This window comes from Serratia sp. CY44782, from assembly GCF_052168715.1.
GTDB lineage: Bacteria > Pseudomonadota > Gammaproteobacteria > Enterobacterales > Enterobacteriaceae > Serratia > Serratia nevei.
This window is the reverse complement of record NZ_JBJNME010000013.1, coordinates 57,061-112,070: the sequence shown is the minus strand read 5'-3', so window position 1 is coordinate 112,070 and position 55,010 is coordinate 57,061. Positions and strand designations below refer to the sequence as shown.

The 55,010-nt window shown below is 58.9% G+C and carries 59 protein-coding genes (2 of these 59 only partly in view); 36 read left to right on the top strand and 23 right to left on the bottom strand.

All coding sequences use genetic code 11. The features are described 5' to 3' along the window. The 6 genes from cytR to rraA form a co-directional block, all read left to right on the top strand. A protein-coding gene (gene cytR, locus ACJ8HT_RS22625) for a DNA-binding transcriptional regulator CytR (RefSeq protein ID WP_004931082.1) crosses the window boundary here: on the top strand, positions 1–963 show its 3' portion. 66 nt of this gene lie to the left of the window's left edge; the window shows 963 of its 1,029 coding nt (coding positions 67–1,029); the start codon falls outside the window, past its left edge; the stop codon is at positions 961–963. Positions 964–1,028: 65 nt separating this feature from the next. Continuing rightward, positions 1,029–1,961 (top strand): cell division protein FtsN, encoded by a 933-nt coding sequence (gene ftsN / locus ACJ8HT_RS22620; RefSeq protein WP_194572460.1) that lies wholly within the window; start codon positions 1,029–1,031, stop codon positions 1,959–1,961. Between the two features lie 102 nt (positions 1,962–2,063). Beyond that, on the top strand, positions 2,064–2,594 hold the full coding sequence (gene hslV / locus ACJ8HT_RS22615; RefSeq protein ID WP_004931085.1) for an ATP-dependent protease subunit HslV: 531 nt from the start codon (positions 2,064–2,066) through the stop codon (positions 2,592–2,594). 12 nt (positions 2,595–2,606) lie between these two features. Then, positions 2,607–3,941 carry an HslU--HslV peptidase ATPase subunit gene (gene hslU / locus ACJ8HT_RS22610; RefSeq protein WP_025304663.1) on the top strand — a complete coding sequence of 445 codons (1,335 nt, stop codon included), beginning with the start codon at positions 2,607–2,609 and terminating at the stop codon, positions 3,939–3,941. Between the two features lie 96 nt (positions 3,942–4,037). Beyond that, on the top strand, positions 4,038–4,955 hold the full coding sequence (locus ACJ8HT_RS22605; RefSeq protein WP_015379416.1) for a 1,4-dihydroxy-2-naphthoate polyprenyltransferase: 918 nt from the start codon (positions 4,038–4,040) through the stop codon (positions 4,953–4,955). Between the two features lie 75 nt (positions 4,956–5,030). Further along, complete coding sequence (gene rraA / locus ACJ8HT_RS22600; RefSeq protein ID WP_038872664.1) at positions 5,031–5,516, top strand: ribonuclease E activity regulator RraA; 486 nt, start codon at positions 5,031–5,033, stop codon at positions 5,514–5,516. 60 nt (positions 5,517–5,576) lie between these two features. Here the strand turns inward: rraA and zapB are convergent, their stop codons facing one another. Beyond that, entirely contained in the window at positions 5,577–5,816 is a 240-nt protein-coding gene (gene zapB, locus ACJ8HT_RS22595) for a septal ring assembly protein ZapB (protein ID WP_004931092.1), read from the bottom strand. Between the two features lie 524 nt (positions 5,817–6,340). Here zapB and ACJ8HT_RS22590 point away from each other — a divergent pair. The 3 genes from ACJ8HT_RS22590 to glpX all read left to right on the top strand — a co-directional run bounded on the left by ACJ8HT_RS22590 (position 6,341) and on the right by glpX (position 9,876). After that, positions 6,341–7,186, top strand: coding sequence for an MIP/aquaporin family protein (locus tag ACJ8HT_RS22590; protein WP_038872721.1), 846 nt, complete (start codon positions 6,341–6,343; stop codon positions 7,184–7,186). Between the two features lie 42 nt (positions 7,187–7,228). After that, the gene (gene glpK / locus ACJ8HT_RS22585) at positions 7,229–8,737 is read left to right on the top strand and encodes a glycerol kinase GlpK (RefSeq protein ID WP_019452234.1); all 1,509 of its coding nucleotides are present in this window, start codon (positions 7,229–7,231) and stop codon (positions 8,735–8,737) included. 128 nt (positions 8,738–8,865) lie between these two features. Beyond that, positions 8,866–9,876, top strand: coding sequence for a class II fructose-bisphosphatase (glpX, locus tag ACJ8HT_RS22580; protein WP_060441465.1), 1,011 nt, complete (start codon positions 8,866–8,868; stop codon positions 9,874–9,876). A gap of 40 nt (positions 9,877–9,916) precedes the next feature. On the opposite strand, the gene tehA is transcribed toward glpX, so the two are convergent. Beyond that, a complete protein-coding gene (gene tehA, locus ACJ8HT_RS22575) occupies positions 9,917–10,891 on the bottom strand; it encodes a dicarboxylate transporter/tellurite-resistance protein TehA (protein WP_049201794.1) in 975 nt (324 codons plus the stop codon). A gap of 134 nt (positions 10,892–11,025) precedes the next feature. After that, positions 11,026–12,210: a multidrug efflux MFS transporter EmrD gene (gene emrD / locus ACJ8HT_RS22570; RefSeq protein ID WP_004931102.1), complete on the bottom strand. Its 1,185-nt coding sequence runs from the start codon at positions 12,208–12,210 to the stop codon at positions 11,026–11,028. A gap of 297 nt (positions 12,211–12,507) precedes the next feature. Between emrD and ACJ8HT_RS22565 the strand changes: the two genes are divergently transcribed. Both ACJ8HT_RS22565 and fpr read left to right on the top strand, forming a co-directional pair. Then, a complete protein-coding gene (locus tag ACJ8HT_RS22565) occupies positions 12,508–13,119 on the top strand; it encodes a helix-turn-helix transcriptional regulator (RefSeq protein WP_194571644.1) in 612 nt (203 codons plus the stop codon). A gap of 3 nt (positions 13,120–13,122) precedes the next feature. Beyond that, positions 13,123–13,869, top strand: a complete 747-nt coding sequence (gene fpr, locus ACJ8HT_RS22560) for a ferredoxin--NADP(+) reductase (RefSeq protein WP_197653445.1) — start codon at positions 13,123–13,125, stop codon at positions 13,867–13,869. An 11-nt stretch (positions 13,870–13,880) separates the two neighbouring features. Here the strand turns inward: fpr and ACJ8HT_RS22555 are convergent, their stop codons facing one another. Continuing rightward, positions 13,881–14,300 carry a DUF805 domain-containing protein gene (locus tag ACJ8HT_RS22555; RefSeq protein ID WP_016929710.1) on the bottom strand — a complete coding sequence of 140 codons (420 nt, stop codon included), beginning with the start codon at positions 14,298–14,300 and terminating at the stop codon, positions 13,881–13,883. Between the two features lie 199 nt (positions 14,301–14,499). Between ACJ8HT_RS22555 and ACJ8HT_RS22550 the strand changes: the two genes are divergently transcribed. Together ACJ8HT_RS22550 and tpiA are read left to right on the top strand one after the other, a co-directional pair. Next, the gene (locus ACJ8HT_RS22550; protein WP_047729614.1) at positions 14,500–15,084 is read left to right on the top strand and encodes a DUF1454 family protein; all 585 of its coding nucleotides are present in this window, start codon (positions 14,500–14,502) and stop codon (positions 15,082–15,084) included. Positions 15,085–15,212: 128 nt separating this feature from the next. Next, entirely contained in the window at positions 15,213–15,980 is a 768-nt protein-coding gene (gene tpiA / locus ACJ8HT_RS22545; RefSeq protein ID WP_004931113.1) for a triose-phosphate isomerase, read from the top strand. Between the two features lie 65 nt (positions 15,981–16,045). Here the strand turns inward: tpiA and ACJ8HT_RS22540 are convergent, their stop codons facing one another. From ACJ8HT_RS22540 to cpxP, 4 genes are all read right to left on the bottom strand, one after another. After that, a complete protein-coding gene (locus tag ACJ8HT_RS22540) occupies positions 16,046–17,035 on the bottom strand; it encodes a sulfate ABC transporter substrate-binding protein (protein ID WP_038872640.1) in 990 nt (329 codons plus the stop codon). Between the two features lie 186 nt (positions 17,036–17,221). Further along, entirely contained in the window at positions 17,222–18,184 is a 963-nt protein-coding gene (gene pfkA, locus ACJ8HT_RS22535; RefSeq protein ID WP_004931116.1) for a 6-phosphofructokinase, read from the bottom strand. A 231-nt stretch (positions 18,185–18,415) separates the two neighbouring features. Beyond that, entirely contained in the window at positions 18,416–19,318 is a 903-nt protein-coding gene (fieF, locus tag ACJ8HT_RS22530) for a CDF family cation-efflux transporter FieF (RefSeq protein WP_033654534.1), read from the bottom strand. 132 nt (positions 19,319–19,450) lie between these two features. Further along, a complete protein-coding gene (gene cpxP / locus ACJ8HT_RS22525) occupies positions 19,451–19,930 on the bottom strand; it encodes a cell-envelope stress modulator CpxP (protein WP_004931122.1) in 480 nt (159 codons plus the stop codon). A gap of 148 nt (positions 19,931–20,078) precedes the next feature. Between cpxP and cpxR the strand changes: the two genes are divergently transcribed. From cpxR to ACJ8HT_RS22500, 5 genes are all read left to right on the top strand, one after another. After that, on the top strand, positions 20,079–20,777 hold the full coding sequence (gene cpxR, locus ACJ8HT_RS22520) for an envelope stress response regulator transcription factor CpxR (RefSeq protein ID WP_004931124.1): 699 nt from the start codon (positions 20,079–20,081) through the stop codon (positions 20,775–20,777). Next, on the top strand, positions 20,774–22,168 hold the full coding sequence (gene cpxA, locus ACJ8HT_RS22515; RefSeq protein ID WP_194572558.1) for an envelope stress sensor histidine kinase CpxA: 1,395 nt from the start codon (positions 20,774–20,776) through the stop codon (positions 22,166–22,168). Before cpxR ends, cpxA begins: the two co-directional genes overlap by 4 nt. A gap of 43 nt (positions 22,169–22,211) precedes the next feature. Beyond that, on the top strand, positions 22,212–22,685 hold the full coding sequence (gene trmL / locus ACJ8HT_RS22510; protein ID WP_004931130.1) for a tRNA (uridine(34)/cytosine(34)/5-carboxymethylaminomethyluridine(34)-2'-O)-methyltransferase TrmL: 474 nt from the start codon (positions 22,212–22,214) through the stop codon (positions 22,683–22,685). 61 nt (positions 22,686–22,746) lie between these two features. Next, on the top strand, positions 22,747–23,520 hold the full coding sequence (locus ACJ8HT_RS22505; protein ID WP_197653444.1) for a CHAD domain-containing protein: 774 nt from the start codon (positions 22,747–22,749) through the stop codon (positions 23,518–23,520). Positions 23,521–23,624: 104 nt separating this feature from the next. Continuing rightward, the gene (locus tag ACJ8HT_RS22500) at positions 23,625–24,296 is read left to right on the top strand and encodes a DUF3313 domain-containing protein (RefSeq protein WP_038872629.1); all 672 of its coding nucleotides are present in this window, start codon (positions 23,625–23,627) and stop codon (positions 24,294–24,296) included. A gap of 61 nt (positions 24,297–24,357) precedes the next feature. On the opposite strand, the gene cysE is transcribed toward ACJ8HT_RS22500, so the two are convergent. The 5 genes from cysE to ACJ8HT_RS22475 form a co-directional block, all read right to left on the bottom strand. Then, entirely contained in the window at positions 24,358–25,179 is an 822-nt protein-coding gene (gene cysE / locus ACJ8HT_RS22495; RefSeq protein WP_004931135.1) for a serine O-acetyltransferase, read from the bottom strand. Positions 25,180–25,282: 103 nt separating this feature from the next. Further along, positions 25,283–26,302, bottom strand: a complete 1,020-nt coding sequence (gpsA, locus tag ACJ8HT_RS22490) for an NAD(P)H-dependent glycerol-3-phosphate dehydrogenase (RefSeq protein WP_197653443.1) — start codon at positions 26,300–26,302, stop codon at positions 25,283–25,285. Then, positions 26,302–26,772 (bottom strand): protein-export chaperone SecB, encoded by a 471-nt coding sequence (gene secB / locus ACJ8HT_RS22485; RefSeq protein WP_025304678.1) that lies wholly within the window; start codon positions 26,770–26,772, stop codon positions 26,302–26,304. Before secB ends, gpsA begins: the two co-directional genes overlap by 1 nt. Before the next feature lie 57 nt (positions 26,773–26,829). After that, positions 26,830–27,078: a glutaredoxin 3 gene (gene grxC / locus ACJ8HT_RS22480; protein ID WP_004931142.1), complete on the bottom strand. Its 249-nt coding sequence runs from the start codon at positions 27,076–27,078 to the stop codon at positions 26,830–26,832. A gap of 28 nt (positions 27,079–27,106) precedes the next feature. Further along, positions 27,107–27,541, bottom strand: coding sequence for a rhodanese-like domain-containing protein (locus tag ACJ8HT_RS22475; protein WP_038872623.1), 435 nt, complete (start codon positions 27,539–27,541; stop codon positions 27,107–27,109). Between the two features lie 297 nt (positions 27,542–27,838). Between ACJ8HT_RS22475 and gpmM the strand changes: the two genes are divergently transcribed. The 3 genes from gpmM to ACJ8HT_RS22460 are packed head-to-tail and all read left to right on the top strand — an operon-like array spanning position 27,839 to position 31,683. After that, positions 27,839–29,383: a 2,3-bisphosphoglycerate-independent phosphoglycerate mutase gene (gpmM, locus tag ACJ8HT_RS22470; RefSeq protein ID WP_197653442.1), complete on the top strand. Its 1,545-nt coding sequence runs from the start codon at positions 27,839–27,841 to the stop codon at positions 29,381–29,383. A 9-nt stretch (positions 29,384–29,392) separates the two neighbouring features. Next, positions 29,393–30,727 (top strand): murein hydrolase activator EnvC, encoded by a 1,335-nt coding sequence (envC, locus tag ACJ8HT_RS22465; RefSeq protein WP_197653441.1) that lies wholly within the window; start codon positions 29,393–29,395, stop codon positions 30,725–30,727. Between the two features lie 2 nt (positions 30,728–30,729). Continuing rightward, positions 30,730–31,683 (top strand): divergent polysaccharide deacetylase family protein, encoded by a 954-nt coding sequence (locus ACJ8HT_RS22460; protein ID WP_038872613.1) that lies wholly within the window; start codon positions 30,730–30,732, stop codon positions 31,681–31,683. A 41-nt stretch (positions 31,684–31,724) separates the two neighbouring features. Here ACJ8HT_RS22460 and tdh read toward each other — a convergent pair whose 3' ends face one another. Then, the gene (gene tdh, locus ACJ8HT_RS22455) at positions 31,725–32,750 is read right to left on the bottom strand and encodes an L-threonine 3-dehydrogenase (protein WP_049201816.1); all 1,026 of its coding nucleotides are present in this window, start codon (positions 32,748–32,750) and stop codon (positions 31,725–31,727) included. Positions 32,751–32,759: 9 nt separating this feature from the next. Continuing rightward, positions 32,760–33,956, bottom strand: coding sequence for a glycine C-acetyltransferase (gene kbl / locus ACJ8HT_RS22450; RefSeq protein WP_004931154.1), 1,197 nt, complete (start codon positions 33,954–33,956; stop codon positions 32,760–32,762). Positions 33,957–34,195: 239 nt separating this feature from the next. On the opposite strand from kbl, the gene rfaD reads away from it, so the two are divergent. The 6 genes from rfaD to ACJ8HT_RS22420 are packed head-to-tail and all read left to right on the top strand — an operon-like array spanning position 34,196 to position 40,374. Continuing rightward, on the top strand, positions 34,196–35,125 hold the full coding sequence (rfaD, locus tag ACJ8HT_RS22445; RefSeq protein WP_038872610.1) for an ADP-glyceromanno-heptose 6-epimerase: 930 nt from the start codon (positions 34,196–34,198) through the stop codon (positions 35,123–35,125). A 22-nt stretch (positions 35,126–35,147) separates the two neighbouring features. Continuing rightward, positions 35,148–36,194, top strand: a complete 1,047-nt coding sequence (gene rfaF / locus ACJ8HT_RS22440; RefSeq protein ID WP_194572563.1) for an ADP-heptose--LPS heptosyltransferase RfaF — start codon at positions 35,148–35,150, stop codon at positions 36,192–36,194. A gap of 2 nt (positions 36,195–36,196) precedes the next feature. Continuing rightward, positions 36,197–37,162 carry a lipopolysaccharide heptosyltransferase RfaC gene (rfaC, locus tag ACJ8HT_RS22435; RefSeq protein ID WP_194572564.1) on the top strand — a complete coding sequence of 322 codons (966 nt, stop codon included), beginning with the start codon at positions 36,197–36,199 and terminating at the stop codon, positions 37,160–37,162. Positions 37,163–37,190: 28 nt separating this feature from the next. Beyond that, a complete protein-coding gene (locus ACJ8HT_RS22430; protein WP_228286185.1) occupies positions 37,191–38,111 on the top strand; it encodes a glycosyltransferase family 2 protein in 921 nt (306 codons plus the stop codon). Continuing rightward, positions 38,101–39,123: a glycosyltransferase family 8 protein gene (locus ACJ8HT_RS22425; RefSeq protein WP_197653440.1), complete on the top strand. Its 1,023-nt coding sequence runs from the start codon at positions 38,101–38,103 to the stop codon at positions 39,121–39,123. Before ACJ8HT_RS22430 ends, ACJ8HT_RS22425 begins: the two co-directional genes overlap by 11 nt. 9 nt (positions 39,124–39,132) lie before the next feature. Further along, complete coding sequence (locus tag ACJ8HT_RS22420; RefSeq protein ID WP_197653439.1) at positions 39,133–40,374, top strand: O-antigen ligase family protein; 1,242 nt, start codon at positions 39,133–39,135, stop codon at positions 40,372–40,374. A gap of 43 nt (positions 40,375–40,417) precedes the next feature. Here the strand turns inward: ACJ8HT_RS22420 and ACJ8HT_RS22415 are convergent, their stop codons facing one another. After that, the gene (locus ACJ8HT_RS22415; RefSeq protein ID WP_194572567.1) at positions 40,418–41,500 is read right to left on the bottom strand and encodes a glycosyltransferase family 9 protein; all 1,083 of its coding nucleotides are present in this window, start codon (positions 41,498–41,500) and stop codon (positions 40,418–40,420) included. A 6-nt stretch (positions 41,501–41,506) separates the two neighbouring features. Next, the gene (locus ACJ8HT_RS22410; protein ID WP_194572568.1) at positions 41,507–42,463 is read right to left on the bottom strand and encodes a polysaccharide deacetylase family protein; all 957 of its coding nucleotides are present in this window, start codon (positions 42,461–42,463) and stop codon (positions 41,507–41,509) included. Positions 42,464–42,673: 210 nt separating this feature from the next. On the opposite strand from ACJ8HT_RS22410, the gene rfaQ reads away from it, so the two are divergent. From rfaQ to ACJ8HT_RS22395, 3 genes are read left to right on the top strand one after another with little or no spacing between them, the layout of a single operon-like run. Continuing rightward, complete coding sequence (gene rfaQ / locus ACJ8HT_RS22405) at positions 42,674–43,756, top strand: putative lipopolysaccharide heptosyltransferase III (RefSeq protein ID WP_100397020.1); 1,083 nt, start codon at positions 42,674–42,676, stop codon at positions 43,754–43,756. Beyond that, positions 43,753–44,880, top strand: a complete 1,128-nt coding sequence (locus ACJ8HT_RS22400) for a glycosyltransferase family 4 protein (protein WP_194572569.1) — start codon at positions 43,753–43,755, stop codon at positions 44,878–44,880. Before rfaQ ends, ACJ8HT_RS22400 begins: the two co-directional genes overlap by 4 nt. A gap of 2 nt (positions 44,881–44,882) precedes the next feature. Beyond that, entirely contained in the window at positions 44,883–45,983 is a 1,101-nt protein-coding gene (locus ACJ8HT_RS22395) for a glycosyltransferase (RefSeq protein ID WP_197653438.1), read from the top strand. A gap of 44 nt (positions 45,984–46,027) precedes the next feature. Here the strand turns inward: ACJ8HT_RS22395 and ACJ8HT_RS22390 are convergent, their stop codons facing one another. Beyond that, the gene (locus ACJ8HT_RS22390) at positions 46,028–47,041 is read right to left on the bottom strand and encodes a glycosyltransferase family 9 protein (protein ID WP_049201837.1); all 1,014 of its coding nucleotides are present in this window, start codon (positions 47,039–47,041) and stop codon (positions 46,028–46,030) included. A 125-nt stretch (positions 47,042–47,166) separates the two neighbouring features. On the opposite strand from ACJ8HT_RS22390, the gene waaA reads away from it, so the two are divergent. Genes waaA through coaD form a run of 3 tightly spaced genes read left to right on the top strand, consistent with a single transcriptional unit; the run spans position 47,167 to position 49,707 of the window. Next, positions 47,167–48,444 carry a lipid IV(A) 3-deoxy-D-manno-octulosonic acid transferase gene (gene waaA, locus ACJ8HT_RS22385; RefSeq protein ID WP_025304695.1) on the top strand — a complete coding sequence of 426 codons (1,278 nt, stop codon included), beginning with the start codon at positions 47,167–47,169 and terminating at the stop codon, positions 48,442–48,444. Continuing rightward, positions 48,445–49,218: a glycosyltransferase family 2 protein gene (locus ACJ8HT_RS22380; protein WP_038872579.1), complete on the top strand. Its 774-nt coding sequence runs from the start codon at positions 48,445–48,447 to the stop codon at positions 49,216–49,218. Positions 49,219–49,221: 3 nt separating this feature from the next. Continuing rightward, entirely contained in the window at positions 49,222–49,707 is a 486-nt protein-coding gene (coaD, locus tag ACJ8HT_RS22375) for a pantetheine-phosphate adenylyltransferase (RefSeq protein ID WP_004931181.1), read from the top strand. Between the two features lie 3 nt (positions 49,708–49,710). Here coaD and mutM read toward each other — a convergent pair whose 3' ends face one another. The 4 genes from mutM to radC all read right to left on the bottom strand — a co-directional run bounded on the left by mutM (position 49,711) and on the right by radC (position 51,969). Then, complete coding sequence (gene mutM, locus ACJ8HT_RS22370; protein ID WP_197653437.1) at positions 49,711–50,526, bottom strand: bifunctional DNA-formamidopyrimidine glycosylase/DNA-(apurinic or apyrimidinic site) lyase; 816 nt, start codon at positions 50,524–50,526, stop codon at positions 49,711–49,713. An 81-nt stretch (positions 50,527–50,607) separates the two neighbouring features. Next, entirely contained in the window at positions 50,608–50,775 is a 168-nt protein-coding gene (gene rpmG / locus ACJ8HT_RS22365; RefSeq protein ID WP_002442576.1) for a 50S ribosomal protein L33, read from the bottom strand. 11 nt (positions 50,776–50,786) lie between these two features. Then, complete coding sequence (rpmB, locus tag ACJ8HT_RS22360) at positions 50,787–51,023, bottom strand: 50S ribosomal protein L28 (protein WP_004931195.1); 237 nt, start codon at positions 51,021–51,023, stop codon at positions 50,787–50,789. 262 nt (positions 51,024–51,285) lie between these two features. Further along, positions 51,286–51,969 (bottom strand): RadC family protein, encoded by a 684-nt coding sequence (radC, locus tag ACJ8HT_RS22355; protein WP_194572577.1) that lies wholly within the window; start codon positions 51,967–51,969, stop codon positions 51,286–51,288. A gap of 183 nt (positions 51,970–52,152) precedes the next feature. Between radC and coaBC the strand changes: the two genes are divergently transcribed. The 3 genes from coaBC (at position 52,153) to slmA (ending at position 54,654) form a co-directional block, all read left to right on the top strand. Continuing rightward, entirely contained in the window at positions 52,153–53,370 is a 1,218-nt protein-coding gene (gene coaBC / locus ACJ8HT_RS22350) for a bifunctional phosphopantothenoylcysteine decarboxylase/phosphopantothenate--cysteine ligase CoaBC (protein ID WP_049201884.1), read from the top strand. Continuing rightward, positions 53,348–53,806 (top strand): dUTP diphosphatase, encoded by a 459-nt coding sequence (dut, locus tag ACJ8HT_RS22345; protein WP_016929680.1) that lies wholly within the window; start codon positions 53,348–53,350, stop codon positions 53,804–53,806. The genes coaBC and dut overlap by 23 nt, the downstream gene beginning before the upstream one ends. Before the next feature lie 251 nt (positions 53,807–54,057). Beyond that, positions 54,058–54,654, top strand: coding sequence for a nucleoid occlusion factor SlmA (gene slmA / locus ACJ8HT_RS22340; RefSeq protein ID WP_004931203.1), 597 nt, complete (start codon positions 54,058–54,060; stop codon positions 54,652–54,654). 31 nt (positions 54,655–54,685) lie between these two features. Here the strand turns inward: slmA and pyrE are convergent, their stop codons facing one another. Beyond that, positions 54,686–55,010: the 3' portion of an orotate phosphoribosyltransferase gene (pyrE, locus tag ACJ8HT_RS22335; RefSeq protein WP_004931204.1), read on the bottom strand. 317 nt of this gene lie beyond the right edge of the window; only the last 325 of its 642 coding nucleotides appear in the window; the start codon falls outside the window, past its right edge; it ends in the stop codon at positions 54,686–54,688.

Here is a 55,010-nt window from a genome sequence, read left to right as displayed (position 1 = left end):
ACGGCTACCGTATCGCGTGCGCTGATGAACCCGGAAAAGGTGTCAACGCCGACGCGCCAGAAAGTGGAACAGGCCGTCCTGGCCGTGGGTTATTCTCCTCATGCTCTGTCACGCAATATCAAGCGCAACGAATCCCGCACCATCCTGGTGATCGTGCCCGACATCTGCGATCCGTTTTTCGCCGATGTGATCCAGGGGATCGAACAGACCGCCGCCCAACAAGGCTATCTGGTGCTGATCGGCGACTGCGCGCAGCAAAACCAGCAAGAGCGCACCTTCGTCAATCTGATCATCACCAAACAGATTGACGGCATGCTGCTGCTGGGCTCCAACCTGCCGTTCGACGCCAGCAAGGAAGAACAGCGCAACCTGCCGCCGATGGTGATGGCCAACGAGTTCGCCCCCGAGCTGGAACTGCCGACGGTGCACATCGACAACCTGACCGCCGCCTTTGAAGCCGTGCATTATTTGCATCAATTGGGCCACCGGCAGATCGCCTGCGTCGCCGGGCCGGAACAGATGCCGCTGAGCCATTATCGGCTGCAGGGTTACGTTCAAGCGCTACGTCGTAATGGCATTACCGTCGAAAGCAGCTATATTACCCGGGGTGATTTTACCTACGAAGCCGGCGCGCAAGCGCTGACGGCGCTGATGGCGCAGCCGAAACCGCCAACGGCGGTATTCTGCCACAGCGACGTCATGGCGATCGGCGTGCTGTCCCAGGCGAAGAAAATGGGTCTGCGGGTACCGCAGGATCTGTCGATCGTCGGCTTTGACGACCTCAAACTGGCGCAGTATTGCGATCCGCCGCTGACCACGGTGGCGCAGCCGCGCTTCCAGATCGGCCAGCAGGCGATGTTGCTGCTGCTGGAGCAGTTGAACGGCCAGACGGTGGCCAGCGGCTCCCGGCTATTGGACAGTGAATTGATTATCAGAGGCAGCACCGCTGCCCCGAAACGCTAGTCAAATATTTTAGGGTTCAGTAACATGACGGACTTATCCTCTCATCAGGACACAGCGGAATAATAGTGGCACAAAAAGACTATGTAAGCCGTGGGCGCGCAGCAGGAGCTAAGCGTAAAACCCCCAGCCGTAAAAAACGCAGTTCTCCGAAGGTTTCCAAAACCGTGCTGGCGTTAGCCGCCGCGTTGCTGGTTGTCTTTGTCGGTGGCCTCTATTTCATTACCCACAACAAGCCGGAAGACGCGCCGTTGTTGCCTGCGCACACCACGCGCCCCGGCAACGGCCTGCCGCCGAAGCCGGAAGAGCGCTGGCGCTACATCAAAGAGCTGGAAAATCGGCAGATCGGCGTGCAAACCCCGACCGAACCGACGGCCGGCGGCGAGCTCAATTCCAAAACTCAGCTGACCGCCGAACAGCGGCAGCTGCTGGAGCAGATGCAGGCCGATATGCAGCAGCGCCCGACGCAGCTGAACGAAGTGCCGTATAACGATCCGGGCCAGGCCAACGCGCGCAGCACCCGCCAGCAGCAGATGCAACAACAGCAAATGCAGCAGCAGCCGGTACAGCAACAGCAGCAGGTCAGCCAGCCGCCACGCAACCCGTTCAGCAACGGGGCCACTACCGCGCCGGTGCAGCAGCACCCGCAGCCAAAACCGACTACCCAGCAACCGGTGCAGGTGAAACAGCCCGAGCCGAAGCCGCAACCGAAGCCGGAGCCCAAACCGGAAGTGAAGCAGGAAACGGCCAAGCAGGAAACCAAACCGGAATCGAAACAGAAGTGGATGGTGCAATGCGGTTCGTTCCGCGCCACCGATCAGGCTGAATCCGTGCGCGCGCGCCTGGCGTTCGAAGGCATCGAGAGCCGCATCACCGCCGGTGGCGGTTGGAATCGCGTGGTGCTCGGCCCGTACAGCAGCCGCGCCGCCGCGGACAAAACCCTTTCGCGCCTGAAGGGCGTCGGCATGTCGAGTTGCATTCCCCTCTCCGTTGGGGGTTGAAAAGCGTCAATCCCCCCCCATCTATACTCTCAATATGCCTCGTAGCGTCTGCGAAAGCAGGCGCTGCGGGGACTTCTTTCCGTCTTTAACGAGGGTCTGCTCGTGACAACAATTGTAAGCGTACGCCGCAACGGCCAGGTCGTCATCGGTGGTGATGGCCAGGCAACCCTGGGTAATACGGTGATGAAGGGTAACGTCAAGAAAGTGCGTCGCCTGTATAACGACAAAGTGATCGCCGGTTTCGCCGGTGGCACCGCTGACGCCTTCACGCTGTTTGAACTGTTTGAACGCAAACTGGAAATGCATCAGGGCCACCTGGTGAAAGCCGCCGTCGAGCTGGCGAAAGACTGGCGCACCGACCGCATGCTGCGCAAGCTCGAAGCGCTGCTGGCGGTCGCCGATGAAACCGCCTCGCTGATCATCACCGGCAACGGCGATGTGGTGCAGCCGGAAAACGATCTGATCGCCATCGGCTCCGGCGGCCCGTACGCCCAGGCCGCAGCCCGCGCCATGTTGGAAAATACCGAGCTGAGCGCCCGCGACATCGTTGAGAAATCCCTCAACATCGCCGGCGACATCTGTATTTACACCAACCATTTCCACACCATTGAAGAATTGCCTTCCAAAGCGTAAGGATCGAATACCATGTCTGAAATGACCCCGCGCGAGATCGTCAGCGAACTGGACAGCTATATCATTGGCCAAAACAAGGCCAAACGCGCTGTCGCCATTGCCCTGCGCAACCGCTGGCGCCGGATGCAGCTCAACGAGATGCTGCGTCACGAAGTGACCCCGAAAAACATTCTGATGATCGGCCCAACCGGCGTCGGTAAAACCGAAATCGCCCGTCGTCTGGCGAAGCTGGCCAACGCGCCGTTCATCAAGGTTGAAGCCACCAAGTTCACCGAAGTGGGCTATGTGGGCAAAGAAGTGGATTCCATCATCCGCGATCTGACCGATGCCGCCATCAAAATGGTGCGCATGCAGTCGATCGAGAAAAACCGCACCCGTGCCGAAGAGTTGGCCGAAGAGCGTATCCTCGACGTGCTGATCCCGCCGGCCAAGAACAACTGGGGCCAGCCGGAAGAGCATCAGGAGCCGTCTGCCGCTCGCCAGGCATTCCGCAAGAAACTGCGCGAAGGCCAGCTGGACGACAAAGAGATCGAAATCGATCTGGCCGCGGCGCCGATGGGCGTGGAAATCATGGCGCCTCCGGGCATGGAAGAGATGACCAACCAGCTGCAGTCGATGTTCCAGAACCTCGGCGGCCAGAAGCAAAAGCCGCGCAAGGTGAAGATCAAAGAAGCCTTCAAGCTGCTGGTGGAAGAAGAAGCCGCCAAGCTGGTGAACCCGGAAGAGCTGAAAGAGCAGGCGATCGAAGCGGTTGAACAGCACGGCATCGTGTTTATCGACGAGATCGACAAAATCTGTAAGCGCGGCGGCCAGAGCTCCGGCCCGGACGTCTCGCGCGAAGGCGTGCAGCGCGATCTGCTGCCGCTGGTGGAAGGCTGCACCGTATCCACCAAGCACGGTATGGTGAAGACCGACCACATCCTGTTCATCGCTTCCGGCGCGTTCCAGACCGCCAATCCGTCGGATCTGATCCCGGAACTGCAGGGCCGTCTGCCGATCCGCGTTGAGCTGCAGGCGCTGACCACCGAAGACTTCGAGCGCATCCTGACCGAGCCGAGCGCGTCGCTGACCGAGCAGTACAAAGCGCTGATGGGCACTGAAGGCGTCAACATCGAGTTCACCGCCGACGGCATCCGCCGCATCGCCGAAGCCGCGTGGCAGGTCAACGAAAGCACCGAGAACATCGGCGCGCGTCGTCTGCACACCGTGCTGGAACGTCTGATGGAAGATATTTCCTACGATGCGAGTGAAATTAATGGCCAATCCATTACAATTGATGCGGATTACGTGCGCAGTCATCTGGATGAACTGGTGGCGGATGAAGATTTGAGTCGTTTTATCCTATAATCGCTCAATCATTGTCTTGTCAGTCATCTGTGTGGGAGGCATTGCCTCCCACAATTATTTCTAACGGACACCGCAACTCACTGACAGAAGCGAAACATGAGCTCATCAACCTCCACCACCCCGATCTCCGCCTGGCTGGAAAGTCTACGCCCCCGCACCCTGCCGTTGGCTTTTGCCTCCATCGTGGTCGGCTCGGCCATCGCCGCCTGGCACGGCAGCCTGAAACCTGAAGTGGCGCTGCTGGCGCTGTTGACCGCCGGCCTGCTGCAGATCCTCTCCAACCTGGCGAACGACTACGGCGATGCGGTCAAAGGCAGCGACAAAGAAGATCGCATCGGGCCCTTGCGCGGCATGCAAAAAGGCATGATCACCCAGGCGCAGATGAAACGGGCGCTGGTGGTGACGGTGGTGCTGATTGCCCTCGCCGGCTGTTCGCTGATCGCCGTCGCCTGCGAGCAACCCAGCGACGTGGTGGGCTTCCTGGTGCTGGGCGGGCTGTCTATCGTGGCGGCCATCACCTATACCGTCGGCAACAAGCCCTACGGGTATTTGGGGCTGGGCGACATCTCGGTGCTGGTGTTCTTCGGCTGGCTGAGCGTGGCCGGCACCTACTATTTGCAAACGCACACCTTCGACAGCGTCGTGATGCTGCCGGCCACCGCCTGCGGCCTGCTGGCGACGGCGGTGCTCAACATCAACAATCTGCGCGATATCGAGAGCGATCGCGAAAATGGCAAGAACACGCTGGCGGTGCGTCTCGGCCCGCACAAGGCGCGCATTTACCATGCCCTGCTGCTCGGCGGCGCGGTGCTGTGTTTCGCGCTGTTTACGCTGTTCAATCTCCACAGCCCGTGGGGCTGGCTGTTCGTGCTGGCGATCCCGCTGCTGGTGCGCCACGGCCTGCGCGTGCTGCGCGATCCGACGCCGGTCGGCATGCGGCCGATGCTGGAACACATGGTCAAGGCGGCGTTGCTGGCCAACCTGCTGTTCGCCATCGGCGTGGCGCTCAGTTAAAAACTGATGATTTTGCCAACAGGGCGAATAAAGGGATATACTGAACATTCCAGCGGCAAACAGACGTAAAATCCTATGAAATACGATACTTCCGAACTTTGCGACATCTATCATGAAGAGGTGAACGTTGTTGAACCTCTGTTCTCCAATTTTGGCGGGCGTACTTCATTTGGCGGGCAGATCACCACGGTGAAATGCTTTGAGGATAACGGCCTGTTGTTCGATCTGCTTGAAGAAAACGGCCGCGGCCGCGTGCTGTTGGTCGACGGCGGCGGTTCGGTTCGCCGGGCGCTGATCAACGCCGAACTGGCGCGCCTGGCCGCCCAGAACGAATGGGAAGGCATCGTGGTGTACGGCGCGGTGCGTCAGGTGGACGATCTGGAAGAGCTCGACATCGGCATTCAGGCGATGGCGGCGATCCCGGTGGGTGCCGTGAGCGAAGGCGTGGGCGAAAGCGATATCCGCGTCAACTTCGGTGGCGTCACCTTCTTCTCCGGCGATCACCTGTATGCCGACAACACCGGCATCATCCTCTCCGAAGACCCGCTCGACATCGAGTAATTTTCGGTCATGAAAAAGGGCGCCTGAGGCGCCCTTTTCGTTGCTACTTGGCGTGAGGAATCAGACCTCTTCCATTTTGCCCAGCAGAGCACGCAGGCGATCTTGCCATACGTGCTGTTCTTCTTTCAGCTGTTGATTTTCGCGCACCAGCGCTTCGTGGTTGCCGGAGGCAGCCTGAACTTCCTGCGACAGAGAGTTGTTTTTGTCTTTCAGCTCTTCAATTTCCATCTGCAACAAGGTGATGGTATCAATCGCCTGCTGTACTTTTGCTTCCAGTTTCTCAAATACTTCAAATGACATGCTTCAGTCCCCTCATGATAGCAAGGCGTACATCTATAAGTAGCGGCCGCAACGTCGGCTGCAGCTACTGCGAATATTGCATCGCGCTCAGTGACGCGCGCCGTTACGGAAGGCGCGCCAGTCTCGATTCGTTAAAAACGATTGTAAGTAGCCAGTCTCCGCCTGTCTAGCAACATACCGGATCATCGCGCAGTCTGTTGCAATTTTCCTGCCCCCGCCATCAGCAAAAACTGAAAATCCCCGCCGCCACCGCCGCGAGTTGTTAACAACCCTCGCCAAATCACTGGTCAGATCACACTTTTATGGCTCAGAAAGAACACTAAACGACGCGAAATCGCTCAATTTTATGACGCGCCACACACATTTTGATTTCGCTATTTCTCGTTTATGTTCGTTAACGATAAATTTACATCACGTCCTTATTCAATAATTGGACGAGATGAAAAAAACTGTGCCCATAGGCCAGATGTATACCCAACTGAGCCTATAAACCAACAACCGCCGTTTTGCAGGACAACAACATTATGAGCCAAACCACCAGTCCGACATTAAAAGGCCAGTGCATCGCCGAGTTCCTCGGCACGGCGCTGCTGATCTTCTTTGGCGTAGGCTGCGTTGCCGCGCTGAAACTGGCGGGTGCCAGCTTCGGCCAGTGGGAAATCAGCATCATTTGGGGCCTGGGCGTCGCCATGGCCATCTATCTGACCGCTGCCATTTCCGGCGCGCATCTCAACCCTGCGGTCACCCTCGCTCTGTGGCTGTTCGCCTGCTTCGACGGGCGCAAAGTGGTGCCTTACATCATTGCACAGGTCGCCGGTGCCTTCTGCGCTGCTGCCCTGGTCTATGGGCTGTACTACAACCTGTTCTTCGACTTCGAAGCGGCTCACCACATGGTGCGCGGCAGCAACGAAAGCCTCGAACTGGCGGGCATCTTCTCGACTTACCCTAACGCGCACATCTCCGTCGGCCAGGCCTTCCTGGTAGAAACGGTGATCGCCGCCATTCTGATGTGCCTGATCCTGGCGCTGACCGACGACGGCAACGGCATTCCGCGCGGCCCGCTGGCCCCGCTGCTGATCGGTATTCTGATTGCCGTGATCGGCGCCTCCATGGGACCATTGACCGGCTTTGCGTTGAACCCGGCGCGTGACTTCGGGCCGAAACTGTTCGCCTACCTGGCCGGCTGGGGCAAAGTCGCCTTCACCGGCGCACGCGACATCCCGTACTTCCTGGTGCCGATCTTCGCCCCTATCGTCGGCTGTGGCCTGGGCGCTTTCGGTTACCGCGCGCTGATTGGCCGCCACCTGCCGTGCGACGTCTGCGTGACGGAAGAAGAGCCTGATGCCAAGACCCAGCAGCGCAAAGCGTAATGGGTGCAGTTTTACACGGTTAACAACAGCAGGATAATTACCATGACTGTAGAAAAAAAATACATTGTCGCACTCGACCAAGGGACCACCAGCTCACGCGCCGTCGTGCTCGATCACGACGCCAATATCGTTGCGGTATCGCAGCGCGAATTCCCGCAGATCTATCCAAAGGCCGGCTGGGTTGAGCACGACCCGATGGAGATCTGGGCGTCGCAAAGCTCGACGCTGGTAGAAGTGCTGGCGAAAGCCGACATCAGTTCCGATCAGATCGCCGGCATTGGCATCACCAACCAGCGCGAAACCACCATCGTCTGGGAAAAAGAGACCGGCAAGCCGATTTACAACGCCATCGTCTGGCAGTGCCGCCGCACCGCCGACATCTGCGAGAAGCTCAAGCGCGACGGCCTGGAAGAGTACATTCGTCACAACACCGGCCTGGTGGTTGACCCGTACTTCTCCGGCACCAAGGTGAAGTGGATCCTGGACAATGTCGAAGGCGCCCGCGAGCGCGCCAAGCGCGGCGAACTGCTGTTCGGCACCGTCGATACCTGGCTGGTGTGGAAAATGACCCAGGGGCGCGTACACGTTACCGATTACACCAACGCCTCACGCACCATGATGTTCAACATCCACGAGCTGGACTGGGATGAGCGCATGCTGGAAGTGCTGGATATCCCGCGCGCCATGCTGCCGAAAGTCCGTCCTTCCTCCGAGGTGTACGGCCAGACCAACATCGGCGGTAAAGGCGGCACGCGTATTCCTATCGCCGGTATCGCCGGTGACCAGCAGGCAGCGCTGTATGGCCAGCTGTGCGTTCAACCGGGCATGGCGAAGAACACCTACGGCACCGGCTGCTTCCTGCTGATGAACACCGGCAAAGAAGCGGTGCGCTCGAAAAACGGCCTGCTGACCACCATCGCCTGCGGCCCGCGCGGCGAAGTGAACTATGCGCTGGAAGGCGCGGTGTTCATCGGCGGTGCGTCTATCCAGTGGCTGCGCGATGAGCTGAAACTGATCAGCGACGCCGCCGACTCCGAATACTTCGCCACCAAGGTGAAAGACAGCAACGGCGTCTATGTGGTGCCGGCCTTTACCGGCCTGGGCGCCCCTTACTGGGATCCGTATGCCCGCGGCGCCATCTTCGGCCTGACCCGTGGCGCCAACAGCAACCACATCATCCGCGCCACGCTGGAATCCATCGCCTTCCAGACCCGTGACGTGCTGGACGCCATGCAGGCCGACGCCAACACCCGCCTGCAATCGCTGCGCGTGGACGGTGGCGCGGTCGCCAACAACTTCCTGATGCAGTTCCAGTCCGATATCCTCGGCACCCGCGTAGAACGCCCTGAAGTGCGTGAATCGACGGCGCTGGGTGCCGCGTTCCTGGCGGGCCTGGCTATCGGCTACTGGAACGATCTGGATGAAGTGAAGAGCAAAGCGGTGATTGAGCGCGAATTCCGCCCAAGCATCGAAACCACCGAACGCAACTACCGCTACAGCGGCTGGAAAAAAGCGGTGGCTCGTGCTCAGGCATGGGAAGATCACGAGTAATCTCGGAGCTGCCGTTTCTCCAACAAGCGCTGCCTGCGGGCGGCGCTTTTTTTTGCTCCGCCCCGCCGCCACCGCGCTGTGATAGACTTTGCCGATATTTTCTTCCCTTTCTCACAGACAGGTTTGCCATGAAACGTGAATTAGCCATCGAATTTTCCCGCGTTACCGAAGCCGCCGCGCTGGCGGGCTACAAATGGCTGGGACGCGGCGACAAGAACGCCGCCGACGGCGCGGCGGTCCACGCCATGCGCATCATGCTCAACAAAGTGGATATCGATGGCCGCATCGTGATCGGCGAAGGCGAGATCGACGAAGCGCCGATGCTGTATATCGGCGAACAGGTCGGCACCGGCCAGGGCGACGCGGTCGACATCGCGGTCGATCCGATCGAAGGCACCCGCATGACCGCCATGGGCCAGTCCAATGCGTTGGCCGTTTTGGCGGTGGGCGATCGCGGCACCTTCCTGCACGCGCCGGACATGTACATGGAGAAGCTGGTGGTCGGCCCGGCGGCGCGCGGCGCCATCGATCTCGACCTGCCGCTGGCGGAGAACCTGCAGAACGTCGCCGCACGGCTGGGCAAACCGCTGTCGCAGCTGACGGTGATCGTCTTGGCCAAACCGCGCCACGACGGCGTCATCGCGCAGATGCAACAGCTGGGCGTACGGGTGTTCGCCATTCCTGACGGCGACGTGGCGGCCTCCATTCTCACCTGTATGCCGGAAAGCGAGGTCGATGTGATGTATGGCATCGGCGGCGCGCCGGAAGGGGTGATCTCCGCCGCGGTGATCCGCGCGCTGGACGGCGACATGCAGGCGCGTTTGCTGCCGCGCCATGAGGTGAAAGGCGACAGCGCCGAGAACCGCCGCATCGGCGAACAGGAGCTGGCGCGCTGCCGGGAAATGGGTATCGAGGCCGGTCAGGTGCTGCGCATGGACCAGATGGCGCGCAACGACAACGTGATCTTCTCCGCCACCGGCATCACCAAGGGCGATCTGCTGGAGGGTATCAGCCGCCAGGGCAACATGGCCACGACTGAAACCCTGCTAATCCGCGGCAAGTCGCGCACCATCCGCCGCATCCGTTCGACCCACTATCTGGATCGCAAAGACCCGGCGCTGCATGAGTTTTTGCTGTAAGCCGGCAAGAGACCGCCCCCGGCAGCCGCTGAGGGCGGGTTCATCCCGCCACCGGCGTTTTGGCGGGCAGCAGTTTCCCACGCAACAGCAGCCACAGCGTCTTCACCATCAGGCCGATGAGCAGCAGGTTAGCCAACGCGAACAGCCCCCAGGCCAACACTTGCATATCTGCCCCGCGCTGGCTCTGTAACAACCGCAGCGACGCGTTCGCCATCGCCGATAAGCCGAACGAGAAAGCCCACATGCCCGGGCTGAAGCCACCGGCAAAAAACCAACGCACCAACCGGAACATAAAAAACAGCTGCAGCAGGCCGTAGCCCAACAGGATTAAGGCGAACGTATCGAAGTCGTTGCCATTGACGCATAACCACGCGTAGCAGGCGACAAAGGCCGGAGCCAGCTGAATACCGATAACGCCGCGGGCGGCGGCCGGCAGCGCGGCCTTGGTACGCAGACGGTGGATGATGGCGGGTTCGAGGGTCAGCCATGAAATCAAACCGGCGCCAAGAAACATCATGCCGATATCAGGGTGGCCGGCGGTGCCAAACGCCATCGCGCAGATAAAGTTAGCGGCCACCGTCGGCAGGTAGAATCCCGGCGTCGTGGCCTCCGACGCGAACTCGCCGCGCCACAACGGCGCACAGCGCCAGGCCGAGAAGATGAGCTGGCCGACGGAGCCCGCGACCATCAGCCCATTCGCCAGTGGCAGGCTGTAGGGGTGCAGACCGATGGACACCAACACGCCGCCTGCCGGAAGCAGGCTGATAAAACTGAACTGAGTGTTGCTGCGAAACTCGTCACGCACCGCGCGTGGGTCAATCAGGCAGCGGCAGAGATAGATCAGCGCCAACGCCAGCCAGATAGCACTGCCGAGAAAGATGAGCGACTCACCCAGCCAGCCGGGCCCATAGCCGAGCGTGGCGGCGTATCGCCAGGCGCTGCCGAGGCCGAAAACCCCTAAAACCATCCCAAAGAAGCCGACGGGAACACGTTGAATGCACTGCAGTGATGACATAGCGAATAACCCGGAAAAATACTGTCGGCAAAGTGTATACCGATCGCCTCAGCGCAGTAATAACCTGGGTCAAACCGGCGGCAGGACCTTAGTCGTCTTGCAAGACTAAGGCCTGCGCCGGTTCAGGAAGAGGGTTATGCGGTATGTCCCTGATGTTGCATCCTGTTGGACAGCGGCCACCAGCACAGCAGGATCAGCAGCGCCATCGCGAACATCAGCAATCCGAGGCTGAACTGCCCGGTTTGCGGCAGCATGGCGGAAAGCCAGGTCGCGAGCCCCGATCCCATGTTCTGCATGCCGCCCACCAGCGCGCCCGCCGCGCCGGCCAGGTAAGGGAACGGCTCCATCGCCCCGGTGGTCGCCAGCGGGAACAGCATGCCGGCGCCGAAGAAGAACAGCGCGGCCGGCACGATCAGCGTCCAGATGTTCATCACGCCGAACCAGCCCGGGATCCACATCATCGCCCCCGCCAGCAGGCAGCTAATCACCGAATGCCACATCAGGGTGTGGAAGGTCTTGCCGTCGCGCCCGGCGTACCAGGCACCGAAAAACGCCGCCGGGATCGGCAGAATGAACAGGATGCTGACGGTCAGACCGCTCAGCCCCAACACGCCGCCCATCAACACGCCACAGCTGGCCTCGAATACCGCAATCCCCGCCAGCGCGCCGATCAGCATCACCAGATAGCAGCTGAAGGTGCTGTCGCCCAGCAGCTGGCGAAAACTGGCCAGCATGCGGCGTTTTTCCGTCTGCACCGGGCGGGTCTCCGGCAACCAGCGAAACATGGCGAAGGCGACGCAGGCGCACAGCGCCAGCAGGAAGGCGTAACAGGCGCGCCAGCCGAACACCATCGCCAATGCGCCGCCGATCACCGGCGCCAACAGCGGGCTAACCAGAATCCCCATGTTCAACAGGCTGTTGGCGTAGCGCAGCGCGGTGCCAGCATACAGATCGCGCGGCATGGTGCGCGCCATCACGCCCGCCACGCCGGTGCCCATGCCCTGAATCGCGCTGGCGGCGACCAGCATCGTCAGGTTGGTGGACAGCAGCGCGCCCAGCGCACCGACCAGGAAGATCATCATGCCGGTCAGGATCACCGGACGACGCCCGATACGGTCCGATATCGGCCCGTAAATCAGCTGGGAGAAACCGTAGGTCAGCAGATATGCCGCCATCACCCGTTGCACGGCGCCGGTGCGAACCGACAGATCGTGGGCGATATCAGCAATCACGGGAACATAAATGGTTTGCGCCATCTGGCCGACGGCGACCAACAGGATAAGCATCACCAGCAGGTGAAAATTCTCTAGTTTTCTCATTATCTTCGTTAACGTTTCAACTCGTCACAGCGTCCCGGTATGGCCGTTGCAGCAGCCAGAACGGCGAGCAGCCCTCTATGGCGGCATAAACTAATCAAATCTGATTTTTTTAGCGAGTTTCAGGCAGATATTGATCCAGGTCACACTGGCAGCAAACCCGACCAGGCTCGTAAATTAAACTGTACGTCTAACGCTTTCGAGTTAAAAATAGCGCCCTTGCAGTAGCCGCGCTTTAGCATTTAATCGATAATTCTTTTCATCAACTTGAAATAAAATAACACCATAGGGATTTGGTTCATGAAAACACCTGAGCTGATTTTATTGCAGTTAAAGGCTCTCGGCCCGCACTCGGCCAAAATGCTGGCGGAGCGTCTGGACATTACGCCGATGGGCATCCGACAACATCTGCAATCCCTGGAAAAACGTGAGTTGGTTTGTTACGAAGAAGCGCGCAGCAAGGTCGGCCGCCCGACGCGCTACTGGTCGCTGACCGAGCGAGGGCACGCCTTTGCCGCCGCCGATCAGGAGCGGCTGCGGGCATCCGCGCTGCAGCTGTTTGGCGGCGCCGGGGTGGAACCGTTGCTCAGCGCGCGCGAAGAGCAGCTTTATCTGCGTTATGCCGAAGAGCTGTCCGCCGAGCGCAGCCATCAGGACCGGTTAGCCCGCCTGGTGCGTCTGCGGCAACACGACGGTTATATGGCCGAATTGCTCGACCACCCGCACGGCGCGCTGTTGGTGGAAAACCACTGCCCGATCGGCGTGGCCGGTTCCAGCTGCAGCAGCCTGTGCAATTCTGAGCTGCAGCTGTTTCACCGCCTGTTCGGCAGCGACTACCGGGTAGAGCGCACCGCGCACGCCATTTCCGGCTCACGACATTGTGCTTATTTGATTCGACCACGGGAGCTTTAGAGTATGGCTGGATGGGTAAACGGCAAGGTTACGCAGGTAAAACAATGGACCGACGGGCTGTTCAGCCTGGTGGTCAATGCCCCCATCGATCCTTTCACCGCCGGGCAATTTGCCAAGCTGGCGCTGGAGATCGACGGCGAACGGGTGCAACGCGCCTACTCCTACGTCAATGCCCCCGACGATGCCAATCTGGAGTTCTATCTGGTCACCGTGCCGGAAGGCAAACTGAGCCCACGCCTCAGTCAGCTGCAGCCGGGCTCGGACGTGATGGTAACCAAAGAAGCGGCCGGCTTCTTCGTGCTGGACGAGGTGCCCGACTGCGATACGCTGTGGATGCTGGCGACCGGCACCGCCATCGGCCCCTATTTATCGATTCTGCAGCAGGGTGCCGGCCTGGAGCGCTTCAACAACCTGGTGCTGGTGCACGCCGCACGCTTTGCGCGTGACCTGAGCTACCTGCCGCTGATGCAGCAACTGCAGCAACGCTACAACGGCAAGCTGCGCATCCAGACCGTCGTCAGCCGCGAAGAGGCACCCGGCTCATTGACCGGCCGCGTGCCGGCGCTGATCGAGGACGGCCGGCTGGAAGCGGCGATCGGTTTGAGCATCGACGCCGAAACCAGCCACGTGATGCTGTGCGGCAACCCGCAAATGGTGCGGGACACCCAGCAAACGCTGAAAGACCACCGCCAGATGCGCAAGCACCTGCGCCGCAAGCCGGGCCACATCACCAGCGAACACTACTGGTAACCCGGCGAGGGTCAGCGGAACTTCACCGGTTCGGCTTCCGGGCCGAACCGGTTATCTCCCGGCGTGCCGACGAAGGCGCCCAGATCGATCATCATCATCACGATAATCAGCGTCGGAATGAAGCGCCCGACGCCCCATTGCCAGATCGGCGCCAGCATCTGCCAGTTCCCCGCTGCCAACATCCACGCCAGGATCAGCAACAGCGCCCACCAGCCGGCCTTGTTGCGATCATGCAGGCGCTTGACCAGCACCGCCGCCGTTGGCCACAACAACGCCACGATAAAGAAGGCGATGGATTGGATGGCGATCAGCTGATAATTGGCCAGTGTAAACGCCGCCGCCATCAGCACTAACCACAGCCCCATCCAAATCCAGAAGTCGCGCCGCCCGATGCGGCCCTTAAAAGAAAAACACCACTGTTGTAACGTCATCGATTCCTGCGCTCTAAGCCTGCCCATATTCTGCGCCGCAGTGTAACATAGGCGCTGCCGGGCCGAGTTTTCCGCCTCGCATAACGCGGTGCGCCGCACAGCTTTCTCGTCAGCGAACCGATAATGGCGTGGGATCTTTGACAAGCCCCGCGGGTTATCGCTTTAATCGGAGCCATCTTTGTCCTTGATGCCATACGCCATGCTGAGAAAAACCCTCGTCATCGCCTGCCTGCTGCAGGTGGCCGCCAGCGCCTGGGCCGATCCGCCGCCCGCCGATGCGACACCCGCCGCACCTTACCTGCTGGCCGGGGCACCGACGTTCGATCTGACGGTGGTCAAATTCCGCGAAAAATACAACCGCGATAACCCGAAGCTGCCGATTGGCGAATTCCGCGCCATTCCCGCCGCCGAAGACGATTCGCCGCTGCTGACGCGCGCCGCCAGCAAACTCAACGAAAACCTGTACGCCTCCACCGCGCTGGAGAAAGGTACCGGTAAAATCAAAACGTTGCAGATCACTCACCTGCCGCTGCAGCAGGCCAATGAAGAAAAAGCCGCGCGCGCCATCGCCATCAGCTATATGGCGGCGCTGATGCGCCAGTTCGAACCGGCGTTGACGGTGGAACAGAGCCAGAACAAGGTGAACAGCCTGCTGGAAAAAGGCAAAGGGTCGCGCTTTTACCAACAGCAGGTCGGCGCCATTCGCTATGTCGTCTCGGACAACGGCGATAAAGGGGTAACCTTCGCGGTTGAACCGATTAAGCTGGCGCTTTCCGAGCCGTAACGGCGCGGCATTTAATGACGAAAAGCAAAGCCTTCGCGCTTAATGATCTCTATACTGTTGGGCAGGTAAACTGCCGGTCCGGCAGTTGTCATTTCGACTCTCGCGTTTTCTAGTTGGAGGAAAAAAACATGCGTCATCCATTAGTTATGGGTAACTGGAAGCTTAACGGCAGCACCCACATGGTCAACGAACTGATCGCCGGCCTGCGCAATGAGCTGAGCAGCGTTGACGGCTGTGGCGTCGCCATCGCCCCGCCGGTGATGTATCTGGATCAGGCCAAGCACGCGCTGGCCGGCAGCCGCATCGCGCTGGGCGCGCAGAACGTGGACGTTAACCTGTCCGGCGCTTTCACCGGTGAAGTTTCCGCCAACATGCTGAAAGACGTCGGCGCCCAGTACATCATCATCGGCCACTCCGAGCGTCGCACCTACCACAAAGAAAGCGACGAAGTCATCGCCGAGAAATTCGCCGTGCTGAAAGAAGCCGGCCTGATCCCGGTGCTGTGCATCGGTGAAACCGAAGCGGAAAACGCTGCGGGCAAAACTGAAGAAGTGTGCGCGCGCCAGATCGACGCCGTGCTGAAAACGCTGGGCGCACCGGCGATGAAAGGCACCGTGATCGCCTATGAGCCGGTCTGGGCCATCGGTACCGGCAAGTCCGCTACCCCTGCGCAGGCGCAGGCCGTGCACAAATTTATCCGTGACCACATCGCCAAACACGATGCCGCGGTTGCCGCTGAAATCATCATCCAGTACGGCGGCTCGGTGAACGACAAGAACGCCGCAGAGCTGTTCTCTCAGCCGGACATCGACGGCGCGCTGGTTGGCGGCGCCTCGCTGAAAGCCGACGCTTTCGCCGTGATCGTCAAAGCCGCTGCCGCAGCGAAAAAAGCCTGATTACCTTAGGCTTGCCATAAAAAAACCCCGGCTTGCCGGGGTTTTTTATTGCCGCTCAGCCGGCATCAGCGTTTGCTGATCTCATCGAACACGCCGCCGGTGGCGAAATGCACCTTCTGCGCTTCGGTCCAGCCGCCGAAGGTGTCATCCACGGTGAACAGCTTCAGCTGCGGGAACTGCCCGGCAAACTTGGCCGCCACCGCCGCATCGCGCGGACGGTAATAGTGCTGTGCCGCGATGGTCTGCCCTTCCGGCGAATACAGATACTTCAGGTAGGCGGTCGCCACATCGCGGGTACCGCGTTTATCGACCACCTTATCCACCACCGACACCGTCGGTTCGGCCAGGATCGATTCACTCGGGGTGATAATCTCGAACTTGTCTTTACCGAGCTCTTTCTCCGCCAGCAGCGCTTCGTTTTCCCAGGCGATCAGCACGTCGCCGATGCCGCGCTCAACGAAGGTGTTGGTCGAGCCGCGCGCGCCGGAATCCAGCACTTCGACGTTCTTGTACAGGTTTTTGACGAACTCCTGCGCCTTGGCCTTATCGTTGTTGTTGTGGTGCAACGCGTAGCCCCAGGCGGCCAGGTAGTTCCAGCGGGCACCGCCGGAGGTTTTCGGGTTCGGGGTGATCACCGACACGCCCGGCTTGAGCAAATCGGGCCAGTCGTGAATTTGTTTCGGGTTGCCTTTACGCACCAGGAAGACGATGGTCGAGGTGTAAGGCGCCGAGTTGTCCGGCAGGCGTTTGATCCAGTCTTTCTCGATGCGCCCGCGTTCGGCGATGGCGTCGACGTCATAGGCCAACGCCAGCGTCACCACGTCGGCCTCGATGCCGTTAATCACCGAGGTCGCCTGTTTGCCGGAGCCGCCGTGCGACTGGCGCACCGTCACCTTGTCGCCGGTTTCCGCCTGATAGTGCTTGCTGAATGCCGTGTTGTAAGCCTGATAGAACTCACGCGTCGGATCGTAGGACACGTTCAGCAATTGAATATCCTTCGCCATGGCGCCGGACGCCAACAGCACCAATGTCAGACCTACACCCCATTTACGCATCGACAGGCTCTCCCAGAAAATTAAGCGCAACCTCAATCGGTTGATTTAGCATCAGAGCCTGCCAGAAACTTTCCCGGCAATTAAAGAATAAAAAATTTTGGGATAGATGATTCCGGAATATATCGCCGACGGGCATAAAAAAGCCCCCGCGAGCGGAGGCTTTTCTGTCGTGCGGTGAGCGGCTTATCAGTACAGTTTTTTCGCCGTTTCCAGCCAGTCGCCCTTGAACGGACGCTTCATGTTTTCGATCGCGTCGATGATGTCGTGGTGCACCATTTTTTCGTTCTGGATACCGACGCAGCGGCCGCCGTAGCCCTGCAGCAGCAGCTCAATGGCGTAGGCGCCCATGCGCGAGGCCAGGATGCGGTCGTAGGCAACCGGCGAACCGCCGCGCTGAATGTGGCCCAGCACGGTGGCGCGGGTTTCACGCTTGGTTTCCTGCTCGATGTGGCGCGCCAGCTCATCGATGTCGCAGATGTGCTCGGTGATCGCCACGATGGCGTGTTTTTTACCCTTGGCGATACCGGCCTTGATTTCGCACACCAGATCTTCGCGGTTGAATTCGATTTCAGGCAGCACGATGAATTCGCAGCCGCCGGCAATCGCCGCCGCCAGCGTCAGATCGCCGCAGTAACGGCCCATCACTTCCACGATGGAGATACGCTGATGCGAAGAGGAGGTATCGCGCAGGCGGTCGATCGCTTCCACCACGGTTTCCAGCGCGGTGAAGTAACCGATGGTGTAGTCGGTGCCGGCAACGTCGTTATCGATGGTGCCCGGCAGGCCGATGCACGGGAAGCCTTCTTCCGTCAGGCGTTTGGCGCCCATGTAGGAACCGTCGCCGCCGATCACCACCAGCGCGTCGATGCCGCGATTCTTCAGGTTTTCAATCGCCTTGGCGCGCACGTTTTCATCCCTGAACTCCGGGAAGCGGGCCGAGCCAAGGAAGGTGCCGCCGCGGTTGATCATGTCGGACACGCTATAGCGGTCCAACTGCTCCATGCGATCTTCGTACAAGCCAAGGTAGCCATCGTAAATACCAAAAACTTCCAGACCTTCTGAAAGCGCAGAACGCACAACGCCGCGGATGGCAGCGTTCATACCCGGCGAATCACCGCCGCTCGTCAGTACACCGATTTTCTTGATCATGACTACCTCTGAACTGTGTAGATGCAATTTCTTAAGAATTCTGTCTCCGCCGATCGTCTTGAAACCTCTCCGGCTGCAGAAAACCAGCTTTACGGCTTATTGCTGGATATTATATCAAAAACACCCAGCTGAATTGATTCAAGTCACGCAATATAACGGTAAAAACACCGCATGGCACGCTGAGCTAACTCAGATATTCATGATAATACTTCGATCTATGCCTCTATCTGATTATAGCTCCCAATGCCCCTGCCTACCCGGTGGCACCACGGAGCACGGATCCAGGTGAATGATGACGTCCGCCCCCGCAAAACGGTGCCGCAACGCCTGTTCCACCTGATCGGCCAACCGATGCGCCTCACGCAGCGGCAGCGTGTCTTCCATCTCCAGATGCAGCTGGATGAAACGCGTCGGCCCCGACTGCCGCGTGCGCAGATCGTGCGCGCCTTTCACCCCGGGCCAGGAGGAAACCACCTCGATAATCGCCTGGCGTTCGTCATCCGGCAACGCCCGATCCAGCAGCGACTGCACAGCTTCGTAGCCCATGCGCAGCGCGCTATACAGGATGTAAACGCCGATGCCCAGCGCGAACAGCGCGTCCGCCCGCTGGAAGCCGTACCAGCTTAGCCCAAGAGCGATAAGAATAGCACCATTCATCATGACATCTGACTGATAATGCAGCATATCTGCGCGCACCGCCTGGCTGCGGGTTTTTCTGACCACCCAACGTTGATAGGTGACCAGAATCAGGGTGCTGATCAACGCGATCACCGTCACGACGACCCCGACGCCGGGATCGCGCAGCGTTTGCGGCGCATACAAATGCTGGAAGCCGGTGAGGAACAGAAACAGGGCGGAGCCGGAAATAAACATGCTTTGCGCCAGCGCCGCCAGCGACTCCGCTTTGCCGTGGCCAAAGGTGTGCTCGGCATCGGCCGGCTGCAGCGAATAGCGCACCACCAGAAGGTTGGTCAGCGAGGCGGCAATATCGACCAGCGAATCCACCAGCGCCGCCAGCAGGCTGACCGAACCGGTGTGGTACCAGGCGACGATTTTGATCAACAGCAGCGACGACGCCAGCGCGGTAGCGGCCAACGCAGCGGACTTTACCAGGCGTGCATAGCGCTGTTCCATGAAGGGATCCCGGTCAAAAGGTGTGGCGCTCAATATAGCGAAATGTCGGATAAAAAAAACCCCGCCATCATGGCGGGGAAGACAGGGATGGTGTCTATGGCAAGGAAAAACAGGGGACTACTCAGTCGTACTTCACTTCTGGGCAGAAGCTTGCTGCAAACCAGAAATTTGTTGCTCCATCTGCTGCATACGCTGCTGATGTTTCTGGTCTAAAACACTTTTTTGCTCTGGCGTCAGCAGGTTATACATTTGGTTGCGCACCCGGGCCATTTCGACCTGGCGCTTGACCTGCTGTTGGGCCATCTTTTCCGCCTGGGCATACACGGCGGCTTCGTCAAATTTCTCTGCGGTCACCAGTTTATGCATGGCTTCCATTTCAGCTACATTGACACCAGGCAGATCGTGCCGGGCCTGGCGCATCAAATCGCGCATTTGCTGGCGCTGCTGTTCACTGAGGCTGACACCGTCGAACATATGGTGCTGGCCGGGTATTCGGGTCATCGCGTCATTGCCGGGAGGTTGGGCTGTGTCCGGTATAGTGTCGGCAGCGAAGGCAGCGGTCGAACCAATTGCCAGCAGTGATGCCATAACTAATGCGGTCACCTTACGCATTTCAACTCCTCAAGCTTTCTCACTTTGCGAATCAACGAGGAGCAGTGTACCGCTACACCTGAAAACCTGCGTCAGTGCATGTAAAACTACGTAAAGTCATGGAATGGCAACAGTTGATGACGTATTTTGCGTCTGGAGGTAAATCATAATGAACAAGATTCTGTTAGTTGACGACGACCGCGAGTTGACCTCGCTGTTAAAAGAACTGCTTGAAATGGAAGGTTTTAATATCGTCGTCGCGCACGATGGCGAGCAGGCGTTGTCGCTGCTGGACAGCTCCGTCGATCTGCTGCTGCTCGACATCATGATGCCGAAGAAAAACGGCATCGATACGCTGAAAGAACTGCGCCAACATCACCAGACGCCGGTCATCATGCTGACCGCGCGCGGCAGCGAACTGGACCGCGTGCTGGGTCTGGAGCTGGGTGCCGATGATTACCTGCCGAAACCCTTTAACGATCGCGAACTGGTCGCGCGCATTCGCGCCATTCTGCGCCGTTCCAACTGGAGCGAACAGCAGCAGCAGGTCGACAGCGGCGCCCCGACGCTGGATGTCGATGGCCTGCAGCTGAACCCCGGCCGCCAGGAGGCCAGCTTCGACGGCCAGGTACTGGATCTGACCGGCACCGAATTCACCCTGCTTTACCTGCTGGCGCAGCATCTCGGCCAGGTAGTGTCGCGCGAACTGCTGAGCCAGGAAGTGCTGGGCAAACGCCTGACCCCGTTCGATCGCGCCATCGACATGCACATTTCCAACCTGCGGCGTAAGCTGCCGGATCGCAAAGACGGGCATCCGTGGTTCAAAACCCTGCGCGGGCGGGGTTATTTGATGGTATCTGCAACATGATCAACAGTTTGACGGCACGCATCTTCGCCATTTTCTGGTTTACGTTAGCCCTGGTGCTAATGCTGGTGCTGATGGTGCCCAAGCTCGACTCCCGCCAAATGACCTCGCTGCTCGACAGCGAGCAGCGGCAGGGGTTGATGCTGGAACAGCACGTCGAGGCCGAGTTGCAAAACGATCCGGCCAACGATCTGATGTGGTGGCGCCGCCTGTTCCGCGCCATCGACAAATGGGCGCCGCCGGGCCAACGCCTGCTGCTGGTCACCAGCGAGGGCCGGGTGATCGGCGCGCAGCGCAATGAAATGCAGATCGTCCGCAACTTCATCGGCCAATCCGACAACTCGGATCATCCGAAGAAGAAAAAGTACGGCCGCGTTGAGCTGGTCGGGCCGTTCGCGGTACGCGACGGCGAAGACAACTATCAGCTGTACCTGATCCGCCCCGCCAACAGTCCGCAATCCGATTTCATCAACCTGATGTTCGACCGGCCGCTGCTGCTGCTGATCGTCACCATGCTGATCAGCGCCCCGCTGTTGCTGTGGCTGGCCTGGAGCCTGGCAAAACCGGCACGCAAGCTGAAGAACGCCGCCGATGACGTGGCGCGTGGCAACCTGAAGCAACATCCGGAACTGGAGGCCGGCCCGCAGGAGTTTCTGGCCACCGGCGCCAGCTTCAACCAGATGGTCAGCGCGCTGGAGCGCATGATGAACGCGCAGCAACGGCTGATCTCGGACATCTCGCACGAGCTGCGCACGCCGCTGACGCGCCTGCAGCTGGCCACCGCGCTGATGCGCCGCCGCCACGGCGAAGGCCACGAGCTGGCGCGCATCGAAACCGAAGCGCAGCGGCTGGATTCGATGATCAACGATCTGCTGGCGCTGTCGCGCGGCCAGCAAAAAGGCGAGCTGGCGCGCGAGCAGCTGAAGGCCAACGAGCTGTGGGCCGACGTGCTGGACAACGCCCGTTTCGAAGCGGAGCAGATGGGCAAACAGCTCGAGATCACTGCGCCGCCCGGCCCGTGGACGCTGTTCGGCAACGCGAGTGCGCTGGACAGCGCGTTGGAAAACATCGTGCGCAATGCCCTGCGTTATTCGCACACCCGCATCGCCGTAGCGTTCAGCGCCGACAACCAGGGCGTGACCATCCAGGTTGACGACGACGGCCCTGGCGTCAGCGCCGAAGATCGCGAGCAGATCTTCCGTCCGTTCTACCGCACCGATGAAGCGCGCGACCGCGAATCCGGCGGCACCGGCCTCGGCCTGGCGATCGTCGAAGCGGCGGTCAACCAGCATCGCGGCTGGGTGAAGGCCGAAGACAGCCCGCTTGGCGGCCTGCGGCTGGTGCTGTGGCTGCCGCTGCATCATCAACGTCTGTCGAATAAGACAGAACAGTAAGAGTTTGCTATCCTGCGCCCCTCGTTCACGAGGGGCCTGCAACATGCTGAACATCGTTTTATTTGAACCCGAAATTCCACCCAACACCGGCAATATCATCCGCCTGTGTGCCAATACCGGCTTTAACCTGCACCTGATCGAACCGCTGGGATTCCCGTGGGACGACAAGCGCCTGCGCCGCGCCGGGTTGGACTACCATGAGTTCACCCGCGTTAGCCGCCATGCCGATTACGCCGCCTTTCTCGCCGCCGAAAACCCACAGCGGCTGTTTGCCCTGACCACCAAAGGCACGCCGGCGCACAGCGCCGTCAGCTATCAGGCCGGCGACTACCTGCTGTTCGGCCCGGAAACGCGCGGGTTGCCCGCCGACATCCTCGATGCGCTGCCTGCGCAGCAAAAAATCCGCATCCCGATGCAGGCGCAAAGCCGCAGCATGAACCTGTCGAATGCCGTATCGGTGGTGGTGTATGAGGCCTGGCGGCAGCTGGACTATGCCGGTGCGCTGATCAAGGCGTAATCTGCGACCACGCGCCATACTGGAAGCATCATCGCTGCGATGTTCTCTCCAGGAACGGCACATGGCTTTCATCGAGGATATTGTCACCCAGCTTCGCCGCCTCGAGACGGCGCTGAACGAGGCGCTGCTGCGGTTGCAGCAGGCGCAAGACAGCGAAGCGCTGCACGACCTGCGCGTCTGTCTGCGCCGCATTCGCAGCCTGCTGCGCCCGCTGCGCGGCTGCCCCGGCGCAACGCGGCTCGATCGGGCTGCCGCCGAGTTAGGGCGGCTCACGACGCCGCTGCGCGATCTCGAGGTGCTGATCGCCGAACTGGCGCGCCATCGCCTCGATTGGCAGGCCAACGTGCGCCGGAGCGATCTTCAGGCTCGCTGCCGTCAACTGCTCACCCATCCGCAGCTCATCGACTTTCCCTCGCTGTTGCACGCCTGGCCGCGCCGCTTCCACCGCACCGCGCGACGCACCGCCAAATACCGCCTGAACCGACGCCTGCAGCGCCAGCAGCGGCAACTGTGCCGGGCATTGGCCGATACCGGCTACGATCGCCACCGTCTGCGGCTGCTGATAAAACGCCTGCGTTACGCCGCCGAAGCCTATCCGCAACGCCTCCCCCTCTCTGCCGAAGCGACGGCGGGCCTCAAAGCGGCGCAAAACGCCCTCGGCGACTGGCACGATCGGGAGGTCTGGTGCCTGCAGGCCGAGCACCAGGCAGATCTCTGGCCGTTGTTACCCCTATGGCAAGTTGAGCAACGCCAGGCGCTGGCCAGAGCGGATACCCGACTCGCCGCCTTATCACCGGCGCTGACGGCGAAAACCGGCGGCGCATCACGATCCTGAAAAAAGGCCGCGGCAAGGCACGCCCGGCCCCGAAAATGCCCGATGAGGCACAGATAATGCGCTATGTTTTGTAAGGGTAATTACCACTCATCTTAGGAAACCATATGAAGAAACAACGCTTGAGCGTTGCCATGGCGGTTCTGGCAGCGGGCCTGTTGCTGGCGGGCTGTTCGTCCAAAGTCACCCAAACGTCTCAATATTCGGGCTTCTTGTCCGATTACAGCAAACTGCAGGAAACCACCTCGCCAAGCGGCCATAAAACGCTGCGCTGGATAGATCCAAACTACAAGGAATCCAACTACCGCGGCCTCTATTTCCAACCGGTGGTCTATTTCCCGGCGGAAAAACCGACCACGCGCGTCAGCCAGGACACCCTGAACAAAATCAAGGCGTATGCGACCCAGCGGATTAAAGCCGCGCTGCAGAACCGCTTCACCATTCTGCCCAGCCCGGCAGGCTCACGCGTGTTGGTAGCCAAACTCGCCATCACCGCCGTTTCCGCCGAAAACGAAGACATGAAGTTCTATGAGGTGGTCCCGGTCGCGGCGGTCGTTGCCAGCACCATGGCGGCTACCGGACACCGGACGCAAAATACCGCGCTGTATATCGAAGGCGAGCTGATCGACCAGGATACCGGTAAAACGGTGATGGAAGTGGTACGCAAGGCTTACGGCAAAACCGTCAACAACGACAGCACGCCGGTCACGGCGGATGACGTCAAGGCGGCGATCGACGACATCGTTACCGACATCACCAACTTCCCAAAACAGGGCTGACCGCCGCCTGAAAAACACAGGGGGAGCCGAAGCTCCCCCTGAATGGCTGCACAGACGGCACTCAAATGCCGTCGCCGTACTCAAAGCCGTGATTGGTGCCGTTGAAGTATTGATCCATATCCATCGACGGCGTATCGCTCTCCGGACGCCCGACGATGCGCGCCGGCACGCCGGCGGCGGTGGTGTGTGGCGGTATCGCCTGCAAGACCACCGAGCCCGCGCCGATTTTCGCGCCCTTGCCCACTTCGATATTGCCGAGAATTTTGGCACCGGCGCCAATCATCACCCCTTCGCGAATTTTCGGGTGACGGTCGCCGCTGGTTTTACCGGTACCGCCCAGGGTGACCGACTGCAGGATAGAGACGTTATTCTCCACCACCGCCGTTTCACCGATCACGATGCCGGTGGCGTGGTCGAGCATGATGCCGCAGCCGATGGTCGCCGCCGGGTGGATGTCCACGCCGAAGGCGACGGAAATTTGATTTTGCAGGTAGATAGCCAGCGCTTGCCGCCCTTGCTGCCACAGCCAGTGACCGATACGGTAAGCCTGCAGCGCATGGAACCCTTTCAGGTAAAGCAGCGGCGTGGAGTATTTATCAACCGCCGGGTCGCGCAGCCGCACCGCGAGGATATCGCGCGCCGCCGAAACGATCATCTGGTTGTCGGACTTGTAGGCCTCTTCCACCACCTCGCGCACCGCGATGGCGGGCATGATCGGCGTTGCCAGCTTGTTGGCCAGCATATAGCTGAGCGCGCTGCCCAGGTTCTCGTGCTTGAGCAACGTCGCATGGAAAAAGCTGGCCAGCATCGGTTCACAATCAGCCAGTGCTCGCGCTTCTGATTTAATGCTGTTCCAGACCTGTTCCAACTCTTCTGACGACATCACATTCCCCTCTGCCTTGCCAAACGGGCCGCTTCACACGGTAGCGCGAAGCGGCCCAGGTCATTTGCGGGGTCAGCACGCTGCCCCGGCATATCATTTTATGTCACGCGCTGGGTTTTTCGTCCTTTCGGGCTCGCCCCAGCAGGCTCAGCGCCGCTTCGCGAGCGTCTTTATGGCAGTAAAGCACCTGATAAATCTGTTCGGTGATCGGCATTTCCACGCCGTGCCGCTGCGCCAGCGCCAACACCTCTTTGGTATTGCGATAGCCCTCAACCACCTGGCCGATGCTGTCCTGCGCTTCCTGTACGCCTTTGCCCTGCCCCAGCATAATGCCGAAGCGGCGGTTGCGCGATTGGTTATCCGTGCAGGTTAGCACCAGATCCCCCAGCCCCGCCATGCCCATGAACGTCGAAGGATCGGCGCCCAGTGCAGAACCCAGACGGCTCATTTCCGCCAGCCCGCGTGTAATCAACGCGGTGCGGGCGTTAGCGCCGAAACCGATGCCGTCGGACATGCCGGCGCCGATGGCGATCACGTTCTTCACCGCGCCGCCAAGCTGCACGCCGATGAAGTCGGGATTGCTGTAGACGCGGAAGCTCTTGCCGCAGTGCAGCAGCTGTTGCAGATCGTCGGCGAACTGCGCATCGGTCGCCGCCAGCGCGATCGCCGTCGGCAAACCGGCGGCCAGCTCTTTGGCGAACGTCGGCCCGGAGAGCACCGCCAGCGGGATCGTCTCGCCCAACGCCTCACGCGCCACGTCCTGCAACAACCGGCCGGTTTCCGCTTCCAGCCCCTTGGTGGCCCACACGATGCGGGCATCCGGGCGCAGATGCGACTTCAGCTGGCGCAGCACGTCGCCGAACACGTGGCTCGGCACCACCACCAGCACGTCGCGGCTGGCCGCCAGCGCACGCGCCAAATCGGCTTCAAGCAGCAGGGTATCGGGGAAGGGAACGTCGGGCAGAAACGCCTGATTGCAGCGATCTTGCTGCAACGTTTGAATTTGCGCGGGGTTGTGCCCCCACAGCACCACGGAGTGGCCGTTACGCGCCAGCGTAATGGCCAATGCGGTGCCGTACGAGCCGGCACCGATGACAGTCATTGAAGCATTGACGGTGTTCATCAGGCATCCTGATGTGGTGCGGCACCTTCGCCTTCCGCCTGCTGCTGCAGATAGTTCATGAACAGCGCGTCAAAGTTGACCGGTGCCAGGTTCAGCTGCGGGAATGTGCCGCGGGAAACCAGGCTGGTGATGCACTCGCGCGCATACGGGAACAGGATGTTCGGGCAGTATGCACCCAGGCAATGCGCCAGCTGCGTGCCTTCGATGCCTGCTACCGAGAAGATGCCCGCCTGTTGCACTTCGCACAGGAACGCAGTTTCTTCGCCCAGGCTCGCCGTCACGGTTACGCGCAGTACCACTTCATACACTTCGTCAGCCAGTTGGCTGGACGCGGTATCCAGATCAAGTTTAACTTCCGGCTGCCATTCCTGCTGGAAAACCTGCGGCGCGTTCGGCGCTTCGAAGGAGATGTCCTTGGTATAAATACGTTGGATCTGGAAAGCCATTTCGGTGCTGTTTTGTTCTGACATGTGAGTAATACCCTTGGTTAAACGTCCTTATTGATACTCGGTGAACCGGCAAGCTGCTTAAAGCAGCGGATCCAGGCCGCCGCGAGCATCGAGTTCATATAAATCATCGCAGCCGCCGATATGCCGGCCATCGATGAAAATCTGCGGCACCGTGGTGCGCCCGCTGCGCTCGATCATCACTTCGCGCTTGGCGTTATCGCCGTCGATGGCGATCTCGTTAAACGCCGCGCCCTTGCTGTTCAACAGCGCCTTGGCGCGATGGCAGAACGGACAGGTCGCTTTGGTGTAGATATCAATGTTAGCCATGGATTGCCACCTCAAATAGGTTAAACGGTTACTTACCGCGCACCAGCGGCAGGTTTTCTCCGCTCCAGCCGGAAATGCCGTCTTTCAGCATAGTTACCTTTTCAAAACCGGCCTTGCTCAGGTTCTCCGCCGGCTCGCGGGAGGCGGTGCCATTGGCGCACACGACGATGATCGGCTGCGCTTTGTGTTTTTCCAGCTCGCCCAGGCTGCCGTTTTTGATTTCGCTGGCGGTCAGGTTGATGGCGTTGGCCAGGTGACCACGGCGGAAATCGTCGCGGCTGCGGGTGTCGACCACCACGGCTTCTTCTTTGTTGATCAAGCGAATAGCTTCACCGCGGGCGATCTCTTTAACCTTGGAGAAACGGCTTTTGAAGGTCATGACGATCACGGCGACCAGCAGAGCGATCCAAGCCAGGCTCAGAATAGGGTGTCTGCTTACGAATGGCATAATTTCTTGCAGCATGGGGTGTAACAACTCCCGTCAGTTAAGGGATAAATAAGTCAAGGTTCCAGAGTATACCTGCCGAGTGCGGCAAATACAGCCAATAAGCAAGCGCGATTGTAGAAACTGCGGGCTGCGCTGAGAAATTCCCGACGTCAGAGCATAAAAGCCCGCGCGATTCGCCGCAACCTTGATCTCTTTGGGCTATTTATCGCCGCCGGCGGTGTAAAATCAGCCGGTTTTTCGAGGGTGAATAGCCATGCCTGCGGCGGATGCATGGCTATTCGCAGCTTAAAAAGTTCATAAGAGGTCAATGCAATGTCGAGCAACAAAAAACCGATGGTACTGGTGATCCTGGACGGTTACGGCCATCGTGAAGAGCGGCAGGACAACGCGATCCTGAACGCCGGCACCCCGGTGATGGATCGCCTGTGGCGAGAGCAGCCGCATACGCTGATCGCCGCTTCCGGGCTGGATGTCGGCCTGCCCGACGGGCAAATGGGCAATTCCGAAGTCGGCCACGTCAACCTGGGCGCCGGGCGCATCGTGTACCAGGATCTGACCCGGTTGGACAAAGCGATCGCCGACGGCGACTTCTTCGCCAACCCGGTGCTGACCGCCGCCGTCGATAAGGCCGTAGCGGCCGGCAAGGCGGTGCATATCATGGGCCTGCTGTCGCCGGGCGGCGTGCACAGCCACGACGAGCACATCCTGGCCATGATCAAGCTGGCCGCCCAACGCGGCGCCAAAGCCGTTTATCTGCATGCCTTCCTCGACGGGCGCGACACGCCGCCGCGCAGCGCCGAAGCCCCTCTGCAACGCTGCCGTGACGCCTTCGCCGCGCTGGGCGTCGGGCGCATCGCCTCGCTGATCGGCCGCTACTACGCGATGGACCGCGACAACCGCTGGGATCGCGTGCAGCTGGCCTATGACCTGCTGACCGCGGCCAAAGGCGACGCCGTGGCCGAGGATGCGGTCGCCGGCCTGCAGGCCGCTTATCAGCGCGGTGAAAACGACGAGTTCGTCAGACCAACCGTGATCCGCGCCGCCGGTGAGGCTGATGCCGCGATGCAGGACGGCGACGCGTTGATCTTCATGAACTTCCGCGCCGACCGCGCGCGCCAGATCACCCGTGCCTTCGTGAACGCGGATTTCGACGGTTTCCCACGCGCCAAGCAGGTGCAGTTCGGCGATTTCGTGATGCTGACCGAATACGCCGCCGACATCGCGACCGCCTGCGCCTATCCGCCGGCGTCGCTGGCCAACACCTTCGGCGAATGGCTGATGAAGCACGACAAAACCCAGCTGCGCATCTCGGAAACCGAAAAATACGCCCACGTCACCTTCTTCTATAACGGCGGCGTGGAAGCGCCGTTCAAGGGCGAAGACCGCGTGCTGGTCAACTCGCCGAAGGTCGCCACCTACGATCTGCAGCCGGAGATGAGCGCCGCCGAGCTGACCGACAAGCTGCTGAGCGCCATCCGCAGCGGCAAATACGATGCCATTATCTGCAACTACCCGAACGGCGACATGGTAGGGCATACCGGCGTGTATGAAGCGGCGGTCAAAGCGGTGGAGACGCTGGACGCCTGCATCGCCCAGGTGGTTGATGCGGTGCGCGACGTCGACGGCCAGCTGCTGATCACCGCCGATCACGGCAACGCCGAGCAGATGCGCGATCCGGCCACCGGCCAGGCGCACACCGCTCACACCAGCCTGCCGGTGCCATTGATTTACGTCGGCAAACCGGCGCGGGCGGTCGAAGGCGGCAAGCTTTCGGACATCGCACCAACCCTGTTAACGCTGATGGGAATGGAAATCCCGCAAGAGATGACTGGTAAGCCGCTGTTCATCGTGGAATAATCCTTCTCCATGAGGGAGAAGGCGTTTTTTGCACTATCAAGGGTAACCCGAAGCGCAAACGCAGGCAGCCGACCGCTGCCTGAACGCACCGCGCCAAGGACGTTCACCGCCATGTGCGCCAGCGTATTTTGCGCTGGCGTCTTGCTGTTGCCGCTCGCCGGCCAGGCGGCGGAAGACAATAAATCCCAGCTGAAAGACATCCAGCAGAGCATCGCCGAGAAAGAAAAAGCGGTGAAGCAGCAGCAACAGCAGCGCAGCTCGCTGCAGGATCAGCTGCGTCAGCAGGAAAAAACCATCGCCCAAGCCAGCCGCCAGTTGCGCGACACCCAGGGCACGCTCACCCAGCTGGGCAAAGACATTTCCGGCCTGAACGCCTCGATAGCCAAACTGCAAAAGCAGCAATCGACCCAACAAAACCTCCTCGCCAAACAGCTCGACGCCGCCTTCCGGCAAGGGCAGCACAGCGCCGTGCAACTGATCCTCAGCGGTGAAGAAAGCCAGCGCAGCGAACGTATTCTGGCCTATTTCGGCTATCTGAACGAAGCGCGTCAGAAAACCATCGAAGAGCTGAAGCAGACCCGCGCCGAGCTGGCGAAGCAAAAAAACACGCTGGTGACCAAACAGGGCCAGCAAAAATCCTTACTGGGCGAGCAACAGACGCAGCAGCAGAAGCTGGAGCAGGCGCGCGGCGCCCGCAAGAAAACGCTGACCGCGCTGGAAGCCTCGCTGGAAAAAGACCAACAACGCCTGGTGGAACTGCGCCAGAACGAAGCCCGCATGCGCGACAAGATCGCCCGGGCGGAGCGCGAAGCCCGTGCGCGCGCCGAACGCGAAGCGCGTGAAGCGGCCAAGGTGCGCGAACAGGTGCGCATCAAGGAGCAGCAGGCGAAGAAAACCGGCACGACCTACAAACCTAGCGAAGCCGATCGCTCGCTGATGGCGCGAACCGGCGGCCTCGGTCGTCCGGCCGGCCAGCTGATGTGGCCGGTGCGCGGCCGCACGCTGCACGGCTTTGGCGAACAGCAGCAGGGCGAGCTACGCTGGAAAGGCATGGTGATCGAAGCCCGCGAAGGTAGCGAAGTGAAAGCCGTCGCCGATGGCCGCGTGCTGCTGGCCGACTGGCTGCAAGGCTATGGCCTGATGGTGGTGGTCGAACACGGTAAAGGCGACATGAGCGTGTACGGCTACAACCAAAGCGCGTTGGTCAACGTCGGGGCGCAGGTGCGCGCCGGCCAGCCGATCGCTCTGGTCGGCACCAGCGGCGGCCAGGGAACGCCGTCGCTCTATTTCGAAATCCGTCGTCAGGGACAGGCGGTTAACCCACTGCCGTGGTTGGGAAGATAGATTTGCGCTATGTCAAAACCCGAACAGCTCTGTTAATAGGCTGTCTGCTGCAGGTTTACGCTGCGCAGGCAGGAAAACTCTCCATCGTCATCGATGACGTGGGCTACCGCCCTCACGAAGAAAACGCGGTGCTGCAAATGCCGACGGCGATCTCGGTCGCGGTGTTGCCCAACGCGCCGCATGCCCGCCTGATGGCCACCCGCGCCCACAGCCAGGGCCGCGAAGTCTTGATCCACATGCCGATGGCGCCGCTCAGCAAGCAGCCGCTGGAGCGCGATACCCTGCAGCCCTCCATGAGCAGCGACGAGATCCAGCGCATCATCCGCAACGCGGTGAACAACGTGCCCTACGCGGTCGGCATGAACAACCACATGGGCAGCGCCATGACCTCCAGCCTGCCGGGCATGCAGAAAGTGATGCAGGCGCTCGAAAGCTACCGCCTGTACTTCCTCGACAGCATGACCATCGGTAGCAGCCAGGCGACCCGCGCCGCAGCCGGCACCGGCGTGAAAGTGATCAAACGCAAGGTGTTCCTCGACGATACCGCGAACGAAGCTGACATCCGCCGCCAGTTCAACCGCGCGGTCGAATTGGCGCGGCGCAACGGCTCCGCCATCGCCATCGGCCACCCGCGCCCGGCGACGGTAAAGGTGCTGCAGCAGATGCTGCCGTCGCTGCCCGCCGATATCGTGCTGGTCAAGCCGAGCGCGCTGCTGAACGAACCGCAGGGCAACGCTGGCGGCAGCTATGTCCCGCCGCCGGTCAAACCGCAAAAACCGCAGCCGAAGAACCCGTTCAGCGGCGGCATCAAGCAGTGCAAGGTCAAACCGCCGAAGGAAAAAACCAACGCCGGTACCGCGCTGGGCGTCATCGCCGACAGCATCGCCAGCTCGCCGCCGGTGACCTTCATCAAGCGTCATTGGCAACACTGGACGCAAGCCAAACCGCAAGCATAAAAAAAGGGCCGGAATTCCGGCCCTTTTCACGTTTGCCGAGATCAATCCCAGCTCAGCACCACTTTACCCGACTTGCCGGAGCGCATGGCGTCGAAGCCCTGCTGGAACTCGTCGATCGAGAAGCGGTGGGTGATGATCGGGGTCAAATCCAACCCGGACTGGATCAGCGCCGCCATCTTGTACCAGGTTTCGAACATTTCTCGGCCGTAAATCCCTTTGATAAACAGCCCTTTGAAGATGACCTGGTTCCAGTCGATCGACATGTCCGAAGGCGGAATGCCTAACATGGCGATACGCCCGCCGTGGTTCATCGCATTGAGCAGCGTGCGGAACGCCGGCGGCGCGCCGGACATTTCCAGACCGACGTCGAACCCTTCGGTCATGCCCAGCTCGGCCATCACGTCGTTGAGGTTTTCCTTGCTGACGTTCACCGCGCGGGTCACGCCCATCTTGCGCGCCAGTTCCAGACGGTATTCGTTAACGTCGGTGATCACCACATGACGGGCACCGACGTGTTTGCACACCGCCGCTGCCATGATGCCGATCGGGCCGGCGCCGGAGACCAGCACGTCTTCACCGACCAGATCGAACGACAGCGCGGTGTGCACCGCATTGCCGAACGGATCGAAGATCGAAGCCAGTTCGTCGGAGATGTTATCCGGGATCTTGAAGGCGTTGAACGCCGGGATCACCAGGTATTCCGCGAAGCTGCCCGGACGGTTCACGCCCACGCCGACGGTGTTGCGGCACAGGTGCGTGCGGCCGCCGCGGCAGTTGCGGCAGTGGCCGCAGGTGATGTGGCCTTCGCCGGACACGCGATCGCCGATGTTGAAGCCTTTGACTTCCTGACCGATCGCCACCACTTCGCCCACGTATTCATGGCCGACCACCATCGGAACCGGAATGGTTTTTTGCGACCACTCGTCCCAGTTGTAGATATGCACATCGGTGCCGCAGATCGCGGTTTTGCGGATTTTGATCATGATGTCGTTGTGGCCCAGCTCCGGCTGAGGCACGTCGGTCATCCAAATTCCTTCTTCCGCTTTCAGTTTTGACAGTGCTTTCATGGTTTTACCTTATGCAATAACGCCAAGATCCTTACCGATACGTGTAAACGCCGCCACTGCGCGTTCGATTTGCTCCGGGGTGTGGTCGGCGGACATCTGGGTGCGGATGCGCGCCTGGCCTTTCGGCACCACCGGATAGAAGAAACCGGTCACATAGATGCCTTCCTTGAGCAACGCATTGGCGAATTCCTGCGCCAACTTCGCCTCACCCAGCATCACCGGGATGATGGCGTGATCGGCGCCGGCCAGGGTGAAGCCGGCGGCGGTCATTTTTTCGCGGAACAGGCGCGCGTTGGCCCACAGGCGATCGCGCAGGGCGTCGCCCTCTTCCAGCAGTTCCAGCACTTTGATCGACGCGGCGACGATCGCCGGCGCCAGCGAGTTGGAGAACAGGTACGGGCGCGAACGCTGGCGCAGCCACTCCACCACTTCTTTCTTGGCGGCGGTGTAGCCGCCGGAAGCGCCGCCCAGCGCTTTGCCTAACGTACCGGTAATGATATCGACGCGGCCCATCACTTCGCAGTATTCATGGGTGCCGCGCCCGTTGGCGCCGACAAAGCCCACCGCGTGGGAGTCATCCACCATCACCAGCGCCTGATACTCGTCCGCCAGATCGCAGACCCCTTTCAGGTTGGCGATCACGCCGTCCATCGAGAATACGCCGTCGGTGGCGATCAGGATGTGACGCGCGCCGTCGGCTTTGGCCTGCTTCAGCTGTGCGGCCAGCTCGGTCATGTCGTTATTGGCGTAGCGATAGCGCTTGGCCTTGCACAGGCGCACGCCGTCGATGATCGACGCGTGGTTCAGCGCATCGGAGATAATGGCGTCTTCCGGGCCCAGCAGGGTTTCGAACAGCCCGCCGTTGGCGTCGAAGCAGGAGGAGTACAAGATCGCGTCTTCCATGCCCAAAAAGGCCGCCAGCTTCTGTTCCAGCTGCTTGTGGCTGTCCTGGGTGCCGCAGATGAAGCGCACCGACGCCATGCCGAAACCGTGGCTGTCCATTCCCGACTTGGCGGCAGCGATCAGCGCCGGATGGTTGGCCAGACCCAGGTAGTTATTGGCGCAGAAGTTGATCACATGGCTGCCGTCGGCGACGGCGATATCCGCCTGTTGCGCGGAGGTGATGATGCGTTCTTCCTTGAACAACCCTTCACTGCGAGTGGCGGCAAGCTGTTGTTCCAACTGCTGATAAAAAGACGCTGACATTCGGTTATCTCCAGGATTGGGCTATTTGCGGCATATTTTACTGATTTGTAACCAAACTGACGAGAATGCGCGGGAGAGAATATTAAAATTGCAGCAGATATCACGGCAAAAGGCGGGCTTCAATGGCAATGCGGGATATTCGGAGCCCTTCCGCTGTTTGCCGCGGCATGAAATGCTATGATAACCGCCATTGAGCGTGGGGCATTGTGCCCCGCCAGCAGCTTAGCAGGGGTAACCCAATGATTATCGTCACTGGCGGCGCCGGCATGATCGGCAGCAACATCATTAAGGCACTGAACGACAAGGGATATCGCGATATCCTGGTGGTGGATAACCTGAAAGACGGCACCAAGTTCGTCAACCTGGTCGATCTGGACATCGCCGACTATATCGATAAAGAAGACTTTATCGCCAGCATCGTGGCCGGCGACGATCTGGGCGATATCGAAGCGGTGTTCCACGAAGGCGCCTGCTCCGCGACCACCGAGTGGGACGGCAAGTACATGATGGACAATAACTATCAGTACTCCAAAGACGTGCTGCACTACTGCCTGGATCGCGAAATCCCGTTCCTCTACGCCTCCTCCGCCGCCACTTACGGCGGCCGCGAAGAGTTCATCGAAGAGCGGGAGTATGAAGCGCCGCTCAACGTGTACGGCTACTCCAAATTCCTGTTCGATCAGTACGTGCGCGAGATCCTGCCGGAAGCGGACTCGCAGATCTGCGGCTTCCGCTACTTCAACGTTTACGGCCCGCGCGAAGGCCACAAAGGCAGCATGGCCAGCGTCGCCTTCCACCTGAATACCCAGATCAACCGCGGCGAAAACCCTAAGCTGTTCGCCGGCAGTGAAAACTTCAAGCGTGACTTCATCTACGTCGGCGACGTGGCGGCGGTTAACCTGTGGTTCTGGGAAACCGGCAAATCCGGCATCTTCAACTGCGGCACCGGCCGGGCGGAAACCTTCCAGGCGGTGGCCGACGCGGTGGTGGACTTCCACCAGAAGGGCGCGGTGGAATACATCGAGTTCCCGGAGAAGCTGAAGGGCCGCTATCAGGCATACACCCAGGCCGATCTGACCAAGCTGCGCGCCGCCGGCTACGACGCACCGTTCAAAACGGTCGCCGAAGGCGTGAAAGAGTACATGGCCTGGTTGAACCGCACCGCATAAGCTGAAGGAATTAACGCTGGGTATGAAAATACTGGTTATCGGCCCTTCTTGGGTTGGCGACATGATGATGTCGCAAAGTCTCTATCGCACCCTGAAGGCCGAATACCCGTCGGCGGAGATCGATGTGATGGCGCCGGCCTGGTGCCGCCCGCTGCTGGCGCGCATGCCGGAAGTCAATCAGGCGCTGGCGATGCCGCTGGGCCACGGCGCGCTGGAGCTCGGCGAGCGCCGCCGCCTGGGACGCGCCCTACGCGCCAACCGTTACGATCGCGCTTACGTTCTACCCAACTCGTTCAAATCCGCGCTGGTGCCCTTCTTCGCCGATATCCCGCAGCGCACCGGCTGGCGGGGCGAAATGCGTTACGGCCTGCTGAACGACGTCCGCGTGCTCGACAAGGCGGCCTTCCCGCTAATGGTGCAGCGCTATGTGGCGCTGGCCTATGATAAAGGCCGCATTCAGCGCGCCGACGATCTGCCACAGCCGCTGCTGTGGCCGCGGCTGCAGGTAAACGACGCAGAGATCGCCGAAACCGCCGCAGCGTTCAACCTGACCGACAGCCGACCGATCATCGGCTTCTGCCCAGGCGCGGAGTTCGGCCCCGCCAAACGCTGGCCGCACTATCACTACGCGGCGCTGGCTCAGCGGCTGATCGAGAGCGGCTATCAAATAGCGCTGTTCGGTTCGGCGAAAGACCACGAGGCCGGCGAACAGATCCGCGCCGCGCTGCAGGAAGACGCGCGCGATTTCTGCCTTAACCTGGCCGGAAAAACCCAGCTGGAGCAGGCGGTGATCCTGATCGCATCCTGCCGGGCAGTGGTCAGCAACGACTCCGGTTTAATGCACGTTGCCGCAGCGTTGAACAAGCCGCTGATAGCCTTGTACGGCCCAAGCAGCCCCGACTTCACGCCGCCGCTCTCCGACAAGGCGCGGGTGATTCGCTTAATCAGTGGCTATCACAAGGTGCGTAAGGGCGATGCCGAGCAGGGGTATCACCAAAGTTTGATCGATATTCAGCCGCAGCAAGTGTTGGACGCGCTGACGCCGTTACTTGTCGCCAGCGAGGAATAGTCATGCAGGTGTTAATTGTAAAAACCTCCTCGATGGGGGACGTGCTGCATACGCTGCCCGCCCTGACCGACGCGCTGCAGGCCATTCCCGATATTCGCTTCGACTGGGTGGTGGAAGAAGGCTTCAGCCAAATCCCCACCTGGCACCCGGCGGTGGATCGCGTGATCCCGGTGGCCATTCGCCGCTGGCGCAAAAACTGGTTCGGCAACGACACCCGGCAACAGCGCTGCGACTTCAAGCGCACGCTGCAAGAACGCCGTTACGACGTGGTGATCGACGCGCAGGGCCTGATCAAAAGCGCCGCGCTGATCACGCGCATCGCCAAAGGCAACAAGCATGGGCCGGACTGCAAGAGCGCGCGCGAACCGTTCGCCAGCTGGTTCTACAATGTACGCCATGAGATAGACAAACAGCAGCACGCGGTGGAACGCACGCGTGAGCTGTTCGCCAAAAGCCTCGGTTACGATAAACCGAGCAGCTACGGCGATTACGCCATCGCCGCGCGCTTTCTCAGCCACCCGCCGGCCGATGCCGGTCAATATCTGGTGTTTTTGCACGCTACCACCCGTGACGACAAGCACTGGCCGGAGCAGAACTGGCGCGAGCTGATCGCGTTGACGGCCGACAGCGGGCTGAAGATCAAACTGCCGTGGGGCGCGGAGCATGAGCTCCAGCGCGCGCTGCGCTTGGCGGAAGGTTTTCCACATGTCGAGGTGTTGCCGAAACTTAGCCTGCAGCAGGTGGCTGAAGTACTGGCCGGCGCCAAAGGCGTAGTCTCGGTCGATACCGGGCTCAGCCATTTGACCGCCGCACTCGACAAACCCAATATCACGTTGTTCGGGCCAACCGATCCTGGCCTGATCGGCGGCTACGGGCAAAATCAGCATGCGTGTCGTCCATCGAACAGCAATGACATGGCGGATATCGGTGCACAACAGGTTTATGCCTTGCTGGAACAAAGGCGATAGACTCGTTTTCTTAAGCTGGATATTGATAATGGCGGACCAGAAATTACTCAGTATTGTCCTCACCGCGCATAACTGCGAAGACTACCTGGACAAAACGCTGGCCAGTTTGGTGGGTTCACTTGCCGAGCTGAACGAAGGGTATGAAATCATTCTGATTAGCGATGCTTCTACCGATCGTACGGCGGACATATTGCAGCAGTTTGCCGAGCACCAGGCGCATACTCACCTATTCCAGGTCGATTTTCGCAATATCGGCAAAGTCAGGAATTATGGCGTTCAACAGTGTTCCGGCGACTATATCACGATGCTCGACGGGGACGATTGGCTATTGCCGGGTGCGTTGCGCGATATCGTGCCCTTCCTGGCCGCATCGCGACCTGATGTGCTGCTGACAAAACTTAATGAAGTCCATGACGATAGCGATCTGAACGTCTCTTGGGACGGACTGCGCCCCCAATCGTGGTCAGGCCACCAGGCAATAAAGAAATACCTCATCCACAAGGACATACAAGCGCATTTCATCGGTCAGTTCGTTAAACGCGAGCTTCTGTCAGCGCATCCTTTCCCAGCCTTCCGTTGCTATGAAGACGCTTTTCTCTTCCCAACGATATTGACGCTCAGCCAGAACACCGTCTTCTCTCGCAACAGCCCCTACCTCTACTTCAAACGAGGTAATAGTCTGTCAAATCAGATCGACAACCAAAAGATAGATCTGCTGATCGAGGCGATGGAAGAGACGGAACGCGTGTTTGGCAAACAATACGCCAATTTACTCATGTGCCACTGGATCAATATCTTCCATCGTTATGGCAGGTCGATGGAGAATTCAGAGAGCAGAAGTAAAATCATAAGCAAGATCAAAAGCATAAACTCGCTTTCTTTCTTGCTGGATCCCGCCATTCGTCTGAGTTTCAAGAAGAAATACCTGAAGGTCCGCAATGGAAAGTAATGCTATCGATGACCTGTTTCAGTCGTTGCAAAACGCTGATGGAACGATAAAAGAAACGCTGTATGCAGGCAACTTACATCAGAATGCGCAAGAACAGTACCACGTCGCGTTTGGCGTGGACGGCAATTTTCTCCGCCATGCCTGCATCACCATTCAATCGCTCATTGGACAGGTTGATAAAGGGCAACTTCATTGCCATCTGATTACCTCAGAAGAGACGGTTGGCATCGCAGACACCTTACGCGCGCTTGTCACGGGTACAGCACACAGCATTCATGTACACCAACTGCCCGAGCAATTTTTCTCCCGTTTGCCTTCGACCGAATTATTCAGCAAAGCGATATACTACCGTCTGTTGGCCCCTTATTTACTCCAAGATAAAGCCACCGTCCTGTATTTGGATGCAGATATGGTTTGCTTGAACGCCTTTACTGACTTTTATAACAGCAGGACATCCAGCGAAGAGATCGCTCATGTCGTCAGTGAAGGGGAAAAACAGGCGCCCGCCTTAGCGGCCAATATTGGCCTTCCGCCAGGAACGAACTATTTCAACTCGGGCATGCTGCTCATTAACGTTCAGCGTTGGCTCCAGGAAAAGATCAGCGCGCAGGTTTTGTCCGTACTCGAGTCGCGTGGCCATACCTTCAAGTACATGGATCAAGACGCACTGAATATTGTTTTGGCGGGACACGTCAAGTTTGTTGAGAAAAAATATAACTCGATATTTATGCTTGGACATACGGAACACGACTATCAGCTTATGCCCCCCTCTGACACTGTCTTTCTGCACTATGCCGGTGCAGATAAGCCGTGGCAACAATGGAATAAACAAGCCGGCACCGTTTTCTACACCCGAATATATGCCAATTCGATGTGGGCTTCCCACGTCTTTGACATACCAAAGAATGATGCTCAAGCAAAGAAAATGTATAAACTTATGCTTAGAGAGAAAAAATACTTATCATTCCTGCGTTGGTATCTAGCCTATTATAAACTTCGTTACAGTAAGTGAGGAAACAACGTGCCGACAGCATCACGTAACAGCACTATTATTTTTAACCTTTGCTTTTTTGCATTGGCGTGTGCTATTTCTCTAAATCTTCTCATTAATGGATATCCAGAGAAGATTTTTTATCTTGTCAGCTATGTCGCCGTTATTTATACCGTCATGGTCGCATACCGTAAAAGAGAAACGTTATACGGCAATAAACCGCTGATGCTTTTTTGCCTCTCGCTATTGCTCTTTGCCGCCAGTAAAATAATTTGGGCGCAGCTGTTTAAAGATACCCAATTTATCGATATCAGAGATAACTACCGTACCGTCGGTAAACGCTTTCTGCTCGCGGCCTTCGTGATTTTTTATTTTTATCAGTGTCGCTGTTTAATCCAAAAGAACACGCTCAAAGCCAGCATCGCCGTTCTTTTCATAGGCCTCGCTGCCGCGCTCTGGTTTGGCTACCTTTCTCGAACCGAACTCGAACCCAGAGTGAAGTGGACCACTGATGCAGCCACTACCGGAGCCTATCTGGTTGTATGCATTTCCATGCTCGCCATTATCCTGATCCGTAAATGCTTCCAAAAATCAGCACTCTCCTTGCTGCTTTTTCTCGGTATCTTTATACTCAGCATGATCATGGTACTGTTAACGGAAACTCGCGCAGCCATATTCTTTGCGCCGGTTCTCTATCTGGTGTTCTTCCTGGTCTATTACCGTGGAATAAGCAAAAAAGTACAGTCATTGCTGACGGTGGTTATATTATCAGGTGCGATTACGGTATTGTATTTTTCTTGGGATCGCATTTCCCAAATCCAAACGGATATTGCAGAATATCACACCAACAATGACACCTCAGTGGGTGCCCGCCTCTCTATCTGGAAAGCCGGTTGGTATAGCGTGCAGCCTAGCCTGTTCGGTCAAAACACAGATGACCGCTATCAGAAAGTAGAGGATTATGTTCGTTTATATGAACGGGATAACCCGGAAGCAGCGCGGAATTTAGTTTATCATTTGCATAATGACATGTTGGAAACGCTGTCTCTTCAGGGCATTTTCGGCATTTTCTCACTGCTGTGCTTTTACGGTTTTGGCGTGTATTTTGCTGTGAATCGGCAACAAAGGTGTGAAAACGGCAATCTGCTTTTCGTTATTATTCCTGTATTCACCTTCGGCCTTACCGACGTGGTATTGATACAGAGTAACAGCGCATTAGTGATCATTATTGCATTAGCGCTTTCACTTCCGTTTTTGAAAAAAGCGCAGTAACGAACGCTGAGGTGCCTGGTGTTACCCTGGCACCTCAGAAGTTTCAGTTCAAAATCTCTCGCAGCAAACGGTAAACCACGTCTTCATCAATCACTTCCAATGGGTATTTGGCGTTCAACGAGGCCTTATTCTCATCCGGATTGATATAAATAATGCGGTGCCGTTCAGGATCTTGATATGGCCCGGTATGCTGCGGATTAGCCGTATAGAACAGGCTAACCGTTCGCGTTTGTAGAGCCACGGCAAGATGCAGTGGACCGGTATCACCGGTAATCAATACGTCCAGCTGCTGGATAATCGCCAACAGCTGCGGCAGCGAGGTCTTGCCAATATGGCTGGTCACTCGCCGGCGCTCTTCCTCAGACAATGCCGCCAGGAACTGCTGCCCAAGTTCTTTTTCTTTGCCGCTGCCAATCAACACAATATGGTACTTCTCATTGGCGGCAAAAAGCTGACGGGCCAGGGCGACAAATCGCTCTTTAGGCCAACAGCGCGAGGCTTCGGAAGCACCCATCTGGAAACCGATCAACGTCTGGTCAGTCATCTTCGGCAAGGAGTCAAAACTCACCGGAATATGCATGCGGGTATCCTGGTTATCGCAACCAAGAACCTTCAACAGATCCAGCTTTCGCTGAATCAGATGCCCGTCATACTGTCCCTGATGGTGATATACCCAATGGTTCATATAGTCACCATCACAGCTGTAATTATCACGAATGATATATTGGCTACCAGATAACACAGCGCTTAGAACATCATAGGGAATATAAGAGTGTAAGATCACCGAAAGTTCAGGCTTCATTCTCCGCAGGCGTGCCACCAGGCTGAAAATATCCTTAACCTTATTGTCCCAATAGATGATTTTGTCAAAATAACGACTATTCATCACCAAGTGGCGATTTTTATCACTCGAGACCAGCGTGAACTTTGCGCTGGGGTAACGTTTCTTTAACGCGTGGATAGCCGGTGTATTAAACATCAGATCGCCAAGCGCTGTGCTGGAGTAAATAACGATACTCTTGAATTCTTGCTCGGCACCCAAGCTTTTTACGTCTTTTAAGTTCCCAAAAAGCCGGGTGTAAGAACGCAGAAAGCGATTGACGGTGTCAATCTTGTTTTTTTTCATCGATGCTCAGCTCTTTTTGCTCTGATAATACTCGGCCAGCGTCATGCCCACCGCGCGCGGCTGCAGCCAATCAAACAATTGCTCCAGATCGCGGTACAAACCCTCGATGTCCTGTTCGGTTTTGAACGTCGGGCTACCGCCCGGCATAAACTCGGAGGAGTGCAACATAAATTCAACGTAATCATGCCCTTGCGCCAACGATGCCTCAGCCACGTTTTTCATCTTGTCTACGTTGCCGCCGCTGGGCCGCAGCCAGTTGACAGACGGCGACCGTCGCTTGCCACGCAGCCGATCATAGCCCTGCTTGAACGCGTTCATCAGCGCCGAGTGCTTGTACTGAATGCTCATTGGCACTTCCAGCAGCGAAGAGGCGCCCGGTCTGGCGATGTTTTGCGGATCGATGAAATAGGCCTGAGACGGGAACCGGCTGTAATCCGTGCCGCCGTTACCCTGCGGGTTACCCGGCGAAAACTGCCAGTTGACCCGCGGTGTGACCGAACAGTCCACCTGATAGCCATACTCCAACAGCAGCGAGGCATAATATTCGTTGAACGCCCAACGGCCGGCGCGATGACTGAGCATTTTAGTCTGGAAGGCATCTTCCAAGAGCTTGGTCATATGATCGACCTTGGCGCGGATCTGATCGGCGGGATACTCGATTAAATAAGGCTTGTGACGCCAGTCGTCGTCGGTCAACGGCGTCAGAGGCGGGCTGTTCCAGGCGTGCAAGTGCATACCCACTTCGCCCGCGCCGCGGGCGATCACGTCGCGTGCAAACTCGACGTAAGCCGGATCCATCGCCATTTCATAGTTGGTGAGATAAACCGGTTTGAAGGCGTATTTTTCGCACAATGCCTGAAAGCGCGGCAAGAAACGCGTGTTTTCGGTCGCGATGCGATCGTGGTTTTGCCACAGATTATCGCCTTCGGTATCAATGGTGATGAGAAACGCCGGTTTAGTCATGAATATCGAGCCTGATATCAACAGAATGCACTATGTTACGCAGGCCGTTTCGCCAGGGCAAACGACTTTGCTGCCTGGTTTGGACAACGTTGAAGCGCATTCGTCCCCGGCCCGACGATTTTTTTGCGGCCCGGCAAGAAAACCTTGCAACAGTAGCCACATGCGATCGGGTCATTTAGAATCAAAGATTGGTTTCCCAGAAAGCGACTCATGATGAACGACGCGCCAGCCCCAACTTCCGCCCCATCCGTACAGCGTATTTTGATCATAAAACTGCGCCATCACGGCGATATGCTGCTGGTCACGCCGGTCATCAGCAGCCTGCGGCAAAACTACCCGCAGGCGCAGATCGATGTGCTGCTGTATCAGGAAACGCAGGAGATGCTGGCCAGCAATCCGGAACTGTCGACGCTGTTCGCCATCGACCGCCAATGGAAAAAACAGGGCACCCGCGCGCATCTGGGGCACGAGCTGGCGCTGCTGCGCCGCCTGAAGGCGCAGCGCTACGATCTGGTGGTCAACCTGGCCGATCAGTGGCGCAGCGCCATTATCACGCGCCTGACCGGCGCGCGCATCCGTCTGGGCTTCGATTTCCCCAAACGCCGCGGCTTCCTGTGGCGCCACTGCCACACGCAGCTGGTGCCGGTCGACAATCACGCCCACCTGCATACCGTCGAACAAAATCTCTCGCTGCTGGCGCCGCTGAACCTGCCCGCGCTCAGTGATCATGTGACCATGGGTTACGATCCGCAGGATTGGCAGGCCTGTGAGCAACGGTTGCAGAAACAGGGCGTCGCCGGCAGTTATATTGTGGTGCAGCCCACCTCGCGCTGGTTCTTCAAATGCTGGAGCGAAGAGAAAATGGCCGCCACCCTCGCCGCCTTGCAGGCCGATGGCCATCAGTTGGTGATCACCTCCGGCCCCGACGCCAGAGAACAAGCCATGGTAGAACGCATTTTGGCGCTCTGCCCGCCGCAGGGCGTGATCTCGTTGGCCGGCCAGCTGACGCTGCGCCAGCTGGCCGCCCTGATCGACCACGCCAAGCTGTTTATCGGCGTGGATTCGGTGCCGATGCACATGGCCGCCGCGCTGCAAACGCCGTGTGTGGCGCTGTTCGGCCCTTCCAAGCTGACTTTCTGGCGGCCATGGCAGGCTACCGGCGCCGTGATCTGGGCCGGCGACTTCGGCGAACTGCCCGATCCGGACGCCATTGATACCGGCACCGACGAACGGTATCTCGACCTTATTCCTACAGACGCGGTGATTGCAGCCGCGCGGAGCACGCTGGCATGAAAGCATTTCGTTTGGCGATCGTTCGCCAAAAATACCGCCCGGACGGCGGGGCCGAACGTTTCGTTTCCCGCGCCCTGGAGGCGCTGGAGCAACAGGATCTCGATCTGAACGTCATCACCCGCGAATGGCAGGGTGACGCCAATCCCAACTGGCATATCCACCTGTGCAACCCGTTAAAACTTGGCCGCATCAGCCGCGAGCGAGGCTTCGCCGTGGCAGCCAGGGCGCTGTGGCAGAAAGAGCGTTTCGATCTGGTGCAAAGCCACGAGCGCATTCCCGGCTGCGACATCTACCGCGCCGGCGACGGCGTACACCGCCGCTGGTTGCTGCAGCGTGCGCGTCTGCTGCCGGAATGGCGCCGCAAATGGCTGTTCTCCAATCGCTATCACCGCTATGTGATGTGCGCCGAACGCGCCATGTACGCCGCGCCGGAGCTGAAAGCCGTCATCTGCAACGCCGAGATGATCAAGCAGGAAATCATCGCCGACTTTGGCGTGCCCGCCGACAAAATCACGGTGATCTATAACGCCATCGATAATCAAAAATTCCCGCCCGCCGACGAGGCCCAGCGCCAACGTCTGCGCGAGCAGTATCAGATCCCACAACAGGCGCACTGCCTGATCTTCGTCGGTTCCGGCTTCGAGCGCAAAGGGCTGGCCGCCGCCATCCGCGCCGTGGCGGCGACCAACAGCCACCTGCTGGTGGTCGGCAAGGATAAGGCCGAAAAACGCTACCGGGCGCTGGCGCAGTCGCTGGGCTGTGGCGATCGCATTCACTTTATGGGCGTGCAGAAACAGACCTTGCCGTTCTATCAGGCCGCGGACGCGTTGCTGCTGCCGACGCTGTACGATCCGTTCCCAAATGTAATTTTGGAAGCGATGTCGTGCGGCCTGCCGGTGATCACCAGCACCACCTGCGGCGGCGCCGAGTTTATCACCCCGGGCCAAAACGGCTTCGTGACCGACGCGCTCGACGTACCGGCCATCACGGAGGCCATTCGAGCGTTGCCACGCCAGGCGCTGGGATCATCCATGGGCGAAGCGGCAAGATTGCGTATTATGACGGCCACGCCGGCGCATCTGTCCGAACAGCTGATTTCCCTCTATCGCCGGTTACTGGATTAGCTATGCGTATTCTGATGATCATCGACGGCCTGCCGGGAGGCGGCGCGGAAAAAGTGGTGCTGACCCTGTGCCAGGGTATGCAGCAACAGGGGCATGATGTCTGTCTGATCTCGTTGCGCGACGTCTGCAATTACCCTATCCCGTCAGGCATTGATTATCAGGTGGTGGCCGATCGCAGCCGCGCTCCCTGGCGCAAGCTGACCGAGCTGTCGCGCCGCGCCGCCGCGCTGGATCGGGCAATAGCCGAACACGAACGCCAACACGGCGCGTTCGATCTGGTGTTCTCCAACCTGCATAAAACCGATCGCATCGTCAGCCGCAGCAAGCGGTTGGCCGCGGATCGCCTGTGGTTCTGCATTCACGGCATTCTCTCCACCTCCTACCTCGGCCACCGCAAGGGTCTGGACCGCTGGCTGAAGCAACGCAAAATCGCCAACGTTTACCAGGGGAGAAATATCGTCGCCGTTTCACAGGCGGTCGGCGACGATCTGCAGCAGAATTTACCTATCCGCCCACGCCGGCTGGCAGTGATCAACAATCCGTTCGATATCGACGCCATTCAGCAACAGGCGGCGGAACCTTGCGACCTTGCCGGCCAGGATTACCTGGTGCACGTCGGCCGCTTTCACACCGCCAAACGGCATGACCGTCTGCTGAAAGCCTATGCGCACTCGGGCATTCAGGCACCGCTGGCCTTGATCGGCACCGGGAATGATGCCAGAGTCGCCGAGGTCAAACGTCTGGCGACAGAGCTGGGCATCGCAGAGCGCGTGCTCTTCCTCGGTTTCCAGGCCAATCCTTACCCGTTTATTCGCCATGCCTCGCTGCTGGTGCTCAGCTCCGACAGCGAAGGGTTTGGTAACGTGCTGGTGGAATCGCTGCTGTGCGGCACGCCGGTGGTCAGCACTCGCTGCCCGGGCGGCCCTGCGGAAATTCTGGAAAAAGCCGGCATGGCTAACGCGCTGGCAGAATTAAACGAAGCATCGCTGGCAGAAAAAATGGCGGAAATTTACGCCAATCCGCCGCAGATAAATCAACAGCAATTGCTGAGCTATGGGCTGGAGCCTATTTGCCGTCAATATATTGAGCTGAAAGAAAAATAATAGAGAAATAAATAAGGCAGGGGGTAACTGCCTTATTTTCTTCGTTAGCTGAGCGCCTGCATTTTCTGCCAAACCTCATCGACAGAAACATCTTCACAGTGCCCCGACTCACTCTGCAAAATATGATGACGGCCGGTCCATGGATGCCAGGAGGCTTTATCGGTATCGCCAAAGAACACCACCATGTCCTTATTCAGCGCGGCAGCAAGATGCATCTGCCCACCGTCGCTGCACAGCACCCGGTCGCATAAATCGAACCCGCCCAACAGCTCGCGCACCGAGGCCGTCGGGTAAAGCGCGACGCGTTCGTTTTGGCACAGCGCCAACAGCTGTTCGGCGCGCTGCTGGTCGCCGATGTCGTCCGGCGCCAGCGTGCCCTGCGGCGACCAGAAGATCAGCACGCCAGTGTGGGGATCGGCAACCAGACGGTTGATGATTTCGGCATAGCGTTCAACCGGCCAACGCCTTTTCGGGCTGCGGCTGCTGATGTGCACGGCGCATACGCGTTCGACCGGCGGCAGACGCTCCTGTAGCCGTTGCGCCGCCAATTGCCGCTCTTCAGGCGTCAGAAACACCCGCACCGGCGGGATCGGAATGGATTGGTCGGTTATCGCCGATAAATAGCTGTAGGTATGTTCGACCTGATGTTGACCGTGGAAATCGTCCTTGCGGAACGGGCGATGGATATCTTTCGTGCCCAAATCGGCGCCGATGATATGGGTGGCGCCGGCCATTTTCGCTAAACGCAGGCTGTATTTGCAAGGCACCGGGTTGGCCAGAATGACCGCATCGAACTTTATTTTTCGCAGCTTCAGGAAGATCATCAGGCGTTCGAAATAAACGCCCAACGTCGTTTCATTTTTCGCCTTGTGCTTGGCCTTTTTATAGACGAAGACTTTCTCGAGATGAGGATTGTTTTTAACAACGTCCTGGCTGACTTTATTGATCAGCAGATAAACTTTAGCGTCCGGATAGGCAATTTTCACCCCTTCAATCAGAGGCGTGGTGCAAACAAGATCGCCGATGTTGTCGCGGCGAATAATTAAAATATTCTTCATTCCGAGCCTGTCGGCGAAATCGCTCGCCGGTTGTCTGAAACTGACACCCAAGGTTACCAAATTAGCGCCTTTCCCTTCCAGTTATGGTACTATTCCGAATAACCCATATAAATGAAATTGATAGAATGTTGCTGCGTTTATATCAGGTACTACTCTACCTCATCCAACCCCTGATCTGGCTCCGCTTACTGCTGCGCAGCCGCAAAGCTCCAGCCTACCGTAAACGCTGGGCGGAACGCTATGGCTTCTGCGCCGGGAAAGTCGTGCCAGGCGGCATCATGCTGCATTCCGTCTCCGTCGGCGAAACGCTGGCGGCCATCCCGTTGGTACGGGCACTGCGCCACCGTTACCCCGCTTTGCCGATAACTGTGACCACAATGACCCCAACAGGTTCAGAACGCGTCCAGTCCGCTTTCGGCAAAGACGTACATCATGTCTATCTGCCCTACGATCTGCCCGGTTCCATGAACCGCTTCCTCGACCAGGTGAATCCCAAGCTGGTGATCATCATGGAAACCGAGCTGTGGCCTAACCTGATTAACGCGCTGCATCAGCGGCAGATCCCCCTGGTGATCGCCAATGCGCGCCTGTCGGCCCGCTCCGCCGCCGGCTATAAGAAAATTGGCGGGTTCATGCGCGATATGCTGCGCCGCATTACGCTGATCGCCGCACAAAACCAGGAAGACGGCGATCGGTTTATCGAACTGGGCCTGAAGCGCTCGCAGCTGGCCGTAACCGGCAGCCTGAAGTTCGATATCTCCGTCACCCCGGAACTGGCCGCCCGCGCCGTTACGCTGCGTCGCCAATGGGCGCCGCGCCGCCCGGTGTGGATCGCTACCAGCACCCATGACGGTGAAGAAACCATCCTGCTGGAAGCGCATCGCAAACTGCTGGAAAAACACCCCGACCTGCTGCTGATCCTGGTGCCGCGTCATCCGGAACGCTTCCCGACCGCTAAAGAGCTGGTGCAGAAGGCCGGCTTCAGCTACACCCTGCGCAGCAGCGGCGAAATCCCGTCCGGCAGCACCCAGGTGGTGATCGGCGATACCATGGGCGAGCTGATGCTGCTGTACGGCATCGCCGATCTGGCCTTTGTCGGCGGCAGTCTGGTGGAACGCGGCGGGCACAACCCGCTGGAAGCCGCCGCGCACGCCATCCCGGTGCTGATGGGCCCGCATACCTTCAACTTCAAAGACATCTGCGCCAAGCTCTCGCAGGCCGAAGGCCTGATCACCGTGACCGACGTGGATTCGCTGGTGAAGGAAGTGGAAACCCTGCTGACCGACGAAGACTACCGGCGCTACTACGGCCGCCATGCAGTGGAGGTGTTGTATCAGAATCAGGGAGCGTTGCAGCGCCTGCTGCAGCTGCTGGAACCGCATCTTCCGCCCCGGAGTCACTGAATGAGCAGCCGCAAAAGCCTGTCGGTGGTGATGATCGCCAAAAACGAAGCCGGGCTGTTGCCGGACTGTCTGCGTTCGGTCGAGTGGGCCGATGAAATCATCGTGCTGGACTCCGGCAGCGAGGACGACAGCGTCGCCGTCGCCGAAGGCCTGGGCGCCAAAGTCTTCACGCACACCGACTGGCAAGGGTTCGGCAAGCAGCGTCAGCTGGCGCAAAGCTATGCCAGCCATGACTACGTTTTGATGATCGACGCCGACGAACGCGTCACGCCCGAGCTGCGGCAATCCATCGAGCGGGTGTTGAATGCGCCGGACGACGGCGCCGTCTACAGCTGTGCGCGGCGCAACCTGTTTCTAGGCCGCTTCATGCGCCACAGCGGCTGGTATCCCGACCGCGTCAACCGCCTGTACGCCAACCAACGCTATCGTTATAACGACGATCTGGTGCACGAATCGCTGAACATCGGCGGCGCCAAAGTGATCCCCCTCAGCGGCGATATGCTGCACCTGACCTGCCGCGACTTCTTCGCCTTCCAGCGCAAACAGCTGCGCTACGCCGAAGAGTGGGCCACGCAGCGCCACCGGGCCGGCAAGCGTTGCGGCTACCTGTCTATCCTGACCCATACGCTCGGCGCCTTCGTCAAAACCTGGCTGCTGCGTGCCGGCTTCCTGGATGGCAAACAGGGGTTGCTGTTAGCGGTGGTCAACGCGCAATATACCTTCAATAAATATGCCGCATTATGGGCATTGGGCCGCAACTACTCAGAGAAGTGAATCATGACCAGCAAAGCCATCTATCCCGGGACCTTCGATCCCATGACCAACGGCCACCTGGATTTAGTGACGCGCGCGTCACTGATGTTCGATCACGTGATTCTGGCCATCGCCGCCAGCCCGAGCAAAAAGCCGCTGTTCAGCCTGGATGAACGCGTGGCGTTGGCGACGCAGGTCACCTCGCATCTGGACAATGTGGAAGTGCTGGGCTTCAGCGAGCTGATGGCGCACTTTGCCGCTCACCAAAATGCCAATATCCTGGTGCGCGGCCTGCGTGCGGTGTCTGACTTTGAATACGAATTGCAGCTGGCGAACATGAACCGCCATTTGATGCCGACGCTGGAAAGCGTGTTCCTGATGCCTTCCGAAGAGTGGTCGTTCATCTCCTCCTCACTGGTGAAGGAGGTCGCCCGTCACGGCGGCGATATCGCGCCTTTCCTGCCTGACGTGGTCACCCAGGCACTGATGGCGAAGCTCGCCGCCGAGTGATGCTCAGCGCTGGCAGCGGCGGCAAAAGAAGGTGCTGCGCTGCCCGTGCTTGGCGGATTCGATCGGCGTGCCGCACGCGCGGCACGGTTCTCCCGCCCGCCCGTAAACCTGCAGCTCCTGTGCGAAATACCCCGGTTTGCCGTCCGACTGCAAAAAGTCGCGCAATGTCGTGCCGCCCTGCTCGATAGAGCGCTGCAATACCACCTTGATGGTCTTCACCAGCAGTTCCGCTTCGGCTTTGCTCAAGGATCCCGCCGGACGATCGGGCAAGATCCCGGCGCTGAACAGCGATTCGCTGGCGTAAATATTGCCGACCCCGACCACCAGCTTGTTATCCATCAGCCACGGTTTAATCAACGTGCGCTTATTGCGTGATTTTTCATACAGGTAGTCACCGTTGAACGCTTCGCTCAGCGGTTCCGGCCCCAGGTGCGCCAACACGCTGCTGGTCGCCAAATCTTCGCACCACAGCCAGGCGCCGAAACGGCGCGGATCGGTATAGCGCAGGATCATGCCGTTGCTGATCACCAGATCGACGTGGTCGTGTTTGCCGGCTTCATCTTCGTTTTCCTCGCGCAGCATGCGCAAGCTGCCCGACATGCCCAGGTGCACGATAATCCAACCGTTCTCCAGCTCGATCAGCAGGTATTTAGCCCGGCGCTGCACGCTGAGCACCGGCCGATCGCTCAGCGTCAGGATCTGCTCGGAAACCGGCCAGCGCAGGCGCGCGTTGCGCACCACCGCATACTGAATGCTGTGGCCGACAAGATAAGGCTCTATACCGCGTCTGCTCGTCTCAACTTCCGGTAATTCAGGCATCTGGCTTCCCCTCCGACGTTTTCTACCCTTTATAAAACAAAAAACCCGGCCAAGGCCGGGTTTTTCATTAATCCACTAAAATTATTTAATTTTAGCTTCTTTGTATACTACGTGCTGACGGACAACTGGATCGAATTTCTTCAGTTCCAATTTTTCCGGCTTAGTACGCTTGTTCTTCGTGGTGGTATAGAAGTGACCAGTACCAGCAGAAGAAACCAGCTTGATCTTCTCGCGAACACCTTTAGCCATGATTCAGTTCCTTAATACTTCTCACCACGGGCACGCAGATCGGCCAGAACCGTCTCAATACCCTTCTTATCGATAACACGCATACCTTTAGCAGATACACGCAGAGTTACAAAGCGCTTCTCAGCCTCAACCCAAAAACGGTGTGAGTGCAGGTTAGGCAGAAAACGGCGTTTGGTCGCGTTCATTGCGTGGGAACGGTTGTTACCGCTCACCGGGCGCTTGCCAGTAACTTGGCAGACTCGGGACATGTCTATTCTCCAAAAATCAAATCAGCTCGAGCTTCGTATAGGGTATGGCCGCCTCGTCAGGCTTTTAGAGCCCATCTCAGCAAACTTCATACTGAGGAGACTCTCGTCATCAGGTAGAAACCACACATCAGGTCAGAAACCTGCTGAGATAGGCTCTTGCGCCAAACCCAAGATTCTCAAAGGTGGCGTAGTATACGCTCTGAAGCGTAAGTGCTCAAGTCCCGAACAGCTAAAGATCCCACAAGGATCGCGAAAAAATCGCTTAAAGCCATCCGCGCTCGGCAAAAGAGACGCATTCACCCCGACCGATCACCAAATGATCAAGCACTCGGATCTCCAATAACTGACAGGCTTTCACCACCTGTTCCGTTATCAAACGGTCGGCATGACTGGGTTCAGCCTTACCCGAAGGGTGATTATGCGCGAGAATCAGCGCGGCGGCATTAGCCTTCAACGCTTCACGCACAATTTCTCTCGGGTAGACGACGACGCTGCTGATGGTACCAGCAAACATCTCCTGATGGCGAATAACCCGGTGCTGATTGTCTAAAAACAATACCAAAAAGACCTCTCGCTCACGGTGCGCCAGCAGGCTTTGCAGATAATGCTGGGTAACGCGCGGGTTGTGCATGGCGTTTTCCTGCGACAAATGGCTGGAAAAGAAGCGCAGCGCCAACTCGGCAATCGCCTGCAGCTGCGTATAGCTGGCGTCGCCCAGGCCTTTTTGGCTGCAAAAAGCCTGATGATCGGCCGACATCAGGTGATAAAGCGAGCCGAACCGGCGCAGCAGCTGCTCCGCCAGCTGCATCACGTGCACACCGGGCAGCCCGGTGCGCAAGAAAATGGCCAACAGTTCTGCGTCGGACAGCGCCGCCGCCCCCTGCATCAACAGCTTTTCACGCGGCGCCAGCGAGCCAGGCCAGCACGCCACAATCGGGTTGCTCATCGTGTTCCTCCCTGAAAGGGCTACAGCATGCCATGTGCTGCCCGGCGCGTTCGACAGGTGTTTGATAACATTGCGAAGTGTTTCGCAAAGCACAATGTAACGCCCTGCAGCCATTGCGGAATCGCTCACCTGAACGGCGGATATGCTAAAATGGCGCATCTTTCGGCTTTCAATCGGACAATGATGATGACGGGACTTTCCGGCAAACATATTGTGCTTGGCATCAGCGGCGGCATCGCCGCCTACAAATGCCCAGAGCTGGTGCGCCGCCTGCGCGACAGGGGCGCAGAAGTGCGCGTGGTGATGACCCACGCCGCCAAGGCGTTCATTACGCCACTGACGCTGCAGGCCGTTTCCGGCTACCCGGTGTCCGACGATCTGTTGGATCCCGCCGCCGAAGCCGCCATGGGCCACATCGAACTCGGCAAATGGGCGGATCTGGTGATTCTGGCGCCGGCGACCGCCGATCTGCTGGCGCGCGTCGCCGCCGGCATGGCCAACGATCTGTTGACCACCGTCTGCCTGGCGACCGACGCCCCTATCGCCGCCGCCCCGGCCATGAACCAGCAGATGTATCGCGCCGCCGCCACGCAGGCCAACCTGCAAACGCTGCAGGCGCGCGGCATGCTGCTCTGGGGGCCGGACAGCGGCAGCCAGGCCTGTGGCGACGTCGGCCCGGGCCGCATGCTGGATCCGCTGGACATCGTCGACCTGGCGAACGCGCATTTCTCCGCCCCGCAGGATCTGCAACATTTACAGGTTATGATCACCGCCGGCCCGACGCGTGAGGCGCTGGATCCGGTACGTTTCATCAGCAATCACAGCTCCGGCAAAATGGGCTTCGCCATTGCCCGCGCCGCCGCCGCCCGCGGCGCGCAGGTGACGCTGATCGCCGGACCGGTCAGCCTGCCGACGCCGCCATCGGTCACCCGAGTGGACGTCACCAGTGCGCTGGAGATGGAGCAGGCGGTGCAACAGCGCGCCGCGCAGCAGCAGATTTTCATCTCCTGCGCCGCCGTGGCCGACTACCGCCCCGAGCAGATCGCCGATGAAAAAATAAAAAAACAGGGTGATGAAATCGTCCTCAAGATGGTAAAAAACCCCGATATCGTCGCCGGCGTGGCGGCGATGACCAAAAATCGACCGTTTGTCGTGGGGTTTGCCGCCGAAACCCAGAATGTGGAAGAATACGCGCGGCAAAAACTGGCGCGTAAGAAGCTGGATTTGATTTGCGCTAACGATGTATCGCTTGCAGAGCACGGGTTCAACAGCGACACCAATGCCCTGCATCTTTTTTGGCAGGATGGAGAAAAGCGCCTGGCGCTGAGCGACAAGGCACTCCTTGGCCAACGTTTAATAGACGAGATAGTCAGCCGTTATGATGAAAAAAATCGACGTTAAGATCCTCGACCCGCGCATCGGTCAGGATTTCCCGCTACCGACCTACGCCACGCCGGGCTCCGCCGGTCTCGACCTGCGCGCCTGCCTGGACAGCGCGGTGGAGCTGGCGCCGGGTGAAACCACGCTGTTGCCTACCGGCCTCGCGATCCACATCGCCGACGCCGGCCTGGCGGCGGTGATCCTGCCGCGCTCCGGCCTGGGCCACAAGCACGGCGTCGTGCTGGGCAACCTGGTCGGCCTGATCGACTCCGATTATCAGGGCCAGCTGATGGTGTCCGTTTGGAACCGCGGCCAGAAACACTTCACCATCGAGCCGGGCGAACGTATCGCTCAGATGGTCTTCGTGCCGGTGGTGCAGGCCGAATTCAACCTGGTGGAAGAGTTCGACAGCAGCGAGCGTGGCGAAGGCGGCTTCGGCCACTCGGGGCGCCACTAAGCGCCACCCAATGCACGATGGCCGGCAGGGAAACGTCGCCTGAACCTTGCCTTTCCGGGGAGAAGGATGTCTCTGCGGCAAGGTTTTACCGCGACAATTGCAGCGCACACCAGGCAGCGCGGAAAAAGGCCGTTAAGGCCGCTGACCCCAGCATCGTAAAAAAGCTATCACATAAGCCGCACAGAGCCTGCTCTGCAGCGGCCGGTGCGCGGGTTTCCGTCAGTTAAGTTTTAGCAAGGGTCTAATCAGACATGGCAGAAAAAGAAAAGACGAAAAGGAATCGGCGCGAGGAAATATTGCAAGCGTTAGCCCAGATGCTGGAGTCCAGCGACGGCAGCCAACGCATCACCACCGCCAAGCTCGCCGCGAACGTGGGTGTTTCTGAAGCTGCGCTGTATCGGCATTTCCCCAGCAAGACACGGATGTTCGACAGCCTGATCGAGTTTATCGAAGACAGCCTGATCACCCGCATCAACCTGATCTTGCAGGACGAGAAAGAGACGTTTAATCGTCTGCGCCTGATTTTACTGCTGATTCTGGGCTTTGCGGAACGCAACCCGGGGCTGACGCGCATCATGACCGGCCACGCGCTGATGTTTGAACAGGATCGCCTGCAGGGCCGCATCAACCAGCTGTTCGAACGCATCGAGGCGCAGCTGCGCCAGGTGCTGAAAGAGCGTAAATTGCGCGAAGGCAAAGGCTTTATCGTCGATGAAACGCTGCTGGCGAGCCAGCTGCTGGCCTTCTGCGAAGGCATGTTGTCGCGCTATGTGCGTTCGGAATTCCGCTATCGCCCAACGCAGGAATTTGACGCCCGCTGGCCGCTGTTGGCGGCCCAGCTGCAATAAAGATAACGCCGGGCATGCCCGGCGTTTTTACTTACACCCCGTACTGCTCGCGGTAAGCGCGCACCGCCGCCAGGTGGTCCGCCATTTCCGGTTTCTCTTCCAGATAGGCGATCAGGTCCTTCAGCGTCACGATTGAAATCACCTTGCAGTGATAGTCGCGTTCCACTTCCTGAATGGCGGAGATATCCGCGCGGCCGCGTTCCTGACGGTCGAGGGAGATCAGCACGCCCGCCAGCGAAGCACCGCTGGCGCCGATGATTTCCATCGACTCTCGGATCGCGGTGCCGGCGGTGATCACATCGTCTACCAACATCACGCGCCCCTGCAGCGGGCTGCCTACCAGCGAACCGCCTTCG

Excerpts from the sequence above, each read along its gene's own strand:
- ACJ8HT_RS22550 (WP_047729614.1), top strand. The coding sequence starts at position 14,500 with ATGCTGAGAAAAACCCTCGTCATCGCCTGCCTGCTGCAGGTGGCCGCC.
- ACJ8HT_RS22505 (WP_197653444.1), top strand. The coding sequence starts at position 22,747 with ATGGCTTTCATCGAGGATATTGTCACCCAGCTTCGCCGCCTCGAGACG.
- ACJ8HT_RS22415 (WP_194572567.1), bottom strand. The coding sequence starts at position 41,500 with ATGAAAAAAAACAAGATTGACACCGTCAATCGCTTTCTGCGTTCTTAC.
- ACJ8HT_RS22500 (WP_038872629.1), top strand. The coding sequence starts at position 23,625 with ATGAAGAAACAACGCTTGAGCGTTGCCATGGCGGTTCTGGCAGCGGGC.
- cpxR (WP_004931124.1), top strand. The coding sequence starts at position 20,079 with ATGAACAAGATTCTGTTAGTTGACGACGACCGCGAGTTGACCTCGCTG.
- gpsA (WP_197653443.1), bottom strand. The coding sequence starts at position 26,302 with ATGAACACCGTCAATGCTTCAATGACTGTCATCGGTGCCGGCTCGTAC.
- rfaD (WP_038872610.1), top strand. The coding sequence starts at position 34,196 with ATGATTATCGTCACTGGCGGCGCCGGCATGATCGGCAGCAACATCATT.
- zapB (WP_004931092.1), bottom strand. The coding sequence starts at position 5,816 with ATGTCATTTGAAGTATTTGAGAAACTGGAAGCAAAAGTACAGCAGGCG.
- rraA (WP_038872664.1), top strand. The coding sequence starts at position 5,031 with ATGAAATACGATACTTCCGAACTTTGCGACATCTATCATGAAGAGGTG.
- ACJ8HT_RS22395 (WP_197653438.1), top strand. The coding sequence starts at position 44,883 with ATGCGTATTCTGATGATCATCGACGGCCTGCCGGGAGGCGGCGCGGAA.
- tpiA (WP_004931113.1), top strand. The coding sequence starts at position 15,213 with ATGCGTCATCCATTAGTTATGGGTAACTGGAAGCTTAACGGCAGCACC.
- envC (WP_197653441.1), top strand. The coding sequence starts at position 29,393 with ATGAGGGAGAAGGCGTTTTTTGCACTATCAAGGGTAACCCGAAGCGCA.
- rfaQ (WP_100397020.1), top strand. The coding sequence starts at position 42,674 with ATGATGAACGACGCGCCAGCCCCAACTTCCGCCCCATCCGTACAGCGT.
- ACJ8HT_RS22555 (WP_016929710.1), bottom strand. The coding sequence starts at position 14,300 with ATGACGTTACAACAGTGGTGTTTTTCTTTTAAGGGCCGCATCGGGCGG.
- waaA (WP_025304695.1), top strand. The coding sequence starts at position 47,167 with ATGTTGCTGCGTTTATATCAGGTACTACTCTACCTCATCCAACCCCTG.
- rfaC (WP_194572564.1), top strand. The coding sequence starts at position 36,197 with ATGCAGGTGTTAATTGTAAAAACCTCCTCGATGGGGGACGTGCTGCAT.
- trmL (WP_004931130.1), top strand. The coding sequence starts at position 22,212 with ATGCTGAACATCGTTTTATTTGAACCCGAAATTCCACCCAACACCGGC.
- ACJ8HT_RS22430 (WP_228286185.1), top strand. The coding sequence starts at position 37,191 with ATGGCGGACCAGAAATTACTCAGTATTGTCCTCACCGCGCATAACTGC.
- ACJ8HT_RS22475 (WP_038872623.1), bottom strand. The coding sequence starts at position 27,541 with ATGCTGCAAGAAATTATGCCATTCGTAAGCAGACACCCTATTCTGAGC.
- rpmG (WP_002442576.1), bottom strand. The coding sequence starts at position 50,775 with ATGGCTAAAGGTGTTCGCGAGAAGATCAAGCTGGTTTCTTCTGCTGGT.
- pfkA (WP_004931116.1), bottom strand. The coding sequence starts at position 18,184 with ATGATCAAGAAAATCGGTGTACTGACGAGCGGCGGTGATTCGCCGGGT.
- coaBC (WP_049201884.1), top strand. The coding sequence starts at position 52,153 with ATGATGACGGGACTTTCCGGCAAACATATTGTGCTTGGCATCAGCGGC.
- coaD (WP_004931181.1), top strand. The coding sequence starts at position 49,222 with ATGACCAGCAAAGCCATCTATCCCGGGACCTTCGATCCCATGACCAAC.
- ACJ8HT_RS22380 (WP_038872579.1), top strand. The coding sequence starts at position 48,445 with ATGAGCAGCCGCAAAAGCCTGTCGGTGGTGATGATCGCCAAAAACGAA.
- ACJ8HT_RS22605 (WP_015379416.1), top strand. The coding sequence starts at position 4,038 with ATGAGCTCATCAACCTCCACCACCCCGATCTCCGCCTGGCTGGAAAGT.
- ACJ8HT_RS22410 (WP_194572568.1), bottom strand. The coding sequence starts at position 42,463 with ATGACTAAACCGGCGTTTCTCATCACCATTGATACCGAAGGCGATAAT.
- radC (WP_194572577.1), bottom strand. The coding sequence starts at position 51,969 with ATGAGCAACCCGATTGTGGCGTGCTGGCCTGGCTCGCTGGCGCCGCGT.
- hslU (WP_025304663.1), top strand. The coding sequence starts at position 2,607 with ATGTCTGAAATGACCCCGCGCGAGATCGTCAGCGAACTGGACAGCTAT.
- ACJ8HT_RS22565 (WP_194571644.1), top strand. The coding sequence starts at position 12,508 with ATGAAAACACCTGAGCTGATTTTATTGCAGTTAAAGGCTCTCGGCCCG.
- slmA (WP_004931203.1), top strand. The coding sequence starts at position 54,058 with ATGGCAGAAAAAGAAAAGACGAAAAGGAATCGGCGCGAGGAAATATTG.
- kbl (WP_004931154.1), bottom strand. The coding sequence starts at position 33,956 with ATGTCAGCGTCTTTTTATCAGCAGTTGGAACAACAGCTTGCCGCCACT.
- cpxA (WP_194572558.1), top strand. The coding sequence starts at position 20,774 with ATGATCAACAGTTTGACGGCACGCATCTTCGCCATTTTCTGGTTTACG.
- mutM (WP_197653437.1), bottom strand. The coding sequence starts at position 50,526 with ATGCCTGAATTACCGGAAGTTGAGACGAGCAGACGCGGTATAGAGCCT.
- fieF (WP_033654534.1), bottom strand. The coding sequence starts at position 19,318 with ATGGAACAGCGCTATGCACGCCTGGTAAAGTCCGCTGCGTTGGCCGCT.
- dut (WP_016929680.1), top strand. The coding sequence starts at position 53,348 with ATGATGAAAAAAATCGACGTTAAGATCCTCGACCCGCGCATCGGTCAG.
- grxC (WP_004931142.1), bottom strand. The coding sequence starts at position 27,078 with ATGGCTAACATTGATATCTACACCAAAGCGACCTGTCCGTTCTGCCAT.
- tehA (WP_049201794.1), bottom strand. The coding sequence starts at position 10,891 with ATGTCATCACTGCAGTGCATTCAACGTGTTCCCGTCGGCTTCTTTGGG.
- rfaF (WP_194572563.1), top strand. The coding sequence starts at position 35,148 with ATGAAAATACTGGTTATCGGCCCTTCTTGGGTTGGCGACATGATGATG.
- cpxP (WP_004931122.1), bottom strand. The coding sequence starts at position 19,930 with ATGCGTAAGGTGACCGCATTAGTTATGGCATCACTGCTGGCAATTGGT.
- ACJ8HT_RS22425 (WP_197653440.1), top strand. The coding sequence starts at position 38,101 with ATGGAAAGTAATGCTATCGATGACCTGTTTCAGTCGTTGCAAAACGCT.
- glpX (WP_060441465.1), top strand. The coding sequence starts at position 8,866 with ATGAAACGTGAATTAGCCATCGAATTTTCCCGCGTTACCGAAGCCGCC.
- ACJ8HT_RS22590 (WP_038872721.1), top strand. The coding sequence starts at position 6,341 with ATGAGCCAAACCACCAGTCCGACATTAAAAGGCCAGTGCATCGCCGAG.
- emrD (WP_004931102.1), bottom strand. The coding sequence starts at position 12,210 with ATGAGAAAACTAGAGAATTTTCACCTGCTGGTGATGCTTATCCTGTTG.
- tdh (WP_049201816.1), bottom strand. The coding sequence starts at position 32,750 with ATGAAAGCACTGTCAAAACTGAAAGCGGAAGAAGGAATTTGGATGACC.
- rpmB (WP_004931195.1), bottom strand. The coding sequence starts at position 51,023 with ATGTCCCGAGTCTGCCAAGTTACTGGCAAGCGCCCGGTGAGCGGTAAC.
- glpK (WP_019452234.1), top strand. The coding sequence starts at position 7,229 with ATGACTGTAGAAAAAAAATACATTGTCGCACTCGACCAAGGGACCACC.
- gpmM (WP_197653442.1), top strand. The coding sequence starts at position 27,839 with ATGTCGAGCAACAAAAAACCGATGGTACTGGTGATCCTGGACGGTTAC.
- ACJ8HT_RS22390 (WP_049201837.1), bottom strand. The coding sequence starts at position 47,041 with ATGAAGAATATTTTAATTATTCGCCGCGACAACATCGGCGATCTTGTT.
- ACJ8HT_RS22540 (WP_038872640.1), bottom strand. The coding sequence starts at position 17,035 with ATGCGTAAATGGGGTGTAGGTCTGACATTGGTGCTGTTGGCGTCCGGC.
- fpr (WP_197653445.1), top strand. The coding sequence starts at position 13,123 with ATGGCTGGATGGGTAAACGGCAAGGTTACGCAGGTAAAACAATGGACC.
- ACJ8HT_RS22400 (WP_194572569.1), top strand. The coding sequence starts at position 43,753 with ATGAAAGCATTTCGTTTGGCGATCGTTCGCCAAAAATACCGCCCGGAC.
- cysE (WP_004931135.1), bottom strand. The coding sequence starts at position 25,179 with ATGTCGTCAGAAGAGTTGGAACAGGTCTGGAACAGCATTAAATCAGAA.
- secB (WP_025304678.1), bottom strand. The coding sequence starts at position 26,772 with ATGTCAGAACAAAACAGCACCGAAATGGCTTTCCAGATCCAACGTATT.